At 36.6% G+C, this 57,671-nt stretch carries 52 protein-coding genes, 3 pseudogenes and 1 other annotated feature (1 of these 56 running past the window's edge); of the genes and pseudogenes, 50 read left to right on the top strand and 5 right to left on the bottom strand.

Annotated features, from left to right (window positions below):
• On the top strand, positions 1-739 hold the 3' portion of the coding sequence (locus AC1DIT_RS00275; protein WP_476997993.1) for a patatin-like phospholipase family protein. It extends 53 nt beyond the left edge of the window; 739 of the gene's 792 nt are visible here — the last part of the coding sequence; its start codon lies off the left edge, out of view; its stop codon occupies positions 737-739.
• Positions 732-1,757, top strand: a complete 1,026-nt coding sequence (locus AC1DIT_RS00270; RefSeq protein ID WP_016116046.1) for a SepM family pheromone-processing serine protease — start codon at positions 732-734, stop codon at positions 1,755-1,757. The genes AC1DIT_RS00275 and AC1DIT_RS00270 overlap by 8 nt, the downstream gene beginning before the upstream one ends.
• A gap of 24 nt (positions 1,758-1,781) precedes the next feature.
• Here the strand turns inward: AC1DIT_RS00270 and AC1DIT_RS00265 are convergent, their stop codons facing one another.
• Complete coding sequence (locus AC1DIT_RS00265; RefSeq protein ID WP_154214602.1) at positions 1,782-3,023, bottom strand: nucleotidyltransferase; 1,242 nt, start codon at positions 3,021-3,023, stop codon at positions 1,782-1,784.
• A 153-nt stretch (positions 3,024-3,176) separates the two neighbouring features.
• Between AC1DIT_RS00265 and AC1DIT_RS00260 the strand changes: the two genes are divergently transcribed.
• From AC1DIT_RS00260 to AC1DIT_RS00250, 3 genes are all read left to right on the top strand, one after another.
• Positions 3,177-3,677, top strand: coding sequence for a YceD family protein (locus AC1DIT_RS00260; RefSeq protein ID WP_016131894.1), 501 nt, complete (start codon positions 3,177-3,179; stop codon positions 3,675-3,677).
• A 61-nt stretch (positions 3,678-3,738) separates the two neighbouring features.
• Positions 3,739-3,912 (top strand): 50S ribosomal protein L32, encoded by a 174-nt coding sequence (gene rpmF, locus AC1DIT_RS00255; RefSeq protein ID WP_001984764.1) that lies wholly within the window; start codon positions 3,739-3,741, stop codon positions 3,910-3,912.
• A gap of 128 nt (positions 3,913-4,040) precedes the next feature.
• Entirely contained in the window at positions 4,041-4,562 is a 522-nt protein-coding gene (locus AC1DIT_RS00250; RefSeq protein WP_016116043.1) for an RsfA family transcriptional regulator, read from the top strand.
• A gap of 28 nt (positions 4,563-4,590) precedes the next feature.
• Here AC1DIT_RS00250 and AC1DIT_RS00245 read toward each other — a convergent pair whose 3' ends face one another.
• On the bottom strand, positions 4,591-5,064 hold the full coding sequence (locus AC1DIT_RS00245; RefSeq protein WP_003199752.1) for an N-acetyltransferase: 474 nt from the start codon (positions 5,062-5,064) through the stop codon (positions 4,591-4,593).
• A 306-nt stretch (positions 5,065-5,370) separates the two neighbouring features.
• Between AC1DIT_RS00245 and AC1DIT_RS00240 the strand changes: the two genes are divergently transcribed.
• The 45 genes and pseudogenes from AC1DIT_RS00240 (at position 5,371) to AC1DIT_RS00020 (ending at position 54,678) form a co-directional block, all read left to right on the top strand.
• Positions 5,371-6,258 (top strand): 2-dehydropantoate 2-reductase, encoded by an 888-nt coding sequence (locus AC1DIT_RS00240; RefSeq protein WP_033671484.1) that lies wholly within the window; start codon positions 5,371-5,373, stop codon positions 6,256-6,258.
• A 79-nt stretch (positions 6,259-6,337) separates the two neighbouring features.
• Positions 6,338-7,954: a bacillithiol biosynthesis cysteine-adding enzyme BshC gene (gene bshC, locus AC1DIT_RS00235; RefSeq protein WP_016116041.1), complete on the top strand. Its 1,617-nt coding sequence runs from the start codon at positions 6,338-6,340 to the stop codon at positions 7,952-7,954.
• A 370-nt stretch (positions 7,955-8,324) separates the two neighbouring features.
• The gene (rsmH, locus tag AC1DIT_RS00230; RefSeq protein WP_016116040.1) at positions 8,325-9,257 is read left to right on the top strand and encodes a 16S rRNA (cytosine(1402)-N(4))-methyltransferase RsmH; all 933 of its coding nucleotides are present in this window, start codon (positions 8,325-8,327) and stop codon (positions 9,255-9,257) included.
• Positions 9,258-9,272: 15 nt separating this feature from the next.
• Positions 9,273-9,641, top strand: coding sequence for a cell division protein FtsL (gene ftsL, locus AC1DIT_RS00225; RefSeq protein ID WP_016116039.1), 369 nt, complete (start codon positions 9,273-9,275; stop codon positions 9,639-9,641).
• Between the two features lie 21 nt (positions 9,642-9,662).
• Positions 9,663-11,810 carry a penicillin-binding protein gene (locus AC1DIT_RS00220; RefSeq protein ID WP_016116038.1) on the top strand — a complete coding sequence of 716 codons (2,148 nt, stop codon included), beginning with the start codon at positions 9,663-9,665 and terminating at the stop codon, positions 11,808-11,810.
• A gap of 100 nt (positions 11,811-11,910) precedes the next feature.
• Positions 11,911-13,827: a stage V sporulation protein D gene (locus AC1DIT_RS00215; protein ID WP_016116037.1), complete on the top strand. Its 1,917-nt coding sequence runs from the start codon at positions 11,911-11,913 to the stop codon at positions 13,825-13,827.
• 282 nt (positions 13,828-14,109) lie between these two features.
• On the top strand, positions 14,110-15,585 hold the full coding sequence (locus AC1DIT_RS00210; RefSeq protein WP_016116036.1) for a UDP-N-acetylmuramoyl-L-alanyl-D-glutamate--2,6-diaminopimelate ligase: 1,476 nt from the start codon (positions 14,110-14,112) through the stop codon (positions 15,583-15,585).
• Positions 15,586-15,607: 22 nt separating this feature from the next.
• Complete coding sequence (mraY, locus tag AC1DIT_RS00205; RefSeq protein WP_016116035.1) at positions 15,608-16,582, top strand: phospho-N-acetylmuramoyl-pentapeptide-transferase; 975 nt, start codon at positions 15,608-15,610, stop codon at positions 16,580-16,582.
• Positions 16,583-17,935: a UDP-N-acetylmuramoyl-L-alanine--D-glutamate ligase gene (murD, locus tag AC1DIT_RS00200; RefSeq protein ID WP_016116034.1), complete on the top strand. Its 1,353-nt coding sequence runs from the start codon at positions 16,583-16,585 to the stop codon at positions 17,933-17,935.
• Positions 17,936-18,019: 84 nt separating this feature from the next.
• Positions 18,020-19,117 carry a stage V sporulation protein E gene (gene spoVE, locus AC1DIT_RS00195; protein WP_170927912.1) on the top strand — a complete coding sequence of 366 codons (1,098 nt, stop codon included), beginning with the start codon at positions 18,020-18,022 and terminating at the stop codon, positions 19,115-19,117.
• A 106-nt stretch (positions 19,118-19,223) separates the two neighbouring features.
• Positions 19,224-20,327, top strand: coding sequence for an undecaprenyldiphospho-muramoylpentapeptide beta-N-acetylglucosaminyltransferase (murG, locus tag AC1DIT_RS00190; protein ID WP_016116032.1), 1,104 nt, complete (start codon positions 19,224-19,226; stop codon positions 20,325-20,327).
• A gap of 50 nt (positions 20,328-20,377) precedes the next feature.
• A complete protein-coding gene (gene murB, locus AC1DIT_RS00185; RefSeq protein WP_033671439.1) occupies positions 20,378-21,283 on the top strand; it encodes a UDP-N-acetylmuramate dehydrogenase in 906 nt (301 codons plus the stop codon).
• Positions 21,284-21,381: 98 nt separating this feature from the next.
• Entirely contained in the window at positions 21,382-22,152 is a 771-nt protein-coding gene (locus AC1DIT_RS00180; protein WP_016116030.1) for a cell division protein FtsQ/DivIB, read from the top strand.
• 122 nt (positions 22,153-22,274) lie between these two features.
• Positions 22,275-22,370 (top strand): annotated as a pseudogene (locus AC1DIT_RS00175) (small basic protein); the annotation flags it as partial.
• A 183-nt stretch (positions 22,371-22,553) separates the two neighbouring features.
• Positions 22,554-23,855, top strand: coding sequence for a cell division protein FtsA (gene ftsA, locus AC1DIT_RS00170; RefSeq protein WP_003199785.1), 1,302 nt, complete (start codon positions 22,554-22,556; stop codon positions 23,853-23,855).
• A gap of 39 nt (positions 23,856-23,894) precedes the next feature.
• Positions 23,895-25,052, top strand: a complete 1,158-nt coding sequence (gene ftsZ, locus AC1DIT_RS00165; RefSeq protein WP_016116029.1) for a cell division protein FtsZ — start codon at positions 23,895-23,897, stop codon at positions 25,050-25,052.
• A 492-nt stretch (positions 25,053-25,544) separates the two neighbouring features.
• Positions 25,545-26,462, top strand: coding sequence for a sigma-E processing peptidase SpoIIGA (gene spoIIGA, locus AC1DIT_RS00160; protein ID WP_016116028.1), 918 nt, complete (start codon positions 25,545-25,547; stop codon positions 26,460-26,462).
• A gap of 19 nt (positions 26,463-26,481) precedes the next feature.
• Positions 26,482-27,201 carry an RNA polymerase sporulation sigma factor SigE gene (gene sigE / locus AC1DIT_RS00155; RefSeq protein WP_016116027.1) on the top strand — a complete coding sequence of 240 codons (720 nt, stop codon included), beginning with the start codon at positions 26,482-26,484 and terminating at the stop codon, positions 27,199-27,201.
• A gap of 194 nt (positions 27,202-27,395) precedes the next feature.
• Positions 27,396-28,175 (top strand): RNA polymerase sporulation sigma factor SigG, encoded by a 780-nt coding sequence (sigG, locus tag AC1DIT_RS00150; protein ID WP_003199794.1) that lies wholly within the window; start codon positions 27,396-27,398, stop codon positions 28,173-28,175.
• A 150-nt stretch (positions 28,176-28,325) separates the two neighbouring features.
• Positions 28,326-28,604 (top strand): YlmC/YmxH family sporulation protein, encoded by a 279-nt coding sequence (locus tag AC1DIT_RS00145; RefSeq protein ID WP_016116026.1) that lies wholly within the window; start codon positions 28,326-28,328, stop codon positions 28,602-28,604.
• Positions 28,605-28,719: 115 nt separating this feature from the next.
• Positions 28,720-29,529: a peptidoglycan editing factor PgeF gene (gene pgeF, locus AC1DIT_RS00140; protein ID WP_016116025.1), complete on the top strand. Its 810-nt coding sequence runs from the start codon at positions 28,720-28,722 to the stop codon at positions 29,527-29,529.
• Between the two features lie 5 nt (positions 29,530-29,534).
• Positions 29,535-30,209 carry a YggS family pyridoxal phosphate-dependent enzyme gene (locus AC1DIT_RS00135; protein WP_016116024.1) on the top strand — a complete coding sequence of 225 codons (675 nt, stop codon included), beginning with the start codon at positions 29,535-29,537 and terminating at the stop codon, positions 30,207-30,209.
• Between the two features lie 19 nt (positions 30,210-30,228).
• Positions 30,229-30,693 carry a cell division protein SepF gene (locus AC1DIT_RS00130; protein WP_003199801.1) on the top strand — a complete coding sequence of 155 codons (465 nt, stop codon included), beginning with the start codon at positions 30,229-30,231 and terminating at the stop codon, positions 30,691-30,693.
• A 6-nt stretch (positions 30,694-30,699) separates the two neighbouring features.
• Positions 30,700-30,963 carry a YggT family protein gene (locus tag AC1DIT_RS00125; protein WP_016116023.1) on the top strand — a complete coding sequence of 88 codons (264 nt, stop codon included), beginning with the start codon at positions 30,700-30,702 and terminating at the stop codon, positions 30,961-30,963.
• Between the two features lie 15 nt (positions 30,964-30,978).
• Positions 30,979-31,752: a YlmH family RNA-binding protein gene (locus AC1DIT_RS00120; RefSeq protein ID WP_016131892.1), complete on the top strand. Its 774-nt coding sequence runs from the start codon at positions 30,979-30,981 to the stop codon at positions 31,750-31,752.
• A 91-nt stretch (positions 31,753-31,843) separates the two neighbouring features.
• Positions 31,844-32,350, top strand: a complete 507-nt coding sequence (divIVA, locus tag AC1DIT_RS00115) for a septum site-determining protein DivIVA (RefSeq protein ID WP_016116021.1) — start codon at positions 31,844-31,846, stop codon at positions 32,348-32,350.
• Between the two features lie 51 nt (positions 32,351-32,401).
• Positions 32,402-32,626, top strand: a binding site (T-box leader).
• Between the two features lie 74 nt (positions 32,627-32,700).
• On the top strand, positions 32,701-35,466 hold the full coding sequence (gene ileS2 / locus AC1DIT_RS00110) for an isoleucine--tRNA ligase (RefSeq protein ID WP_476997992.1): 2,766 nt from the start codon (positions 32,701-32,703) through the stop codon (positions 35,464-35,466).
• A gap of 226 nt (positions 35,467-35,692) precedes the next feature.
• The gene (locus AC1DIT_RS00105) at positions 35,693-36,022 is read left to right on the top strand and encodes a TraR/DksA C4-type zinc finger protein (protein ID WP_016116019.1); all 330 of its coding nucleotides are present in this window, start codon (positions 35,693-35,695) and stop codon (positions 36,020-36,022) included.
• A gap of 128 nt (positions 36,023-36,150) precedes the next feature.
• Positions 36,151-36,609, top strand: a complete 459-nt coding sequence (lspA, locus tag AC1DIT_RS00100; protein ID WP_016116018.1) for a lipoprotein signal peptidase LspA — start codon at positions 36,151-36,153, stop codon at positions 36,607-36,609.
• 4 nt (positions 36,610-36,613) lie between these two features.
• A complete protein-coding gene (locus tag AC1DIT_RS00095; protein ID WP_016116017.1) occupies positions 36,614-37,522 on the top strand; it encodes an RluA family pseudouridine synthase in 909 nt (302 codons plus the stop codon).
• Between the two features lie 204 nt (positions 37,523-37,726).
• The gene (gene pyrR / locus AC1DIT_RS00090; protein WP_001156487.1) at positions 37,727-38,269 is read left to right on the top strand and encodes a bifunctional pyrimidine operon transcriptional regulator/uracil phosphoribosyltransferase; all 543 of its coding nucleotides are present in this window, start codon (positions 37,727-37,729) and stop codon (positions 38,267-38,269) included.
• A 147-nt stretch (positions 38,270-38,416) separates the two neighbouring features.
• Positions 38,417-39,700 carry a uracil permease gene (uraA, locus tag AC1DIT_RS00085; RefSeq protein WP_016116016.1) on the top strand — a complete coding sequence of 428 codons (1,284 nt, stop codon included), beginning with the start codon at positions 38,417-38,419 and terminating at the stop codon, positions 39,698-39,700.
• Between the two features lie 148 nt (positions 39,701-39,848).
• Positions 39,849-40,763 (top strand): aspartate carbamoyltransferase, encoded by a 915-nt coding sequence (gene pyrB / locus AC1DIT_RS00080; RefSeq protein WP_016131891.1) that lies wholly within the window; start codon positions 39,849-39,851, stop codon positions 40,761-40,763.
• Complete coding sequence (gene pyrC / locus AC1DIT_RS00075) at positions 40,747-42,033, top strand: dihydroorotase (protein WP_016116014.1); 1,287 nt, start codon at positions 40,747-40,749, stop codon at positions 42,031-42,033. Before pyrB ends, pyrC begins: the two co-directional genes overlap by 17 nt.
• Positions 42,030-43,127: a carbamoyl phosphate synthase small subunit gene (locus AC1DIT_RS00070; protein WP_033671433.1), complete on the top strand. Its 1,098-nt coding sequence runs from the start codon at positions 42,030-42,032 to the stop codon at positions 43,125-43,127. The genes pyrC and AC1DIT_RS00070 overlap by 4 nt, the downstream gene beginning before the upstream one ends.
• Complete coding sequence (gene carB / locus AC1DIT_RS00065; RefSeq protein WP_476997991.1) at positions 43,112-46,330, top strand: carbamoyl-phosphate synthase large subunit; 3,219 nt, start codon at positions 43,112-43,114, stop codon at positions 46,328-46,330. The genes AC1DIT_RS00070 and carB overlap by 16 nt, the downstream gene beginning before the upstream one ends.
• Positions 46,327-47,106 carry a dihydroorotate oxidase B electron transfer subunit gene (pyrK, locus tag AC1DIT_RS00060; protein WP_016116011.1) on the top strand — a complete coding sequence of 260 codons (780 nt, stop codon included), beginning with the start codon at positions 46,327-46,329 and terminating at the stop codon, positions 47,104-47,106. The genes carB and pyrK overlap by 4 nt, the downstream gene beginning before the upstream one ends.
• A complete protein-coding gene (pyrD, locus tag AC1DIT_RS00055; protein ID WP_016116010.1) occupies positions 47,103-48,014 on the top strand; it encodes a dihydroorotate oxidase B catalytic subunit in 912 nt (303 codons plus the stop codon). The genes pyrK and pyrD overlap by 4 nt, the downstream gene beginning before the upstream one ends.
• Positions 48,015-48,016: 2 nt before the next feature.
• A complete protein-coding gene (gene pyrF, locus AC1DIT_RS00050) occupies positions 48,017-48,733 on the top strand; it encodes an orotidine-5'-phosphate decarboxylase (RefSeq protein WP_016116009.1) in 717 nt (238 codons plus the stop codon).
• On the top strand, positions 48,730-49,362 hold the full coding sequence (pyrE, locus tag AC1DIT_RS00045) for an orotate phosphoribosyltransferase (protein ID WP_016116008.1): 633 nt from the start codon (positions 48,730-48,732) through the stop codon (positions 49,360-49,362). Before pyrF ends, pyrE begins: the two co-directional genes overlap by 4 nt.
• A 643-nt stretch (positions 49,363-50,005) precedes the next feature.
• The gene (locus AC1DIT_RS00040; protein WP_016116007.1) at positions 50,006-50,854 is read left to right on the top strand and encodes a HesA/MoeB/ThiF family protein; all 849 of its coding nucleotides are present in this window, start codon (positions 50,006-50,008) and stop codon (positions 50,852-50,854) included.
• A gap of 13 nt (positions 50,855-50,867) precedes the next feature.
• Positions 50,868-51,734, top strand: coding sequence for a HesA/MoeB/ThiF family protein (locus tag AC1DIT_RS00035; RefSeq protein WP_016116006.1), 867 nt, complete (start codon positions 50,868-50,870; stop codon positions 51,732-51,734).
• Between the two features lie 15 nt (positions 51,735-51,749).
• Positions 51,750-52,187, top strand: a complete 438-nt coding sequence (locus tag AC1DIT_RS00030; protein WP_016116005.1) for a DUF441 family protein — start codon at positions 51,750-51,752, stop codon at positions 52,185-52,187.
• Positions 52,188-52,201: 14 nt separating this feature from the next.
• The gene (locus AC1DIT_RS00025; RefSeq protein WP_476997990.1) at positions 52,202-53,266 is read left to right on the top strand and encodes an alpha/beta hydrolase; all 1,065 of its coding nucleotides are present in this window, start codon (positions 52,202-52,204) and stop codon (positions 53,264-53,266) included.
• Entirely contained in the window at positions 53,263-54,678 is a 1,416-nt protein-coding gene (locus tag AC1DIT_RS00020; RefSeq protein ID WP_016116003.1) for a homocitrate synthase/isopropylmalate synthase family protein, read from the top strand. Before AC1DIT_RS00025 ends, AC1DIT_RS00020 begins: the two co-directional genes overlap by 4 nt.
• A 1,397-nt stretch (positions 54,679-56,075) precedes the next feature.
• On the opposite strand, the pseudogene AC1DIT_RS00015 reads toward AC1DIT_RS00020, so the two are convergent.
• The 3 genes and pseudogenes from AC1DIT_RS00015 to AC1DIT_RS00005 form a co-directional block, all read right to left on the bottom strand.
• Positions 56,076-56,237, bottom strand: a pseudogene (locus AC1DIT_RS00015) (IS4 family transposase); the annotation flags it as partial.
• Between the two features lie 807 nt (positions 56,238-57,044).
• Positions 57,045-57,296 carry a YbeF family protein gene (locus AC1DIT_RS00010; RefSeq protein ID WP_016116000.1) on the bottom strand — a complete coding sequence of 84 codons (252 nt, stop codon included), beginning with the start codon at positions 57,294-57,296 and terminating at the stop codon, positions 57,045-57,047.
• Positions 57,297-57,544: 248 nt separating this feature from the next.
• A pseudogene (locus AC1DIT_RS00005) lies at positions 57,545-57,671 on the bottom strand (transporter); the annotation flags it as partial.

Below are 57,671 nucleotides of genomic sequence, written 5' to 3'. Positions count from 1 at the left end.
TGCGCATGTCGGGGTGATTAAAGTATTACGAGAGGCGAATATTCCTATTCATATGATTGCTGGAAGTAGTATGGGGGCGTTAATTGGGACATTTTATGCAGCGAGTTGTAACGTGGAGAGACTCTATCGAATGGCCACATTATTTAAACGAAAATACTATTTGGATTTTACTGTACCGAAAATGGGATTTATTTCTGGAAAACGGGTAAAAGATATGATTAAAATGTTTACATATAATAAAAATTTAGAAGAGTTAGATATCCCAACTGCAGTTGTGGCCACTGACATTTTAAAGGGGGAAAAAGTTGTATTTACAAGCGGTTCTATTGCTGATGCGGTGAGGGCGAGTATTTCTGTGCCAGGAGTGTTTGTACCTGAAAAAATAGATGGTCGTTTATTAGTGGATGGCGGGGTGATTGATCGCATCCCTGTATCCGTTGTTAAAGACTTAGGAGCTGATATTGTAATTGCTGTAGATGTATCTCCTATTAAGGTGAACGGAGAAGTTACATCCATTTATGATGTTATCATGCAGAGTATTGAGATTATGCAGCATGAACTTGTTGTTAATCGGCAAATTGCTTCAGACTTAATGATGCGCCCGGCAGTAGAACAGTTTAGTTCTCGTGCTTTTACCAATATCGAAGACATTATTCGAGTTGGAGAAGAAGARGCMGAAAAACAYATTYAGAAWATTTACTTATTAATTGAGCAGTGGAAGGAGAAAAATAATGTTTAAGCGTTTTCGTTTTATATATGCAATTTTAATTGGCGTTATATTGGCAATGTTGCTTGTCTATGTACGTCTACCATATTATGTAACAAAACCAGGTATGGCGGCGAAATTAGAACCATATGTACAAGTTGATGGTGGGAAGAAAGAGTCAGGTGATTTTATGCTCGTGACCGTTTCGATGGGGCCTGCGAATGTTGTAAATCTAATAGCTGCCCAATTTAATAAATATAATCACATTTCTAAAGCAGAGGAGATTTTGCAAAAAGGTGAGAGTGATGAAGAATATCAATTCCGCCAAGCGTATGCAATGAAAGATTCTCAAAACGCAGCCATTTATAATGCGTATAAGCGAGCAAATCGTTCAGTTTCCTTTCAAAACAGAGGGGTTTTAGTTGCTGGGATTGCGAAAAATATGTCCGCTGAAGGGAAATTGAAACTTGGGGATATAATTGTCGCTGTTGACGGTCAGCCTTTTGAAGCGATAGACCAATTTATTGCATATATGTCAGGTAAAAAAGAAGGGGATGTAGTAAATATTGAGTATATTCGTGGGGGGAAACGTTCTACAGAAAAACTAACGCTAAAACAAATTCCTGATGGCAAGGGACGTGTTGGTATTGGAGTTTCCATTGTTACTGAAAGGGACTTAGTAGTAGATCCAAAGGTGAAAATTGATTCACATGAAATTGGGGGACCATCAGCAGGATTAATGTTTACATTGGAAATCTATAATCAATTGACTGAAGAGGATATGACAAAAGGTCATGAGATTGCTGGAACGGGAACCATTAATGAAAAGGGAGAAGTTGGTCCGATTGGTGGTATTCAACAAAAGGTTGTAGCTGCTAGTGATGCGGGTGCAGAAATATTCTTTGCTCCAAATGAAAAAGGGGCACCGAAATCGAATTATAAAGAAGCGCTTGAAGCAGCGAAAGATATAAAAACGAAGATGAAAATTGTACCAGTAGATACATTAGATGATGCGTTAGCATATTTAGAAAAAATGTCGAAAAAAAAGTAAACCTCTCGCCCTAGAGAGGTTTTTTTATAAAAAATTATTCGTTGTTTCATCATACCGAATAGGATGTTGAGTTATATCTTTTTGTATACATTTTGTACGTAAAGGTTCTTGTAGCACTGAAAAATAAACAGCATTTGCTTTGCGCTCTATATCTAGAACGGGATGTTGAAATGTTTTCGTATGAGTAAGAAGCGGGAGCCCTAGATTTTTTTTGTGTTTCGAAATATAAGTTTGTCCTTTTTGTGACATACCAAGTAAACGGATATATGGTGCATGTTGCTCTATATGTGCCTTTTCCATTTCTTCTTTTGTTGTATTTGTTAAAATATGTGTACATACTCGTTGTAATCTAGTCCATGTATAACGTTTTGTTTTTAATGCTTCCATGAAAGTAAGAAATGAAGAAGTATTATGTATTTTTGATAAAATACGATGCTCCAATCCTTCCTCTACCTCATAAATATGTTGTAAATCCTGGGAAGACATTGTCAAAAGTCTATATTTGAAAAATGGGAAATACTCCTCCCAACAATGCAGTGTATGATACGTTTGTTTATAACTTTCTAAAAAAGATGCGGTACAATTGGGTACAAATGGATAAATGGTTGTGAGTGAATCATTTTCACTAAATAATTGTTTGCGAATGCTAGTCGCACTTGCAATATGGTTATCTTGAAAGGTTTCGTCATGGTAATGAGATGCGAATCTTTCAATGGTATGTGCATGAATAGAACTTTTCTGAGAAAGAAGCGCTTCAATGTAATGTAAGCCTAATATATTATTTGGCTGGGACATATCAACAGTATTGACGTCCGATAAGATGTGTGAGAAGGCTTGAGAAGTTGCTTTGGCATAGCTGTTTCCAGCATCCATAAATTGCTGCACAAGTTGATTGAAAGTATCTTTTTCCTTTTGGCGTAAAGAAATGGTATTATAGAAGTTTTGAACCTCTCCATCCTCACTGCCGAAGCAAATTTCAGAAACGCCAAGGGCATCTAAAATAGAAATAGCACCGTTAGCAAATGTTTCGGCTTTTTGTGTTGCGAATGTATAAGGGAGTTCAACAACAAGATCTATACCACCGGCTAGAGCCATCTTGGTTCGGAACCATTTTGATACGAGAGCTGGTTCACCACGTTGTAAAAATGATCCGCTCATGACAGCGATTGTAATGTCGGACTGTGTTAACCTTTTTGTTTGTTGCACATGATAAGCATGACCGTTATGAAAGGGGTTATATTCAACAATAATACCGCTTGCTTTTATGATAATCTCTCCTTTCGATGTAGCATCTTTTCTAAAAACATGATAATCTATATATTATTTCCTATAATGACTTCATTATAGTGTAAAGAAAAAACATTGACAAATATAAAATGGCTAGCTATAATTTTGTTTGTTGCCTTGAGGTGATATGATATGAAATGGTCCATCCATCAATTAAACAAATTGAGACATAAAGGATTGACATTGGATGAGATGGTAGATGTAAGTGAGCTAAAAGAAGTCGAGAAAGAAATTCGAGAAATTAATCCTGTCCATGTAACAGGTAGAGTTGATTTTGGCTCCAGTAAGTTTACGTTTCATCTACATATAATTGGAAGCATGGTTTTACCATGTTCTCGCTCTTTAGTAGATGTAACATTACCATTTGACATTAAAACAACTGAGGTGTTCCAAACTTCAGAAGAAGAGTATGAAACGGAAGCGGAAATCCATTACTTAGAAGGAGAAGTACTTGACTTACTCCCAATAATCAAGGAAAATATACTTTTGGAGATTCCAATGCAAATTTTCAGTGATGATGTTTCCGGTGGAGCACCAACGCAAGGTCAAGACTGGCAAGTGATTTCGGAAGAAAGCAAAGAAAAGCCTGTTGATCCAAGGTTAGCAGGACTTGCGAAGTTTTTTGACAAATAATCGGAAGACTGGTTCAGGCCTTCATATGAAAATAACTATTTCTTTTAAGGAGGTGGGAAGAATGGCTGTACCTTTTAGAAGAACTTCTAAAACAGTAAAAAGAAAGCGTCGTACGCATTTCAAATTATCAGTACCTGGTATGGTAGAGTGCCCAAGCTGTGGTGAAGCGAAATTAGCTCACCGTGTATGTAAAGCATGCGGTACTTACAAAGGTAAAGAAGTAATCAGCAAGTAATTGTGGAAATAAACGCAGAAGATATTCTTCTGCGTTTATTTTTTTGTATTATTCTTTATATGTTGGTATTCTATCTTTTCTAGTAACTGCATATGTTTAATAAAAAATGCATAAGGAGGACTAGAGGAATGGCGACAACAAGACAAGATGCATGGACTGATGATGAAGATTTACTTCTGGCAGAAGTGGTACTCCGGCATATCCGTGAAGGAGGAACCCAGCTTTCCGCATTTAAAGAGGTAGGTAGACATTTATCTCGTACACCTGCAGCATGCGGATTTAGGTGGAATTCTTACGTTAGAAAGCAGTATAAAGAACGTATTGAAGAGGCAAAACAAATTCGTAAGGTAGAGAATTATGTAGTAAGGCAACCAAAAGTGGTGGAGTTTTCTCCTACATCAATTACATTAGACGATGTCATTAACTTTTTACAAAAATATAAAGATGAAAAAGAATTAAAAGAATTACACCAAAAAATTGAATTGTTACAAAAGGAAAAGGAATGGCTTCTTCAGCGTGTATCTGTATATGAAGAAGAGTATCGTACTTTGCTTGATTATATTGATCGAAAAAGAAGTGTGATGGTACTAGAAACAAAAGAAAGAGATACCATTTATGAGCATGAAACATTAGAAAAGGTGAAAAAATAAAAACAGCTGAATAACAGCTGTTTTTATTTTATGCGGATTCTTCATTTGTAACCGCATTCAAATTAGCTTCTGGATGCCAAATGTAAAATTCGCCATCAGTGGTTGATATTTGCCCGAAGTTTAGTTTCTCCCAAAATGCAGCGGATTGAATACGAGCTGTTGTTTTGATTGGAAATTGTAGTTGTTTTGCATAATTAACAAGCATTTGACCAAAACCTTGTTTTTGAAAGTTTGGTAACACTTCAAGTTTAGAGAGTTCTACGTAAGATCCAGTAATCTCAAGATTTGATTCACCATGTCTCCTCATGTACAAGCTCATACGTGCGATAAGGGATCCGCCGTAATAAATGCCGTAAAATGGGGATTCACTATCATTTTCAATAATATTTGCTTGTAACTCTTCAAACATGGAGAGTTCTTGAGCGCCACATCCCTTAAATTTTTTAAATTCGTCTAACGTTTTATAATTGATGAGCAAGCGCTCAACTTTTGGGAATGTCATTACATCACATCCTTTTCTCGTTTTGTAAAATAAAGAAAAGTATAAATATTTTCAATAATATTATAACTCATTTTTTCATTTTTATGAAGGAAATAGAATATTTCTTTCAGTATTTTTTTTGAGGATTTGCTACACTAGTCGTATGAAGGGAATTTATATATATTTATGAAATGTACTTTTAGTTGTTGAAATATAAATAAGATATACTCAATGTTAGGATGAGTTATAGAGGGGAGGTAATCAGAAGGCTTCTAATTGATTACAGGATATCTTTCTTCTTTGTATTCGTTAGGAGATTCTGAGGGGATAGAGATGAAGATTGGGATTGTTGGTCCGGGAGCTATTGGTCTTCTTTTTGCATTTTATTTAAAAAAGAACAAACAGGATGTTACATTATTTACAAGAACGGTAGAACAAACTGAAAAGTTAATGCAGGAGGGGATAAGCTGTATTCGTAAGGGAAGAAAGGAAACGGTATTTCCGAATGTTACGCCATTAGAGAGTATTGTAGGTGAACAAATGGACTATACGTTTATTGCTGTAAAACAATATCATTTAGCGAATATACTTCCTTTCATAAAAGGACAAAGGCAGATTATCTTTTTGCAAAATGGAATGTCTCATCTGGATATATTACACGAAATAAAGTGTGAAAATGTAGCGGTGGGGATTGTGGAGCATGGGGCAAAAAAAGAAAATGAATACACAGTGCACCATACAGGAGTAGGGGTTACGAAATTTGGAGTAGTAAATGGTGATTGGTCTCAATTTGAGTCACTATTGGATTGTTTTTCCTCAAAGTATTTTTCGGTGCAAGTAGAAGAAGATTGGAAACAAACAATGAGTTATAAACTTGTAATAAATGCCTGCATTAATCCACTAACAGCTTTATTTGGTATACAAAACGGAGAATTACTATCGAATCCTTTTTTTTATAAAGTGATGGAGCAAATATTTCAGGAGGTCATGTTCCTTGTAGGGGAGAAAAAAAAAGAAGAGATGTGGCAATTAGTTTGTCATGTATGTGAAACAACATCCAGTAATACATCCTCTATGTTAGCTGACGTAAAAGAGAATCGGGAAACGGAAATTGATGCTATTATTGGCTATGCGATAGAAGAAGCGAGGAAACAGCGAAAGCAAGTTCCCACACTGCAATTTTTATATAATTCAATAAAGGGATTAGAGGTATAAGAGATATTCTTTGCTTTTACATCAAACATTGACTACAATTTGGATTGGTGAGAGAACAGGATAGGAAAGGAAGAATTATATGGAGATAAAAGAAATCTCTGTTCCACTACAAGGTGTTGTGGCGGACTATATGAAGGGTAGAAAAGAAGTGCAGGCATTCTTCGATTATCCGTTGACAGAAGATGGATTCGGGCGGCGTCTGTATGATTTGCGTGATAAGAAGTTTTTCCGTCAAGACTTAGTGGCACATTTATTGGAATATAATACTAATTTACATGCTGGAGAGCATACTCTTCGGAATATAGAGGCGCTAGCGGATGAAAATACATATGTTGTTGTTGGAGGACAACAAGCAGGACTATTAACAGGACCTCTTTATACTGTGCATAAAATTATTTCGATTTTACAGCTTGCAAAAGAAAAAGAAGCAAATTTAGGAGTTCGTGTAGTTCCTGTTTTTTGGATTGCTGGTGAAGATCACGATATCGATGAAATTAATCATGTGTTTGTAACGAAAAATAAAAAAATAAAAAAGACGATTTTCCATGATCGTCATCCAAAAAAGGCAAGTGCATCTGAATCTGATCTTTCAATAGAAGACTGTAGAAAGTGGATTGAAGAAATTTTCAAAACATATCCGGAAACGAATTTTACAAAGGATGTATTACAGTTTGTTGAAGATGCTTTGCAGAATTCTCTTACATATGTAGATTTCTTTGCGCATCTTATTATGAAATTATTTGTAGATTCAGGATTGATTCTCGTTGATTCCCATCATCCAGCGTTAAGAAAGTTAGAAGTTTCTTTTTTAAAACAAATACTAAGTCGATATAAAGAAGTGCAAATGAGTCTTCAAAAACAACAGCAATTAGTAAAGGAACAAGGATATAAACCGATTATTGAAACAAAATCAAATGCAGTGCACATATTTATGCAAATTGATGAAGAGCGTGTGTTGTTAGAAGAAGAGAATGGGAAATTTGTTGGAAAAGATGGTATTTATTCATTTTCGTATGAAGAGTTGATAGCGGAAATGGAAAAAAGTCCGGAACGATTTAGTAATAATGTTGTAACAAGACCACTTATGCAAGAATATATATTTCCGACATTAGCGTTTATTGGAGGGCCTGGTGAAATTGCTTACTGGAGTGAATTGCAGCAAGTATTTCATGTGTTTGGTTTTCAGATGCCTCCGGTTGTTCCGAGACTCACAATTAGTTATATGGAACGCGATATTATAACAGATTTACATGATTTACAATTACAAGAGAGTGATCCATTTGTAAATGACATAGATATGCTACGTGAAGAGTGGCTTTCTAACCAAATAGAAGAACCAATTGACAATCAGTTTATAGAAGCGACAGAGAAAATGATGGATGTTCATACTTCTTTACAACAGTTTGTAAAAAAAATAGACCCAGGATTGCAGCAATTCGCTGAGAAAAATGAGCGGAAAATTAAAGAGCAAATTGAGTTGCTAGAAAGAATGTTAAAGCGAAATGTTGAGAAAAAACATGAAGTAGAGCTGAATAAATTTCGCCGTTTACAATACGCGCTCCGTCCGCTAGGTGCGCCGCAAGAACGGGTATGGAATATATGTTATTATTTAAATCAGTTTGGATTAGATTTTGTTGAACGAGTAATGAAGCAATCGTACTCTTGGAACGGGAACCATCATATTATAAAACTATAAAATCTTGCTCTTAGGAGCAGGATTTTATTTTTCGCACGTGGAATTAACTGTAAAGTGATTTTTTCTGAATTATCTAACGGAATGTTCGGGAGTATGATATTTATAATAAAGCACATGTACATGACAAAATAGAACAAAATGTAAACGTATTATTGTGTTTTTCGACATGTTTTTATTTAATTTCCCGCAAAAAATGATAAAATTTAGTATATAATAAAGTGAAACTGCGATTTGTGGATATTAGATTTCCACTGACGCCAAGTTGGATGTGACATATTTTCGTAGCATTAATTTCCCGACATATTGGGTGGTTTATTAGGAAGAAAAAGAGACATTCAACGTAATTATTTTGCAAAAAGTAGGTGCAACAATGTTTAAACACGTAACAGTTCTTTTAAAAGAAACAGTAGATGGTTTGGATATAAAACCAGGTGGTACATATGTCGATTGTACGCTAGGTGGTGGAGGACATAGTTCCTATTTATTATCCCAGCTAACGGAAGGGGGAAAATTAATTGCATTTGATCAAGATGAAATTGCGATTCAAAATGCAAAAGAAAGATTTTCTTCTTATGGTGATCAATTTATAACAGTGAAGAGTAATTTTCGCTATTTGTCAGAAAAGCTACATGAATTAGGAATAACAGAAGTAGACGGAATTTTATTTGATTTAGGTGTTTCATCCCCACAATTAGATACACCAGAACGTGGTTTTAGTTATCATCATGATGCGCCCTTAGATATGCGGATGGATCAAGATGCCCCATTAACGGCATATGATGTTGTAAACAACTGGTCATATGAACAACTCGTAAGAATCTTTTTCCAATATGGTGAAGAGAAGTTTTCAAAGCAAATTGCAAGGAAAATCGAAGCGTACCGCGAGAATAAGGCGATTGAAACGACAGGAGAGTTAGTAGAGCTAATTAAAGAAGGAATTCCTGCTCCAGCTCGTAGAACGGGTGGACATCCTGCAAAACGAGTGTTCCAAGCGATTCGAATTGCTGTAAATGATGAGTTGAAAGTATTCGAGGAGGCACTGGAATCTGCGATTGAAATGGTTAAGCCAGGTGGAAGAATTAGTGTTATTACGTTCCATTCATTAGAAGATCGTATTTGTAAAACAACATTTAAACGAAATAGTACAACACCACAGCTTCCTCCAGGATTACCAATTATCCCTGATGAGTTTAAGCCGAAACTAAAGCTCATTACAAGAAAACCGATTTTACCTTCTGATGAAGAGTTAGAAGAAAATAATCGAGCGCGTTCTGCGAAGTTACGAATCGCTGAAAAACGATAAAAAGGAGAGAGAGGTATGACAAATTTAGCTGTAAAGTATAAACAACAACAAGTGCAAGAACAAGTGCAAGTACAATCTCAAGCTCCGCAGCAAAACGTACAACCAAAAGCGAAAACAAAAATTACAAGAATTGAAAAATTGTTGTATGTGGCTTTTATTGGCTTTTTATTATATGCTTGCGTGGCTTTTATTGGAAATAAAGCAGGCCTGTACCAAGTTGATGCGGAAGCAGCAAAAATAGAGAATAAAATTGTGGAAAAACAAAAAGCAAACCAAGAATTACAAGCTGAAGTGGAAAAGTTAAGTCGCTATGAGCGTATCGCAGAAATCGCAAAAAAACACGGTCTGGAAATTAATGCGAATAATGTGAAAGGTTTACATTAATATAGTAGGTGTGAAGAAAATATGAAGACGAATATGAACAAAATTCATACCAATAAAGGAGCAGGTTACTTTATGATATTTTTCCTCCTGCTCTTTTTGCTGTTGTTAGCCCGATTCTTTTATATTCAAGCGACAGGAACAGTACATGGTCAAGACTTAAAGAAACTTGCACAAGACAAGCATAATAAAAATGGCGTACTTGAAGCGAATCGTGGAACGATTTATGATCAAAATGGACATGTGTTAGCGCAAGATGCGAACTCATACAAGATTGTTGCGAAACTAAAAGGTGAAAAACCTGTAAAAGATAAAGAGGATGCTGCAAAGAAAATTGCAGGTGTACTTGGGACAGGTGAAGATGAAATTTTAGCCACTTTAAACAAAGATAAGAGTCAGGTAGAGTTCGGAGCGCTGGGAAAGAACTTGACGAAAGAGAAGAAAGAGCAACTAGAAAGTCTTAAAATACCAGGTATTTCATTTGTTACAGAAAAAGCTAGAGTGTATCCAAATGGGGATTTCGCATCTTACGTGTTAGGTTTTGCAAAACCTGATGATAAAGGAATTGCGGGGGGGAAATTTGGATTAGAAGAGAGCTTAGATAAGTATTTACGTGCTTCTAATGGAAGTGTAGCATATACAGGAGATCGTAATGGTGTTTCTCTCGATGGTGGAAAGCAAAATGTAAAGCCACCGGAAAATGGAGAAAATGTGTATTTAACAATTGATCAACGTATTCAAGGGTTTTTAGAAGATGCGATGAAAGCAGCTGATCAGCACTATGAACCTTCTATGCTAATTGGATTGGTTGCAGATCCGAAAACAGGAAAAATACTAGGAATGTCTAGTCGACCTAGCTATGACCCAAATAAGGGTGATATTCAATACTATATTAATGATCCAATCGCAAATGCGTATGAGCCGGGGTCTACGATGAAAATTTTCACATTAGCTGCGGCGATTAATGAAGGTGTATATAATGGTCAAGAATATTACCAGTCAGGTACGTATCCAGTTGGAAACCGTAAAATAAAAGATCATAACGGTGGTGCAGGTTGGGGATCTATTACATTTGATGAAGGGGTTGAGCGTTCTTCTAACGTTGCATTTGCAATTTTAGGAGATCAAAAACTTGGTCCAGATCGTTTCCGTCAATATATTCATAAATTTGGATTGGATGAAAAGACTGGTATTGATTTACCTAATGAAGGAAAAAATACAATTGTATTTGACCAGCAGATTCAACAGGTAACAACAGCATTCGGACAAGGCTCTACTGTAACACCGATGCAACTTGTACAAGCTGCAACCGCAATCGCAAATGATGGGAAAATGATGAAACCTTATACCATCGATCGAATTGTAGATCCACTAACGAATAAAGTGGAATTAGAGCATAAACCAGAAGAAGTGGGGCAACCAGTTACAAAAGAAACAGCAGAACAAGTAAGACAATTATTAGAACGCGTTGTTACCTCACCAAAAGGAACAGGGAATGCGTATAAAATCGATGGATACTCTGTTGGTGGTAAAACAGGAACAGCACAAATTCCGGATGGAAAAGGTGGATATATGACCGGAAGAGAAAACTATATTTTCTCATTCCTTGGTATGGCACCAATGGACGATCCGCAATTAATTGTTTACTTTGCAATTAAGCAGCCGAAATTAAAAGATAATGAATACGGGGCACAACCTCTCGCGGAAATGTTTAAATCTGTAACGAAAAATAGTTTAGAGTATTTGAAAATTAAACCGAATGAAGTAAAAGATTCGAAGAAATATGTGAAAGAGCAACAGGCGGTTGTTCCAGAGGTAACCGGAAAAACAATGGAAGAGGCAAAAGCAACATTAGAAAAAGCTAAATTCCGTCCGATTATAGTAGGTGAAGGAAAAGTAAAACAACAGGTACCAAAAGCGACTGAAAAAACATTGAAGGGCGATCGAGTCTTCTTAGTAGGAGATAAACCGTTGATGCCAAATATACAAGGATGGGCACTTCGGGATGTAATGAATTTAGCGAAAATGTTAAATCTTAATTTGAAGCCATCTGGTACAGGATATGTGACAGAACAAAGTGTGGCGGAAGGAACGCCGTTACAAGCAGGTACGGAATTAGCTGTAACACTTGTACCACCGCTTGAGCCACAGCAAGAGGCAGAAAAGCCATAGAATGTTCTAGGTGCATAATATAAGAAGTCCAAGAGGTTCTATTCGAATAGGTACAAGCATATATTGGAACAAGCTAGGCGTAAAGGAGGCTTGTTCCAATATGCGTGTATCGAATGTAACAGTTAGAAAGCGACTTATTTTTATACTTATATCAGGTATACTCATTTTTACAATTATTGATATTCGTCTTGGATACGTACAGTTTTTTCTTGGGAATATGTTAACAGATCGTGCAAAGGATTCGTGGAGTCGTAATATTACTTTCGAACCTGAACGAGGAAAAATTTTAGATCGAAATGGTGTGGAGCTTGCAACGAATAAAAGTGCACCAACTGTCTTTGTTGTACCAAGGCAAATTGAAAAACCAGCAGAGACTGCAGAGAAGTTAGCTGCAGTTTTAGGTGTGGAAAAAGAGGGAATTTATAAACGGATTACAAAAAAAGAGTCCATTGTAAGATTGGATAAAGGCGGAAGGAAAATTTCTCATGATAAAGCAAAGGAAGTACGTGCTTTAAGTTTAAAAGGTGTTTATATTGCTGAAGATTCCATTCGGTATTATCCGTTCGGAAAATATTTATCGCATGTACTAGGGTTTGCTGGTAGTGACAATCAGGGACTTATGGGACTTGAGTCGTATTATGATAAAGAGCTAAATGGTGATAAAGGGCATGTGCGCTTTTTTGCAGATGCGAAAGGACAAAGGATGCCGAATGTTGGAGATGATTTCAAAAAACCAGAGGCCGGCTTAGATTTAAAATTAACAATCGATTCTCGAATCAATACGATTATAGAGAGAGAAATGAATATCGCAGATTCTACGTATAATCCAGATGGTATGATMGCAATYGCGATGAACCCGAAAAATGGTGAAATTTTAGGAATGTCAAGTCGCCCAAGTTTCGATCCCACGGATTTTCAGAGTGTTTCACCAGAAGTGTTTAATCGAAACCTGCCTGTATGGAGTACATATGAGCCGGGATCGACTTTTAAAATCATTACACTTGCGGCTGCTTTAAATGAAAAATTAGTAGACTTGGAGAAAGATACGTTTTATGATGATGGAGCAGCTGAAGTTGGAGGCGCTAGGCTACGTTGTTGGAAAGCTGGTGGCCACGGTAGTCAAACGTTTTTAGAAGTTGTTCAAAATTCTTGTAACCCAGGTTTTATTGAGCTTGGGGACCGCCTTGGAAAAGAAAAGTTATTCCAATACATTCGTGATTTTGGTTTTGGACAGAAGACAGGGATTGACTTGCAAGGAGAAGGAAAAGGGATTTTATTCAACTTAGATAAGGTTGGTCCGGTTGAACAGGCGACGACTTCTTTCGGGCAAGGGGTTTCTGTTACACCGATCCAACAAGTTGCTGCGGTAGCGGCAGCTGTAAATGGTGGGACATTATACCAGCCGTATATTGCGAAAGAATTTGTTGATCCATCGAATAATCAAGTTGTAAGAAAGAAAACACCGGTCGAGAAAAGAAAAGTTATTTCCAAGGAAACATCGGAAAAAGTTCGTTATGCGTTAGAAAATGTTGTAGCGAAAGGTTCTGGTAAAGGTGCATATATTGATGGTTATCGTGTTGGTGGAAAAACGGGAACTGCCCAAAAAGTAAAAGACGGAAAATATTTAGATAATAACTATATTGTATCTTTTATTGGATTTGCTCCAGCAGATGACCCACAAATCGTTGTGTATGTTGCAGTTGATAATCCAAAAGGGGTTACTCAATTTGGTGGTGTTGTTGCTGCGCCAATTGTAGGGAATATTCTTCGTGATGTGCTTCCTGTTATGGGAGTAGAGCCACGCAAGGAGCAGGTTGAAAGGGAATATAAATGGGGCGATACCCCTACAATAGAAGTTCCGGATTTAATCGGGATGAAGAAAAAAGATTTGCAAACGCAGCTTGTAGACTTGCAGCTCGATGTAAGTGGTGAGGGAGACAAAGTAATTAAACAATCACCAGAAGCTGGTGCCAAAGTAAAGGAAGGATCAAAAATTAGGATTTACTTTGGTAATTAAAGGTCAGAGATTGTGTTTTGTGATACAATTGGTGGAAGTTGAGTTAATATATAATCTCTGTTTTCATAGAAATTTATTTTCTATGAAAACAGATTATATTGCTCTTGAACATAAAAAATAAAGAATTTATCAGCTAAGGTATTATATGATGCACTGATAAACGAGTCTGATTTTTCGGGCTCTCAGCAAATGCTTCCTTCTTCAATTTTTAGCGAATGAAGGATAGGAAGAATTACTTATTAAGTAAGAGATAAATAAACAATGTAGAGAGGGTTTAGTGAAATGAAGTTGCACACACTTGTATCATGTTTGCATGATTTTCCAGTTGTTCCAAAAGAAAATCCAGAAATTACATCCATTGAAGCAGATTCACGTAAAGTGACAAATGGAAGCTTATTTGTATGTATGAAAGGGTATACGGTTGATAGCCATGATTTTGCTAAGCAAGCAGCCGCGCAAGGTGCGGCTGCTATTGTTGCGGAAAGACCGATTGATGTTGACGTTCCAGTTGTACTTGTGAAAAATACCTATCGTTCTTTAGCGGTTTTAGCTGATTATTTTTACGGACAGCCAACGCATAAATTACACTTGATTGGGATTACAGGTACAAATGGAAAGACAACAACATCGCATATTATGGATGAAATTATGCGGGCACACGGTCATAAAACAGGGCTAATTGGAACAATTAATATGAAAATCGGTGATGAAACATTCGAGGTGAAAAATACAACGCCAGATGCACTGACACTTCAGCAAACGTTTCGCCGTATGGTTGAGCAAAATGTAAATAGCGCAGTAATGGAAGTTTCTTCACATGCATTAGATCTTGGCCGTGTACACGGTTGYGATTATGATGTAGCTGTATTTACAAATTTAACACAAGATCATTTAGATTATCATAAAACGATGGAAGAATATAAGCATGCAAAAGGCTTGCTTTTTGCTCAGCTTGGTAATAGCTATCATCATAACCGTGAAAAGTACGCTGTGTTAAACAGTGATGATCCAGCAGCAGAAGAGTATATGAGAAGTACTGCGGCTACGGTTATTACGTATGGAATTGATACACATAGTGATATTATGGCAAAAGATATTGTGATGACGAGCGGTGGAACAACATTTACCCTTGTTACGCCAAGTGAAAGTGTAAATATTACGATGAAGTTAATTGGAAAGTTTAATGTATACAATGTTTTAGCAGCAATAGCCGCTACTCTTGTGTCTGGTGTAACTTTGCAAACGATTATTCATGTTGTGACGAATTTAACTGGAGTTCCAGGCCGCTTTGAAGTTGTGGACGGGGGACAAGATTATACAGTTATTGTCGATTATGCACATACTCCAGATAGTTTAGAAAATGTGTTAACAACAGCGAAACAATTTGCAAAAGGGAATGTGTATTGTATTGTTGGTTGCGGCGGTGATCGTGATCGGACGAAAAGGCCAATTATGGCTAGTGTCGCTACAGAATATGCAACACACGCAATCTTGACTTCAGATAACCCAAGAAGTGAAGATCCACAAGCGATTTTGGATGATATGTTAGCAGGTGCAAAAGGAAATAATTATGAAGTCATTGTTGATCGAAAAGAAGCGATTTTCCATGCGGTTTCAGAAGCGAAGGCAGAAGATATTATTATCATTGCTGGAAAAGGGCATGAAACGTATCAAATTATTGGCAAAGAAGTACATCATTTTGACGATCGTGAAATTGCGAAAGAGGCAATCACTGAGTGTTTAAACAACAAAGAGTAACAACATGAGAGGGGGACTACATGTGCTTGAACAAGGTTTATTAGTAACGGCTGGGGTAGCTTTCTTAATTTCTGTTGCCCTTTCGCCATTGTTTATTCCATTTTTACGTAGGTTAAAGTTTGGGCAAAGTATTCGTGATGAAGGGCCAAAATCACATCAAAAGAAATCGGGAACACCAACGATGGGTGGTATTGTCATTTATGTGTCTATGATGGTGACAACACTTATCATGGCAATTAAATTTAAACATTTAAATGCGGAAGTATCATTATTATTATTAGTTACATTTGGTTATGGATTGATTGGTTTTTTAGATGACTATATAAAAGTTGTTAAAAAAAGAAATCTTGGTTTAACATCAAAACAAAAATTAATCGGTCAGCTTGTAATTGCAATTGCATTCTTTTTAATTGGAAAAGGAAGTGCGTTACAAACATATATCATGATCCCAGGAACTGAGGTTAAATTTGATTTACACTGGGCATATTTTATCCTTGTGCTATTTATGCTTATTGGTGGATCAAATGCAGTCAATTTAACAGACGGTTTAGATGGATTGTTATCAGGAACAGCCGCAATTGCATTTGGAGCATTTGGCATTATTGCAGTTGCTCAAAATCAATATGCCGTAGCTATTTTCTGTATGGCAGTTGTAGGAGCGGTACTTGGATTCTTAGTGTTTAATGCAAATCCAGCTAAAGTGTTTATGGGAGATACGGGTTCCCTTGCTTTAGGTGGTGCAATAGCTGCCGTAGCTATTTTATTAAAGCAAGAATTATTACTTGTTGTAATTGGCGGCGTATTTGTAATGGAAACTTTGTCTGTTATTATTCAAGTTATTTCATTTAAAACGACAGGAAAACGTGTTTTTAAAATGAGTCCACTGCATCATCATTACGAATTATGTGGCTGGTCAGAATGGCGTGTTGTTGTAACATTCTGGTCTGTAGGATTTTTATTGGCAGTATTAGGAATTTATATCGGGGTGTGGATGTAATTGAAAACTGTAACTGAATATCAAAATAAAAATATTCTTGTATTAGGTATTGCAAAAAGTGGCTATGCAGCAGCAACTTTATTAAAAAGCTTAGGTGCAAATGTTATTGTAAATGACGGAAAACCGTTAGCAAATAATGTATTAGCTGCAGAATTGCAAGCAAAAGGAATGGACGTTGTATGCGGTGGTCATCCGCTAGAGTTGTTAGAAAGAAATATTTCACTTGTTGTAAAAAATCCAGGGATTCCATATTCCAATCCACTACTGGTTGCAGCGAAAGAAAAACAGATTCCAATTGTGACAGAAGTGGAGCTTGCATATCGTATTTCAGCAGCACCGTTTGTTGGAATTACGGGGTCAAATGGAAAAACAACAACGACAACACTAACGTTTGAAATGTTAAAAGAAGGCAAGAAGCACCCTGTCATTGCGGGAAATATTGGGACTGTAGCTTGTGAAGTAGCACAGCAAGCAAAAGAAAATGAAATTATTGTAACGGAACTTTCTTCGTTCCAATTAATGGGAGTGGAAACATTCCAGCCTAAAATTGCAGCATTTTTAAATCTGTTCGAGGCTCACTTAGATTATCATGGTACAAAAAAAGAGTATGGTTTAGCAAAAGCGAATATTTTTAAAAGCCAAACTGAAGCTGATTATAGTGTAATTAATGCTGATGATGTAGATGTAATGGCGTTATCAGCAAATAGTAAAGGACAAAAAGTATTATTTTCGGCTACTAAGGTAATTGAAGATGGTGCATGTATTAAAGACGGTGCTCTTTATTTTAAAGGTGAGAAAATCGTTGAAGTTCAAGATATCGTTTTACCGGGTAAACATAATTTAGAAAACATTCTAGCTGCTATGAGTATTGCTAAATTGCTAGGGGTAGAAAATGAGGCAATTATTGCCGTATTAAAACGCTTTACAGGTGTAAAACATCGTTTAGAATATGTAACAACAATTAATAATCGTAAGTTTTATAATGATTCAAAAGCAACAAACATGTTAGCAACAGAAAAGGCGCTATCAGCATTTACGCAACCTGTTATTTTGTTAGCAGGTGGGCTTGATCGAGGAAATGAATTCGATGATTTAATTCCATATTTTGAACATGTAAAAGCGATATTAACATTTGGACAAACAGCACCTAAGTTAGTAAGGGCAGCTGAAAAAGCAGGGATAGATATTATTGAAAGTGTCGATAATTTAGAAGAGGCTGTAGAAAGAGCGTATTCTCATTCTACAGATGGAGATGTAATTCTTCTTTCGCCAGCTTGTGCAAGTTGGGATCAATTTAAAACATTTGAAGAAAGAGGAGACATTTTTATACAAGCTGTGCATAAACTTATATAAAGTAAACAAAACATCAGTAGGCTAACACCTACTGATGTTTTGTTACATAGAAGAAAAAAGCTTCTTCAAAAAAGGTGGTGCTCATTGCCAATGAAGAAAACGCCTGATTTTATTTTAATTATCATTACACTTTTGTTGTTAACAATTGGAATGATTATGGTCTACAGTGCAAGTGCTGTCTGGGCTTCCTATAAGATGGGGGATTCATTCTTTTTTGCAAAACGACAGCTGTTATTTGCGGTACTTGGTGTAGCTGCCATGTTTTTTATTATGAAAATTGACTACTGGACATGGCGTACTTATTCGAAAGTGATTTTGCTCATTTGTTTTATCCTTCTCATTCTTGTCTTAATCCCTGGAGTTGGACTTGTTCGAGGGGGAGCGCGAAGCTGGATTGGGATTGGAGCATTTTCGATTCAACCGTCAGAATTTATGAAATTTGCGATGATTATTTTTTTAGCTAAATTTTTAGCGGAAAGACAAAAATTGATTACATCTTTTAAAAAGGGGCTACTTCCAGCACTTGGTTTTGTATTTGTTGCATTTGGCATGATTATGTTACAACCAGATCTTGGAACAGGAACAGTAATGGTTGGGACATGTATCATAATGATTTTTGTTTCAGGAGCACGCATTTTTCATTTTGCAATGCTAGGGCTAATAGGAGTAGCGGGATTTGTTGGATTAATTGCATCGGCACCATATCGAATGAAACGTATTACGTCTTATTTGGATCCGTGGTCAGACCCACTTGGGAGTGGATTTCAGATTATTCAATCGTTACTTGCGATTGGCCCCGGTGGTTTGTTTGGGCTAGGACTTGGACAAAGTAGACAAAAATTTCTTTATTTACCCGAGCCGCAAACAGATTTTATTTTTGCGATTTTATCCGAAGAATTAGGTTTTATTGGTGGGTCGTTTGTGTTATTATTATTTAGTCTGTTATTATGGCGTGGGATTCGTATAGCATTAGGAGCGCCTGATTTATATGGTACGTTTTTGGCAGTAGGTATTGTGGCGATGATTGCGATTCAAGTGATGATTAATGTTGGTGTTGTAACAGGACTAATGCCTGTTACAGGAATTACTTTGCCATTTTTAAGTTATGGTGGGTCGAGTTTGACCTTAATGCTAATGGCAGTTGGTGTATTATTGAATATAAGTCGTCATTCTCGCTACTAAACCCTGTTTATAAGACAGGGTTTTTCGTGTGTAGAAAACGGAAAATATATTATAGATATATGAATATATAAATTGAATTTAGAACAGAGAAGCGGAGGAATTTGTAGTGCGAGTATTAGTTAGTGGTGGTGGCACGGGAGGTCATATATATCCAGCTCTTGCGTTAATTAGAGAAATAAAAAAACTACATCCGGAAGCAAGATTTCTATACATTGGTACGGAAAATGGATTAGAAAGTACAATTGTTCCAAAAGCAGGGATACCATTTCAATCGATTGTCATTAGTGGATTTAAACGGAAAATATCCCTTGATAATGTAAAAACAGTGATGCGTTTTCTAAAAGGTGTACAAGATAGTAAACGATATATTCGTCGCTTCAATCCAGATGTTGTAATTGGTACAGGAGGCTATGTATGTGGTCCAGTCGTTTATGCGGCGGCGAAATTAGGAATTCCTACAATTGTACATGAACAAAATAGTGTACCTGGTGTAACCAATAAATTTTTAAGTCGCTATGTGGATAAGGTAGCTGTTTGTTTTGAAGCGGCATCTGAACATTTTCCAAAGTCGAAAGTTGTCATGACAGGAAATCCGCGTGCATCAGAAGTAATGAACCAAAATGGCATGAAAGGGAAGCGTTCTGTTGGATTATCTCTTTCTAAAAAATCTGTGCTTATTTTTGGTGGAAGTCGCGGGGCAAGACCGATTAATGATGCGTTTGTGGCAGCAATTGAACAATTTGGTAACAAAAATTATGAAGTATTGTATATCACAGGTGAAGTGCATTATGATAAAGTCATGGAGGCCGTAAAACAAAAAGGGAATCCGGATAATGTAATCATTAAACCGTTTATTCATAATATGCCAGAGGTACTTACTGGTGTGGATCTTGTCGTTTCACGTGCTGGTGCTACAACATTAGCAGAGTTAACAGCGTTAGGAAAACCAAGTGTTTTAATTCCGAGTCCTTATGTGACAAATAATCATCAAGAGAAAAACGCGAGATCTGTTGTCGATAAGGGAGCAGCAAAAATGCTTCTTGAAAAAGATTTAACTGCTGAAGCTCTTCTTCATGATATTGATGAAATTCTATTAAATACACAAACATTACAAAATATGAAACTAGCTGCTACGCAGTTAGGAATTCCGGATGCAGCAAATAAGTTATTTGAAGTGATGAAAAAACTTGTACAAAATAACGTTAGGTGAATGCCCTGCATACTACTGTAATACGGAGATTTAATATGGGGGAGATCATCATGAAACAATTAGCAAAGGAACTTATCAAAGCAGAAGTTGGTAAAGTGTTAGAAAATGAAGCGTTAGCTCGTTATACAACTATGAAAATAGGTGGGCCAGCTGATATTCTAATCGTGCCAAGTAGTGTTGCTGGTGTGGAGAAGACTTTAGATTTAGTAAAGAAATATAACACAAAATGGACAGCAATTGGACGTGGATCTAATCTTCTAGTATCTGATAAAGGTATTGAAGGTGTTGTAATTCGTTTAGGAGAAGGATTAGATCACTTAGAAGTAGAAGGAACTACTGTACGAGTTGGAGGAGGATATCCTCTTATTAAGTTGTCAACACTACTTAGTCGCCAAGGTCTAGCTGGATTAGAGTTTGCTAGTGGTATCCCAGGAAGTGTCGGCGGGGCAGTATATATGAATGCCGGTGCACATAAATCAGATATGTCAGAAATTTTGATGAGAGCGCGTATTATGTTTGAAGATGGTACAATGAAGTGGTTAACAAAAGAAGAGATGGAATTTTCTTATCGTACTTCTGTTTTACAAACAAAGCGTCCTGGCATTGTAGTAGAAGCAGAATTGCAGTTGAAAGAAGGAAATCGTGAAGAAATAGTGGGTGTAATGCAAAAGAATAAAGACTATCGTCGTGAAACTCAGCCATGGAATCATCCTTGTGCCGGTAGTATATTTAGAAATCCACTACCAAATTCCGCTGGAGATTTAGTCGAAAAGGCAGGTCTACGTGGTCATCAAATTGGCGGTGCGAAAATTTCCGAAATGCATGGAAACTTTATTATCAATGCAGGATCTGCATCAGCACAAGATGTGCTGGATTTAATTGCATTTGTCAAAAAAACAATTAAAGAAAAATTTGGTGTAGATATGCATACAGAAGTGGAAACCATTGGAAGATAGCTGTTATTTGTTCCGCTCATTATCATTTATGGTATAATAAGAAGATAAGAACGGCATGCGTAACATGCCGTTCTTTATGTTACATAGGGGGATCGTACATGAAAAATAGTAAAGTGATTAAACTACAAGATCGTGTACCAAAACTAAAGAATCAAAAAAAGAAGAATAAAAAACCTGTCAATCAGAGATTAATTTTATATGTATCGATTTTATTTTTATTAGTACTTTTTTTAATTTATTTTCGGTCTCCACTTAGTAATATAAAAAAGATAAGTGTTCTAGGAAATCATTATATGACAGATGAACAAGTCATGAAGGAATCTGGAGTTACATATGACACGAGTTATTTTCGAGTGACAGCACATAAGGCTGAAGAGAATTTAACAAAACGAAATGAAATTAAGAAAGTAAATGTCAAAAAACGTTTTCCGAATAAAATTGACATTCACATTGAAGAGTATGTAACGATAGGTTATATAAACAAAGGTGGAAAGTTACAGCCGCTTCTAGAAAATGGTAAAACACTTGACGTGCTTCCGAACGGGAAATTACCTGTCGCAGCTCCGATTTTTGAACCATTTAAAGAAGAGAAAATGAAAGAGTTAATTGAAGAGCTAGAAAAATTAACTCCGACTATTCTCAGATCTATTTCTGAAATTCATTATGCTCCAACGAATTCAAATGAAGACCATCTTACTTTATATATGAATGAAGGTTATGAAGTGAGTACAACTATACAAGATTTTGCGAAGCGTATGGAAACATATCCACTTATTATAAAAAATATAGAGTCGGGTAGAAAAGCCCTAATTGATTTAGAAGTTGGCGCATACTTTAAATATTTAGATAATGAAGAAAAAAAGCAGTAGAGTAGTAGTTTTATTTCTTTTTAAATACAATAACAACAAGTGTGTTTTTCTATGTGTAAATTTCATTACAATTATAATTAATTTGGTGAAAAATAACTAGATTTTCTTCGATTCATGCTAGGATTGGTACAAGTTTAGCTTTTCTATGAGTACATCTTAGTGTAGACTTATATTTGGCGATAATCTTTGCATTTGGAATCGAGTTATTTCAAAGATAAAGCAGTCATTCACAGATTACTGTGATTGCAATAAGTGAATGTTAAATAAAAATAAGAAAAATATAGGGTTAAAAAAGGGAAACGCATAAAGACGTTGAATATTTTTCTTATAAATAGTAAAGCTGCGATTGTTGTTCCATATATTGACTTGTATGGTATAAATAAAGAAGGAGGTGCCAAAGAATGAACAGCAATGAAATATATGTTAGTCTTGACATCGGTACATCCAATGTTAAAGTCATCATTGGTGAAATGGTTAATGATGGTTTAAACATTATTGGTGTTGGAAACGTAAAATCAAATGGTTTGAAAAAGGGCTCCATAGTTGACATAGACGAAACTGTTCGATCAATCAAAAAAGCAATTGAACAAGCTGAGCGTATGGTAGGAATTCACATTGAACAAGTTGTTGTAGGTGTGAATGCAAATCAGGTGCAGCTTCTTCCTTGTCATGGAGTTGTCGCTGTTTCAAATGAAGATCGTGAAATTGGAAATGAAGATGTCTTACGCGTTCTGGATGCAGCACAAGTTGTATCAATTGCTCCTGAACGTGAATTTATTGATGTGGTGCCTCGACAATTCATAGTAGACGGTCTTGATGAGATTAACGATCCACGCGGGATGATTGGTGTAAGATTAGAAATGGAAGGCACGTTAATTACAGGCTCAAGAACGTTATTACATAATTTACTACGTTGTGTGGAAAAAGCGGGCCTTGAAATTGTTGATATTTGTCTGCAACCTTTAGCAGCTGCAACGGTTGCTTTATCTTCTGATGAGAAAAATAGAGGTGTAGCCCTTGTTGATATTGGCGGAGGATCTACAACCTTATCGATTTTTCAAGATGGAGAGTTACAAGCAACAAGTGTATTGCCTTTAGGTGGAGATCATATAACGAAGGATATCGCTATAGGACTTAAAACTTCAACTGAAAGTGCGGATCAAATTAAGCTAAAATATGGACATGCTTTTTATGATACTGCATCTGAAGAAGAAGTGTTTACGGTTCCTATTATGGGAAGCGATCAAACAGAACAATATTCACAACTAGAGTTATCTGATATTATTGAGGCACGTGTAGAGGAAATCTTGATGTTTGTTCAAGAAGAGGTCCGGAAGCTAGGAGTAAAACAAGTAGCGTCTGGTTATGTACTTACTGGTGGGATTGCTTCTATGCCGGGTGTTCTTGATCTTGCATATGATATTTTACATGAAAATGTTCGTATAGCCACTCCAGATTATATTGGCGTTCGTGAACCACAGTATACAATTGGAGTCGGATTAATTAAACATTCTTATCAAAAAGCGAAATTGCGCGGAAAAAATGTTCAGGAAAAGGAAGAGCATTTTGAGCCAGTACCAGCACCAATGCCGGTACAGCAGCAACCTGTAAAACAAACAACGCGTAAGCAAAGCAAAAATAATGAAGACAATGAGCGTATGATGTCAAAAGTAAAACGTGTATTCCGCTATTTATGGGATTAAAATTGCACACGAAAAATGAGGTTCTAGGGGGATTTCGACATGTTAGAGTTTGATACTACTCAAGATCAATTAGCGAGCATAAAAGTTATCGGTGTCGGCGGTGGCGGAAATAACGCTGTAAACCGTATGATTGAGCACGGTGTACAAGGTGTGGATTTCATTGCTGTGAACACTGATGCGCAAGCATTAAATTTATCAAAAGCTGAAACGAAAATGCAAATTGGCGGAAAATTAACGCGTGGACTTGGTGCCGGCGCAAATCCTGAAGTAGGGAAAAAAGCCGCTGAAGAAAGTAAAGAACAAATCCAAGAAGCACTTCGTGGTGCAGATATGGTCTTTGTAACAGCTGGTATGGGCGGAGGAACTGGTACGGGTGCAGCTCCAGTTATTGCACAAATCGCAAAAGAACTAGGCGCGTTAACAGTTGGTGTTGTAACACGTCCATTTACATTCGAAGGTCGTAAACGTGCGACGCAAGCTATATCTGGGATTACAGCATTTAAAGATAATGTAGATACAATCATTGTTATACCGAATGATCGTATTTTAGAAATTGTAGATAAAAATACACCAATGCTTGAAGCGTTCCGCGAAGCGGATAACGTATTACGACAAGGTGTACAAGGTATTTCTGATTTAATTGCTACACCTGGTCTCATTAACTTAGACTTTGCAGACGTAAAAACAATTATGTCTAATAAAGGCTCTGCATTAATGGGTATTGGTGTTGGAACTGGTGAAAACCGTGCAGCAGAAGCAGCAAAACGTGCAATTTCTAGTCCGTTATTAGAAACATCTATCGATGGTGCACAAGGTGTTCTTATGAATATTACTGGGGGCACAAACTTAAGTTTATATGAAGTGCAAGAAGCGGCAGATATCGTTGCTTCAGCTTCAGATCCAGAAGTGAATATGATTTTCGGTTCTGTAATTAATGAGAGTTTAAAAGATGAAATTGTTGTTACTGTAATTGCAACTGGTTTTGATGATAGTGTTTCAGTTCAGCCGCCAAAACCATTTGTACGTCCAACGGCGGCTACAAATCACGCGCAACAGCAACAACCAACAGCGCAGCCACAAAAACAACGTGAAGTAAAACGCGAAGTGAAACGTGAAGAGTCTATTGTACATGATCGTAATACAGATTCAGATGATATCGATATTCCAGCATTTTTACGTAACCGTCGTAGACGATAAAAAGAAAGGAGCCTCAGGGCTCCTTTCTTTTTTATTACACAACCTTAAATATTTTAAAATAAAAAAACTTATCTCGCTATTCATAAATATATAAATTCATTTTGATTTTTCAACGTATAAGTTGCTGTTACGAAGAACAAAAGGTGACCAGCAGTCGTTTCTCTCTTTGTTTTAACTTGCATATGGCAGGAAAAGGATTGATCTGACCGCTTCTATGCATGGATGGATGCACTCTTTCACTTAAAAAGAAAGGTTTTATGTCGTTTTTTCAATTTGTATTTATATAATAAGACCATCATCTGAATTATAGAAAGTAAGAAAGATAGATGAAGGGAACCGAAGGATTTATTATTAGAAAGCTCACAATATATACCTCACGACAGATTATGTCTAGAAACCACAAAATAACAAAAAAACCCCTCCGCAAATTGACACACTTTCCTATTGGATATGCTTTATACTAGTCTCAACTTAAAAAAAGAGGTGAATTGTTTGGTTGTTTACGCCGACGTTGTTTGGTTGTTAAACGCCTGCATTGATTTTCTTTTGCTTTTATTAGCAGCAACTGTGTTGAAAAAGAAGATCAAAAGATGGAGGCTTGTGCTAGGGACATTTATTGGTTCTACAATTGTTATTTTTGCCTTTACTCCTTTTGCTTCTATGATGACACACCCAATTATGAAATTATTGTATTCGTTACTTATTGTGTATACAGCATTTGGATTTTCTACTTTTAGAGATTATACACAGACTGTTTTTACCTTTTATTTTGTAACATTTATGGTAGGAGGAGGATTAATTGGAACTCATTTTTTCCTACAAACGAATGACATGGTAGATGGATTAGTTCAGGCGAAAGCAATGTCTTATGGTGATCCAGTAAGTTGGATGTTTGTGATTTTGGGATTTCCGATTATTTATTACTTTTCAAAAAAACGTATTGAAAATGTGGAAGTGACTAAGATTCATTATGACCAAATTGTACAAGTGAATATTAGATTAGTTGAAAATGAAATTAAATTAGATGGCTTGATTGATAGTGGAAATCAGCTTCATGACCCTTTAACAAAAACACCGGTTATGATTATGCATATTTCATCATTAGAGCATTGTTTACCAACATGGTTAACAGAACAAATTTATTCCAAAACAGAAATTCCACAAATACCAGAAAATGATTCAGGTTGGGCAACGAGACTACGTTTAATTCCTTTTCGAGCAGTAGGAGTTGATCATCAATTTTTATGGGCAATTAAGCCAGATGTTGTTCAAATTTATCATGAAGGAAGCAATATGGTCGTAAATAAAGTATTAATCGGCTTAAATACACAGCAATTATCTACAAATGGAGAGTATCAATGTATTATACATCCGAAAATGTTGATATCACCCAAAGTGACAATTGCTTAATTATGAGAGGCGGGAGAATATGACGAAAATAAAATTTTATTTCATATATCTTTGGTATAAAGTATTGCTGAAACTTGGAATTAAGACTGATGAAATTTACTATATCGGTGGAAGTGAGGCATTGCCACCGCCTTTAACAAAAGAGGAAGAAGAAGTACTCCTCAATAAATTGCCAAAAGGTGATCAAGCAGCACGGTCATTACTCATTGAGCGTAACTTACGGCTTGTTGTGTATATAGCGCGTAAATTTGAAAATACAGGAATTAATATTGAGGATTTGATTAGTATTGGAACAATTGGTCTTATTAAAGCTGTGAATACATTTAACCCTGAAAAGAAAATAAAATTAGCAACTTATGCATCACGTTGTATAGAAAATGAAATTTTAATGCATCTACGTAGAAATAATAAAAATCGTTCAGAAGTGTCATTTGATGAACCATTAAATATTGATTGGGATGGGAATGAATTGTTACTATCAGATGTTCTTGGTACGGATGATGATATTATTACAAAAGATTTAGAGGCTAATGTAGATAGACATCTTCTTAAGAAAGCACTACACCAACTGAATGATCGTGAAAAACAAATTATGGAACTCCGTTTTGGACTTGCAGGGGGAGAAGAAAAAACACAAAAAGATGTGGCAGATATGCTAGGGATTTCACAGTCTTATATTTCTCGACTTGAAAAGAGAATTATAAAAAGGCTTCGAAAAGAATTTAATAAAATGGTATAAAGTGACGTTGTTAAAAGGTTAGATCATCAAGGAGATTGTGCAAAACCAATCGGTATTCCGATTGGTTTTGTTGTATTTCCGGGTAAAGCACGAATGATATTTTTATTAAAAGTGACAGAAAAACGGTATGCATAAAATTCCCTCCAAAGGAGATACTTTACACTGTACAGCAACTCCCGATAGGAGGGAACACTTTGACGAGAAACAAAGTAGAAATTTGCGGTGTTGATACAGCTAAACTTCCAGTACTAAAAAATGAAGAGATGCGTAAATTATTTCGAGAAATGCAAAGTGGAGAGATAAGCGCAAGAGAGAAATTAGTAAATGGAAACTTACGTCTTGTACTGAGCGTCATTCAGCGATTTAACAACAGAGGAGAATTTGTTGATGATTTATTTCAAGTCGGCTGCATTGGACTTATGAAATCCATTGATAACTTTGACTTAAGCCAAAATGTTAAATTTTCAACATATGCTGTGCCAATGATTATTGGAGAAATCCGTAGATATTTGCGTGATAACAATCCAATTCGCGTCTCTCGTTCGTTGCGAGATATTGCGTATAAAGCATTACAGGTAAGAGAAAAGCTAATTGCTGAAAATTCAAAAGAACCAACGGCGATGGATATTGCAAAAGTACTTGAAGTGACACATGAAGAAATCGTTTTTGCACTTGATGCCATTCAAGATCCAGTATCACTATTTGAACCAATCTATAATGATGGGGGCGATCCTATTTTTGTGATGGATCAACTAAGTGATGATAAACAAAGGGACGAGCAATGGGTGGAAGAATTGGCGTTGAAAGAAGGAATGAAACGATTGAATGATCGCGAAAAAATGATTATCCGAAAACGTTTTTTTCAAGGGAAAACACAAATGGAAGTTGCCGAAGAAATTGGGATTTCTCAAGCACAAGTATCACGCCTTGAAAAATCAGCAATTAAACAAATGAATAAAACAATTCAAGGATAAGGTCTCATCATTTAAGATGAGATCTTTTTATGTTGCGTGCCCCAAGATTCTGTTCATAGGAAAGATTACGTGTTCATATAATGACAGTAAAGTGAAACTGCTGGCAGGAGGAGACTTATCGATTACACAACATAAAAGGGGAGAATGACAATGATACGAATTTCAGAGTTTCAAATTAAGGATGTTGTAAATGTCTCTGACGGAAAAAAACTTGGAAACATTAGCGATATTGATATTGATATGAATACAGGGAAGATTCAAGCTGTCATTATTTCAAAGCAAACACGTATGTTAGGGATATTTGGGAAAGAAGCAGAGTTTGTTATTCCGTGGAAGCAAATTGTAAAAATTGGAGAGGATGTAATATTAGTAAGAGCTGATCATGTCAATTCTGTAACAGAATCAATACAAACACCGACAATTTCTTAAAGAATATTACAAATCTCTCTTTTTTTTATGTTGTCATTATGGAAAAATAAAAGTATGGTAAAATAGACAGGAAGTACCATGCTTTTTATGTTATTTTATTAAAAGGAGCCGCTTTATGAGAGAACCATTTATATATGAGGACGGTATATTGTATTTACAAGCGTGGAAAGAACTTGGAAACATTACTGCAGGATTTACGACAAAAGATGGTGGAGTAAGTACAGGCTCCTTTCATGCGATGAATTTAGGATTACATGTAAATGATATGATGGAAAATGTTCATGAAAATAGACGTATTTTAGCGAACAAGTTACAAAAACCATTAGAAAATTGGATTTGTTCAGAACAAGTTCATGATTATCATGTTGAAAAAGTAGGACAGCAAGAAAAAGGGCGAGGAATCTATTCATATGAAGACGGTATTCCAAACACAGATGGTATTTATACGACTGATAGAGATGTATGTTTAACATCTTGTTATGCTGATTGTGTTCCACTCTATTTCTATGCACCATCACATGGTATGATAGGGCTGGCACATGCTGGATGGAAAGGCACTGTAAAAGAAATTGCAAAAGAAATGATTCAAAAGTGGCGTGCAGAAGGGGTGCCAGCTCATGAGATTTATGTTGCAATTGGACCAGCCATAGGGTCCTGCTGTTATGTAGTTGATGATCGCGTATTATCAGCAGCAAAACAAGCGGTAAACGGACATGTTCCATATAAATTGATTTCAGACGGACAATATGCAATTGATTTAAAAGAAATCAATCGCATATTATGCATACAAGCTGGCATAAAAGAAGAGCATATTATGATGTCGTCTCTTTGTACAAGCTGTGAAGAACAATTGTTTTTCTCACATCGTCGTGATCGAGGGAAAACAGGAAGAATGTTGAGCTTCATAGGCTTTAAGGAGGATTGAAAACAGTGGTAGTGCAAGAGAATTTAGCATTTGTAAATGAGAAAATTAAAATAGCATGTGAACGAGCAGAGCGCTCAGCACAAGAGATTAAGCTCGTTGCAGTAACAAAAACAGTAGGAATTGAAAAAACAAATGAAGTAATAGAAGCTGGACTTACTGATTTAGGTGAGAATCGTAATGAAGGTTTTTTACAGAAGTATGAGCATTTTGGTTCAAAAGTAAGTTGGCATTTCATTGGTTCGTTACAAACGAGAAAAGTAAAAGAAATTATTAATGAGATTGATTATTTGCATTCATTAGATCGCATTTCACTTGCGAAAGAAATCCAAAAGCGTACTACAAAGCAGGTTCGATGTTTTGTACAAGTGAAAACATCGTCTGAAGAATCAAAGCAAGGGATAGCGGCTGAGGAAACGATTGCGTTTATTCGTGCTTTGCAAGAATTTGATAAAATTGAAGTTGTTGGATTGATGACAATGGCACCATTTACTGAGGAAGAAGCCGAAATTCGTCATTGTTTTAAGAAATTGCGTGGTTTGCAAAAACAAGTACAAGAACTAGGATTATCATACGCTCCGTGTAAAGAGTTATCAATGGGAATGTCAAATGATTATACGATTGCAATTGAAGAAGGTGCTACATATATTCGTTTGGGAACGATTTTAGTAGGAAAAGCATAAAAGGAAGGAGAATGTTATTATGAGTTGGTCAAAAGTAAAATACTTCTTTTTTGACACTCCAGAAGAGCGAGAAGCTTACGAAAAGGAAAAGGAGCAAGCTGAAATGAAAAAACAACAAGATCCACCAGAGCAGCAGGATATTCCACTTACGAAAGCACAGCCGAAACAAAATATTGTAAGTATTGAAACAGCAAAGCAATCTTCCAAAGTTGTTTTGTTAGAACCGCGCACATATTCGGAAGCACAAGGGATTGCGGATCATTTAAAGGGAAGAAGAGCGGTTGTCATTAATTTGCAAAGGATGTCAACAGATCAAGCTGTGCGTATCGTTGACTTTTTAAGTGGTACTGTATACGCTATAGGCGGGGACATTCAAAAATTAGGACCGAAAACATTTATTTGTACACCTGAGACTGTGGATATTGTTGGGGCCATTTCTGAATTGTTCGGTGAAGAGGAAGAGACAAATATAAAGAGGTGGTAATACGCCATGACGATTATTTTACAAGCATTGCTTTGGATCATCCAGATTTATTCCTGGGCGCTTATTATCTATATCCTTCTATCTTGGTTTCCAGGGGCTAGAGAATCAACATTTGGTGATCTTCTATCACGTATTTGTGAACCATATTTAGAGCCGTTTCGGAGATTCATCCCACCTTTTGGCATGATGGATATTTCTCCAATTGTTGCAATTATTGCGTTGAGATTGGCTAGTAATGGTTTAGTAAGTCTGTTTCGTTATTTCTTGTAATAAGAGGTTGAATGAATGAGCATCTATGAGCATTTTAGACCCGAAGAAGTGGTCTTTGTCGATAAAGTGTTAGAGTGGAAACAGGTAGCTGAAGAATATCATCAAGTGAAATTAACGGATTTTCTGGATCCGCGTCAGCAGCAAATTGTTGCTACGATAATTGGAAATCAAGGGGATGCTACTTTGCGTCTTTATGGTGCTGAGCCAAAAGCGGAAAGGAAAAGAGCTCTTATTTATCCGAGTTATCTGGATTTAAATGAAGAAGATTTTCAAGTTGAAGTATTAGAAATTGACTATCCTTCCAAGTTTTATACGCTTGAACATAGGCAAATATTAGGTGCATTTATGTCTCTTGGTCTTACAAGAGAAAAGTGTGGTGATATTTTGCTTCAAGAAAATCGTGCCCAAATTATAGTTGCAAAAGAAATTGTTTCTTACATTGAAATGAATTTACAATCAATAGGGAAAATGAAGGTCTCACTTTCCTCTGTACAAGCAGACAAAGTATTACGATTGCAAGAAGAATGGAAAGAACAATCTGGAACTGTTTCATCACTTCGATTAGATGTCCTGCTAGCTGAAATGCTTCATCTATCACGGCAAAAAGTACAGCCACTTATAAAAAACGGTCTTGTGAAAGTGAACTGGAAAACTGTTGAACAAACTGCATATGAGTGTTTTCCGGGTGATGTTTTTTCAATTAGGGGATATGGCCGGAGTAAATTATTTTCTGTAGAAGGAAAAACGAAACGCGACAAATGGCGAGTTTTGTATGGTATACTAAAATGATTGGTTTTTTAGAAGGAAAAACTCTTGTTTTGTCGAAGAAAAGATATAATTAAAAGAAGAAAATTCAGATAACTACTTGGAGGTGGCGTTTGTGCCGTTAACACCATTAGATATTCATAACAAAGAATTTGGTCGCGGATTCCGTGGCTATGATGAGGATCAAGTAAATGAGTTTCTTGATCAGATCATCAAAGATTATGAATTGGTCATTCGCGAGAAGAAAGCATTAGAAGAAAAAGTTGCTCAACTAGAAGGTAAATTAGATCATTTTTCTAACATTGAAGACACGCTAAATAAGTCTATCGTTGTTGCACAAGAAGCGGCTGAAGAAGTAAAGCGTAATGCACAAAAAGAAGCGAAATTAATTGTACGTGAAGCAGAAAAGAATGCAGATCGTATCATTAATGAAGCTTTAGTAAAATCAAGAAAAGTTGCATTTGATATTGAAGAGCTAAAGAAACAAGCGAAAGTATTCCGTACGCGTTTCCGTATGTTATTAGAAGCACAGCTTGAAATGTTAAACAACGATGATTGGGACAAATTAATTGAGCTAGAAGAAGAAGTGGACGAGCTATTAAAGAAAGAAGAAACAGTGTAAGCTTGACGTTTTTCTCATTATTACATATAATTTTAAACAACATATTTATTAAGAAAAACAAAGATAGGGATAAGTACCTTTTTCATACCTTATATAGCGAACTGAGGACGGTGTAAGCTCAGGATAAGGAGATAAATGGGAATATCACCCTGGAGTTCCGCGCTGAACAAAAAAGTAAGCGTAGGCGTATATTCGCGTTAAGAATATAAAGAGGACCTTGTGCATACGTGTACGGTCTACTAGGGTGGTACCGCGGGAGACTTTCTCGTCCCTTTTTTGGGGATGAGAGAGTCTCTTTTTTATTCCATTTTTTAGGGTCTTTCTTTTATAAATTCGAGGAGGAATTAAGCGTGGAGTATAAAAATACATTACTAATGCCGAAAACAGAATTCCCRATGCGTGGGAATTTACCRAAACGTGAGCCTGCAATGCAAGAAAAATGGGCTGAGATGAACATTTATGAAARGGTACAAGAACATACAAAAGGTCGTCCTTTATTTGTACTGCATGATGGTCCTCCATATGCGAATGGTGACATTCATATGGGACATGCGTTAAATAAGGTATTAAAAGATTTTATTGTTCGTTACAAATCAATGACTGGATACTGTGCACCATATGTACCAGGATGGGATACACACGGTTTACCAATTGAACAAGCTTTAACAAATAAAGGTGTAAAACGTAAAGAAATGACGGTTGCAGAATTCCGTAAGTTATGTGCAGAGTATGCATACGAACAAGTGAATCGCCAACGTGAACAGTTTAAACGTCTAGGTGTGCGTGCTGATTGGGATCGCCCGTATATTACTTTAGAGCCAGCTTATGAAGCGCAGCAAATTAAAGTATTTGGTGAAATGGCGAAAAAAGGTTATATCTATAAAGGACAAAAACCAGTTTATTGGTCTCCAACAAGTGAATCCGCTTTAGCTGAAGCTGAAATTGAATACAATGATAAAAAGTCAGCATCTATTTATGTGGCATTCCCTGTAAAAGACGGAAAAGACGTATTAGAAGGCGACGAGAAATTTATCATTTGGACAACAACACCTTGGACATTACCAGCCAACTTAGGTATTTCTGTTCATCCAGAACTTGAATACAGCATTGTGAAAGTAAATGATGARAAATATATYATYGCTTCTGAACTATTTGASACAGTTKCWAAAACGTTAGAGTGGGAAAATGCTGAAGTTGTGAAAACAGTTAAAGGTAGCGAACTTGAGTATACAGTTGCGAAGCATCCATTCTATGAGCGTGATTCTTTAGTTATGCTTGGTGAGCACGTTACAACAGATGCTGGTACAGGTTGTGTACATACAGCACCTGGACACGGGGAAGACGATTTCCTTGTTGGTAAACAGTATGGATTAGAAGTTCTTTGTCCAGTTGATGATAAGGGTGTATTAACAAGTGAAGCACCTGGATTCGAAGGTCTATTCTATGATAAAGCTAATAAGCCAATTACAGAAAAATTAGAAGAAGTAGGTGCGTTATTAAAATTAACATTTATTACGCATTCTTATCCACATGACTGGAGAACGAAAAAACCAATTATCTTCCGTGCGACAGCGCAATGGTTTGCATCTATTGAAGCGTTCCGCAGCGAATTATTACAAGCGGTTGAGGAAAYAAAATGGGTACCAGCATGGGGGGAAACACGTCTTCATAATATGGTTCGTGACCGTGGTGATTGGTGTATTTCTCGTCAACGTGCATGGGGTGTACCGATTCCTGTCTTCTATGCAGAGAATGGCGATCCAATTATTACAGATGAAACAATCAATCACGTAGCAGATCTATTCCGTGAGAACGGTTCTAACGTATGGTTCGAACGTGAAGCGAAAGATTTATTACCAGAAGGATTTACACATCCATCTAGTCCGAATGGCGAATTCCGTAAAGAAACAGACATTATGGACGTATGGTTTGATTCAGGTTCTTCTCACCAAGCTGTCCTAGAAGAGCGCGAGGACTTACAACGTCCAGCTGATTTATACTTAGAGGGATCTGACCAATACCGTGGCTGGTTTAACTCTTCATTATCAACAGCAGTTGCAGTAACAGGTAAAGCACCATACAAAGGTGTGTTGAGTCATGGATTCGTATTAGACGGTGAAGGTCGTAAAATGAGTAAATCTATCGGGAATATTGTTGTACCGAAGAAAATCATGGATCAATTAGGTGGAGATATTTTACGTTTATGGGTATCTTCTGTTGACTACCAATCTGATGTGCGTATTTCAGATGATATCTTAAAACAAGTTGCAGAAGTATATCGTAAAATCCGTAACACATTCCGTTTCTTATTAGGAAACTTAGCTGACTTTAATCCAAGTCAAGATGCAGTAGCGAAAGCTGAATTACGTGAAGTAGATCGCTACATGCTAGTGAAATTAAATGACTTAATTACAAAAGTAAAAGAAGCATATGAAACATATGACTTTGCGGCAGTATATCATGCAATTCATAACTTCTGCACAATTGATTTAAGCTCATTCTATTTAGACTTTGCAAAAGACATTTTATACATTGAAGCAGCAAATCATCATGACCGTCGTGCGATTCAAACAGTACTTTACGATGTTCTTGTTGCATTGACAAAACTTGTAACACCAATCTTACCTCATACAGCTGATGAAGTATGGCCATATGTTCCTGGTGTTGTAGAGGGAAGCGTTCAGCTAACTGATATGCCAGAAGCTGTAGAAGTAGAGGGTGCGGAAGCGTTAAAAACAAAATGGGATGCATTTATGACACTTCGAGATGACGTATTAAAAGCTTTAGAAGTGGCTCGTAATGAAAAAGTAATCGGTAAGTCATTAAATGCGAGTATTACCCTATATCCAACTGCAGAAATGAAACAAATGTTAGAGTCTATTAGTGAAGATTTAAAACAATTATTTATTGTCTCTGAGTATAAACTTGGTGGAACAATGGAAGAAGCTCCAGTGGATGCACCAAAATATGAGCATACAGCTGTTGTTGTAGCGCAGGCAACTGGTGAAACATGTGAACGTTGCTGGGTTGTTTCTGAAACAATTGGTAAAGACGCTGAACATGAAACATTATGTGAGCGTTGTGCAACAGTAGTAAAAGAAAATTATGTAAAATAATGATGTGATAAAAACTGACTGCTATTACGGTAGTCAGTTTTTGTATTTAGTAATGATTCTTCTTAACATGTAGCAGATGTATGAAAGGTTCGACTGCTTAAAGTTTTTCTATTGGGCAGGAGGAAGTAACTTTTAAGCACTTTCCCATGAAGGAAAAATGTGTGAGCGGTAAGCGAGAAAATTTCGGACACACTAACGGTACATTGCAGCCGGGAGGAATGTACACGTGAATGAAATCTATATGGAAATCAAAGAAGAATTACAATTGATGAAAAAAGAACTACAGGAACGACTGGCAAAAGAAGCGATAAAAACTTATTATGTAGAATTCGGACTGGAATTAGGCTATGAATCGAAGGAAGATGGAAAAAAGAAATTATTTTTACATGATATAAGAGAAGATTTAAAAGATGTGGAACGAGCATTATTTAAAATGGAAATCGATATGTATGGCATTTGTGAGGAAACTGGGACATACATTCCTATAAAGCAAATGAAAATGATGCCAACAGCTCGTACAATTCATGAATTTTTATATGAGAAAGTAAATGTCTAAGAGGCACAACGATATTATATTACCTTTTTTTATTTTATTTTATTTTATTCTTCCGTAAAGGTTCATTGTGAAAAGACCGTAGCTATGCTAAAATTTTGAGGTACACTGTCTTTGTGGGGGAAATGAAAATGATATATTATTTAATAGCGTTATTTGTCATTACCATCGATCAAGTATCGAAATGGTTAATTGTAAAAAACATGGAATTAGGTACAAGTATCCCGATTATCGATAATGTATTATACATAACATCACATCGGAATAGAGGAGCTGCCTGGGGCATTTTAGAAAACAAAATGTGGTTCTTCTATATTATTACAGTTGTTTTTGTAGGATTTATCGTATTTTATATGAAAAAGTATGCAAAAACAGATAAGCTCCTAGGGATTTCATTAGGTCTTATTTTAGGCGGAGCAATTGGCAACTTTATTGATCGTGTATTTAGACAAGAAGTGGTGGATTTCATTCACGTGTATATTTTTTCATACAACTATCCGGTATTTAACATAGCTGACTCAGCTTTATGTATTGGGGTTGTATTGATTATTATTCAAACATTATTAGAAGGAAAGAAAATGAAGGAGTAATTGAATGAGCGAAGTAGTACAAGTAACAGTTACAGAAGAACAAAAGAGCGAACGGATTGATAAGTTTCTCGCGGGAGTGAACAATGAATGGTCACGTTCACAAGTACAACAGTGGATTAAAGATGGCGTTGTAACCGTAAATGGAAACGACATTAAAGGAAATTATAAAGTAAAAGTAAATGATGAAATTGCAGTAGCAATTCCAGAACCAGAAGAGCTTGATATTTTGCCAGAAGACATGAATTTAGAAATTTATTATGAAGATGCAGATGTGCTTGTTGTGAATAAGCCACGTGGCATGGTTGTGCATCCAGCTCCTGGACATACAAGTGGTACACTTGTAAATGGGTTAATGCATCATTGTACAGATTTATCAGGTATTAACGGTGTAATGCGTCCGGGTATTGTACATCGTATTGATAAAGATACATCTGGCTTATTGATGGTTGCTAAAAATGATATGGCACATGAATCTCTTGTAAATCAGCTTGTGGCAAAAACAGTAACAAGACGATATAAAGCAATCGTCCATGGTGTAATTCCACATGATAAAGGAACAATTGATGCTCCAATTGGCCGTGATAAAAAGGACCGCCAAAGTATGACGATTGATGAAAATGGGAAGCATGCTGTTACGCATTTTCAGGTGTTAGAACGATTTAAAGACTTTACACTTGTAGAGTGTCGTTTAGAAACCGGCCGTACGCACCAAATTCGTGTTCATATGAAATATATTGGATACCCGCTTGCGGGAGATCCGAAATATGGCCCGAAAAAAACATTAGATATAAATGGACAAGCGCTTCATGCGGGGATTTTAGGGTTTGATCATCCTCGTACAGGCGAATATATCGAGTTTGAGGCGCCAGTTCCAGCAGTATTTGAAGAAGTTTTAAATGTTTTACGGAAATAGTATTGACAAAACGATTGAAACCTGCGATACTAACAGCAGTTGAATAATGATCCTTTAACACAGCCCCGTGAGGTTGAGAAGGTAACGGTTTGAAATACTTAGGGTATACTTGTACCCTTTTTTCAAAAGTCCTCTCGCACACGCTGAGAGGACTTTTTTTATACCATTCCTCTCACGCAAGAAAAAAGCTTGGAGGTGTAGAGCATGCAAGARAAAGCTGTCGTTTTAGATGACCAAATGATTCGCCGCGCTTTAACACGCATCAGTCATGAAATTGTGGAACGTAATAAAGGTGTCGATAATTGTGTTCTTGTCGGAATTAAAACACGTGGGATTTTTATTGCACAGCGTTTAGCAGAACGAATTGGTCAAATTGAAGGAAAAGAAATAGAAGTAGGCGAGTTAGACATTACGCTATATCGTGATGATTTAACATTGCAATCAAAAAATAAAGAACCGCTTGTAAAAGGTTCAGATATTCCTGTGGACATTACGAAGAAAAAAGTTATTCTTGTGGATGATGTATTGTATACAGGAAGAACGGTTCGAGCAGCGATGGATGCTCTTATGGATTTAGGTAGACCATCACAAATCCAACTAGCTGTTCTTGTAGACAGAGGTCATCGTGAATTACCAATTCGTGCTGATTATGTAGGAAAGAACATTCCAACATCAAGTGAAGAACGTATTGAAGTTGATTTGCAAGAGACGGATCAGCAAGATCGAGTAAGTATATACGATAAGTAAAGCCCTTTTAAATGTAGTCCTGTGAGGCTGCCAAAGGGTCTTGACTTTCGTATGTCAAATTTGACATACGAAAGTATAGGACTCTTTGTGCATAGGGCGCAAAGAGTTTTTTTATTGCAAAGTTTTAAACTGAAGGAGGATATAACAATGGAGCAAAAGCCAGTGTTAGACATTCATGAAGTACCGAAACCCGGAAAATGGTTATTTTTAAGTATACAACATTTGTTCGCGATGTTTGGATCAACAGTACTTGTTCCGTTTTTAACAGGACTGAACCCATCAGTAGCTTTAATCTCCAGTGGATTAGGAACACTCGCGTTTATTCTTATAACAAAGGGTCAAGTACCAGCATATCTAGGCTCATCATTCGCGTTTATCGCACCGATTATTACGGCGAAGACAGCAGGAGGGCCAGGAGCAGCAATGCTTGGTGGTTTACTAGCAGGACTTGTATACATCTTAATTTCACTTGGAATTAAGAAATCGGGATCAGCATGGATTATGAAGTTACTCCCACCAATTGTCGTTGGTCCAGTTGTAATGGTTATCGGATTAGCATTAGCACACACAGCAGTGAATATGGCAATGAATGATGCAGGTGGCAAGTATAGTGTTACACACTTCTCAGTAGCATTAGTAACGCTAGCAATTACAATCATTTGCTCTATATTCGGAAGAGGATTTTTCAGCATCATACCAGTTCTATTAGGGATTATCGGAGGATATATCTTCGCTTACTTCCAAGGATTGGTGGACTTAAAGCCAGTAGCTGAGGCGAAATGGTTTGATGTACCAGACTTTGTCGTACCATTTGTAACTTACACGCCAGAGTTTTCATGGAAGATTGTACTCTTAATGGTGCCAGTAGCACTTGTAACAATTTCAGAACATATCGGGCATCAAATCGTACTTGGAAATGTTATTAATCGAGATTTAATTGAAAAACCAGGGTTACATCGCTCGATTTTTGGAGATGGTGTAGCGACATTAATCGCATCAGTAATTGGTGGACCACCAAATACAACATACGGTGAAAACATAGGTGTACTGGCAATTACGAAAGCTTACAGTGTATACTTATTCATCGGATCAGCAGTCTTCGCGATTATGTTCGGATTTATTGGTAAGATTTCCGCACTGATTCACTCGATTCCAACACCAGTTATGGGGGGCGTATCAATCTTACTCTTTGGAGTAATCGCATCAAGCGGTTTACGCATGATGGTAGATGATAAAACAGACTTAAGCGACAAACGAAACTTAATGATTGCATCAGTGATTCTGGTAATCGGGATTGGTGGCGCGGTACTTCGTGTCGGAGAATCATTCCAAGTAGAAGGAATGGCACTTGCAGCAATCGTTGGCGTACTGTTAAATCTACTGTTACCTGAAATGAAACAGAAACAACAATCTAAGCAGATTGCTTCATAAAAACAACCTTTTAATTCAGTCCTGTGAGACCGAAAAGGGTGGCTTTTTTCTCGCACCCTAGTCTCATACGATTAGGGTATTTTTATGCAGTTATTATTATATAAATACAAAAGTGTTATCATAAAAATCAGAAAGATGAGGGATGACAATGAGCCATTTGTTAACGATGAGTGAATTATCGAAAGAAGAGATTTCAGAAATCCTAAAAGACGCAGAAGATTTCGCAAATGGAAGAAGTAAAAAAACAACAGAGCAAACGTTTGTAGCGAACTTATTTTTCGAAAATAGTACGAGAACAAAGTTTAGCTTCGAAGTTGCCGAGAAGAGATTAGGACTAGACGTATTAAACTTCTCAGCAGATTCTTCTAGCGTACAAAAAGGAGAAACATTATACGATACGATAAGAACACTAGAATCAATCGGAACAAAAGCAGTAGTCATCCGTCATCAGCAAGATCGCTACTTCGATGAGCTAAAAGATAAAGTAAATATTCCAATCCTAAATGCTGGAGATGGATGTGGAAATCATCCAACACAATGCTTGCTAGACCTTTTAACAATTAAACAAGAGTTTGGAAGCTTCGAAGGATTAAAGATTGCAATTGTTGGAGATATCCGCCATAGCCGAGTAGCCCGCTCTAATGCTGAAGCATTAGCGAAATTAGGAGCAACAATTTACTTTGCTAGCCCAGAAGAGTGGAAAGATGAAACTAACACATTCGGAACATACAGAAGTTTAGATGAACTTGTTCCAGAAGTGGATGTGATGATGTTACTTCGTGTGCAACATGAGCGTCATGACCATTATGAAACAGACATCATGAAAGAGTATCATGAACAGCACGGATTAACAATTGAACGAGAAAAACGTATGAAACAAGGAAGCATTATTATGCATCCAGCTCCTGTAAACCGCGATGTAGAAATTGCGAGCGAACTCGTTGAGTGTGAGCGTTCCCGCATTTTCAAACAGATGGAAAACGGAGTTTACGTAAGAATGGCTGTACTAAAACGCGCATTACCAAATGTATTAGGAGGAATGAAACATGAATTATTTGTTTAAAAATGGACGTTATCTAAATGAAGAAGGAAAAATTGTAGCAACAGATCTTCTTGTACAAGACGGTAAAATTGCGAAAGTAGCAGAAAATATTACGGCAGATAATGTTGAAGTAATCGATGTAAATGGAAAATTAATCGCACCTGGATTAGTAGATGTACACGTTCATCTTCGCGAACCAGGTGGTGAACATAAAGAAACAATTGAAACAGGTACGCTTGCAGCAGCAAAGGGTGGATTTACAACAATTTGCGCAATGCCAAATACACGCCCAGTACCGGACAGCAAAGAACATATGGAAGACTTGCAAAAACGAATTAAAGAAAAAGCACATGTAAATGTACTGCCATATGGCGCAATTACAGTACGTCAAGCAGGTTCTGAAATGACAGACTTTGAAACATTAAAAGAACTTGGAGCATTCGCGTTTACTGATGATGGAGTAGGCGTACAAGATGCAAGCATGATGCTAGCTGCTATGAAACGTGCAGCAAAATTAAATATGGCAGTCGTTGCACACTGTGAAGAAAATACGCTAATTAATAAAGGTTGTGTACATGAAGGGAAGTTTTCTAAGGAACACGGATTAAACGGTATCCCATCAGTATGTGAATCTGTACATATTGCCCGGGACATATTACTTGCGGAAGCGGCAGATTGCCACTATCACGTATGTCACGTAAGTACAAAAGGATCTGTACGAGTGATTCGTGATGCAAAACGTGCTGGAATTAAAGTGACAGCAGAAGTAACACCGCACCACTTAGTATTATGTGAAGATGATATCCCATCGGCTGATCCAAACTTTAAAATGAATCCGCCGCTTCGAGGAAAAGAAGACCACGAAGCATTAATTGAAGGATTATTAGATGGAACAATCGATATAATCGCAACAGATCATGCACCGCATGCAGCAGAAGAAAAAGCACAAGGGATTGAAAGAGCACCATTTGGAATTACTGGTTTTGAAACAGCATTCCCATTGCTATATACAAACCTTGTGAAAAAAGGAATCATTACATTAGAACAATTAATTCAATTCTTAACAGAAAAACCAGCTGATACATTTGGTCTAGAAGCCGGTCGCTTGAAAGAAGGAAGAGCAGCAGATATTACAATTATGGATTTAGAACAAGAGGAAGAGATTGATCCAACAACATTCTTATCAAAAGGGAAAAACACGCCATTCGCAGGCTGGAAATGCCAAGGTTGGCCGATTATGACAATCGTTGGTGGTAAGATCGCATGGCAAAAGGAGAGTGCATTAGTATGAACAGACAACTTATCTTAGAAGATGGAACAGTATTAATTGGAAAAGGTTTCGGAGGAGAAATCGAAAAGTCAGGTGAGGTTGTATTTACAACTGGAATGACTGGATATCAAGAAACATTATCTGATCCATCATACTGCGGTCAAATTGTAACATTTACTTACCCATTAATCGGAAACTACGGCATTAACCGTGATGATTTCGAATCAATTCATCCATCTGTAAATGGTTTAATCGTAAACGAAATTTGTGATCACCCATCTAACTTCCGTAATGAAATTTCGTTAAATGATTACTTGAAAGAAAGAAATATTCCAGGATTAGCAGGAATTGATACGAGAAAATTAACAAGAAAAATCCGTCAATATGGAACGTTACGCGGTCGTCTTTGCAACATGGATGCGAATGTAGAATACATCGTTAGCCAATTAAAAGCGACAGTCTTTACAGATCATGTAAAACGCGTATCAACAAAAGATCCATATCCAAGTCCAGGTCGTGGTCATCGTGTTGTACTTGTAGACTTCGGTATGAAACACGGTATTTTACGAGAATTAAATAAACGTGATTGTGATGTAATTGTTGTACCTTACAATACAACGGCGCAAGAAATTTTACGCCTTAGCCCAGATGGAATTATGTTAAGTAATGGGCCTGGGGATCCAAAAGATGTACCAGAAGCAATTGAAATGTTAAAAGAAATCATCGGAAAAGTACCTTTATTCGGGATTTGCCTTGGCCATCAATTATTCGCTCTAGCATCTGGTGCGAATACAAGTAAGTTAAAATTCGGTCACCGTGGTTTAAATCACCCAGTAAAACACCTTGCAACTGGAAAAGTAGCAATCACTTCTCAAAACCATGGTTACGCAGTAGAAGAAGAGTCAGTTAAAAATACAGATCTTGAAATTACGCATGTTGCTTTAAACGACGGAACAGTAGAAGGTCTTCGTCATAAGAAGTTCCCAGCATTTACAGTACAATACCATCCAGAAGCTTCAGCAGGACCAGAAGATGCAAATGATTTATTCGAAGATTTCTTAGCAATGATTGAAAACTTCAAGAAAGAAGGGGAAGAGTTATGCCAAAACGCCTAGACATTAACACAATTTTAGTAATCGGATCAGGACCAATTGTAATTGGGCAAGCAGCAGAGTTTGATTACTCTGGTACACAAGCTTGTCAATCTCTTAGAGAAGAAGGTTACAAAGTAATCCTTGTTAACTCTAACCCAGCAACAATTATGACAGATACTGCAACAGCAGATAAAGTATATATAGAACCATTAACATTAGAATTCGTAAGCCGTATCATTCGTAAAGAACGTCCAGATGCAATCCTACCAACATTAGGTGGTCAAACAGGGTTGAATATGGCTGTTGAACTTGCGAAATCAGGCATACTTGAAGAGTGCGGAGTTGAAATTTTAGGAACAAAATTATCAGCAATCGAGCAAGCGGAGGATCGTGATTTATTCCGTACATTAATGCAGGAATTAAATGAACCAATTCCATCTAGCACCATTATTCATACGCTAGAAGAAGCACATGAATTTGTAAAAGAAATTGGTTATCCAGTTATTGTTCGCCCAGCATTTACAATGGGGGGAACAGGTGGCGGAATCTGTAGTAATGAAGAAGAACTAATTGAAATCGTATCAGGTGGATTAAAACATAGTCCAGTAACACAATGTTTATTAGAAAAGAGTATTGCTGGTTGTAAGGAAATTGAATATGAAGTAATGCGTGATTCGAATGATAACGCGATTGTAGTATGTAACATGGAAAATATCGATCCAGTTGGGGTTCACACAGGTGATTCTATCGTTGTAGCACCGAGCCAAACATTAAGTGACCGTGAGTATCAAATGTTACGAAATACTTCATTAAGAATTATTCGCGCATTAGGAATTGAAGGTGGATGTAACGTTCAGCTTGCACTTGATCCACATAGCTTCCAATACTATGTAATCGAAGTAAATCCGCGTGTAAGTCGTTCGTCTGCACTAGCATCTAAAGCAACTGGATATCCAATTGCGAAGCTAGCGGCAAAAATTGCAGTTGGTTTAACATTAGATGAAATTGTAAACCCAGTAACACAAAAAACATACGCTTGCTTCGAGCCAGCATTAGACTATGTTGTTTCAAAAATTCCACGTTGGCCATTTGATAAGTTTGAATCAGCAAACAGAACACTTGGTACACAAATGAAGGCAACTGGTGAAGTTATGTCAATCGGGCGTAACTTAGAGGAATCATTATTAAAAGCGGTTCGTTCTTTAGAGCTTGGCATTTATCACTTAGAGTTAGAGCATTTAAAAGAGCTTGATAAAGAGACAATGAAAAAACGTATTATAAAAGCTGATGATGAGCGTCTGTTTGTTGTAGCAGAAGCAATCCGTCAAGGTGTAACGAAAGAAGAAATTAACTCATGGTGTGAAATGGACTTTTTCTTCTTACAAAAAGTTGAAAACATCGTAAATATGGAACGCAAAGTAAAAGAAAATGTAGGAATTATGGAAGTATTACAATCTGCGAAAGAAATGGGCTTCAGTGACCATTACATCGCAGCTGCTTGGAACAAAACAGAGCGTGAAATTTACGATATGCGTAAAGAAAGCAATATGACTCCTGTTTATAAAATGGTAGATACTTGTGCGGCAGAGTTTGAATCTGCAACACCATACTACTACAGCACATATGGTGATGAGAATGAATCGATTGTAACAGATCGTAAGAGTGTAGTCGTACTAGGATCTGGTCCAATCCGCATCGGTCAAGGTGTTGAGTTTGACTATGCAACAGTTCACTCTGTATGGGCAATTAAAGAAGCTGGATATGAGGCAATCATTGTTAATAACAACCCAGAAACAGTTTCAACAGACTTCAGTATTTCTGACAAATTATATTTTGAACCATTAACAATCGAAGATGTAATGCACATTATCGATTTAGAAAAGCCAGAAGGTGTTATCGTCCAATTCGGTGGACAAACGGCAATTAACTTAGCTGCTAAATTAGAAGAACACGGTGTGAAAATCTTAGGAACATCACTTGAAGATTTAGACCGTGCAGAAGATCGTGATAAGTTTGAAGCAGCTTTAACACAGCTTGGTATCCCGCAACCAGTTGGTAAAACAGCAACGACTGTAGAGCAAGCGGTAGCAATCGCTGACAAAATTGGTTATCCAGTATTAGTAAGACCATCCTACGTACTAGGTGGACGTGCGATGGAAATCGTATATCGTCAAGAAGAACTGCTGCACTATATGAAGAACGCGGTTAAAGTTCATGCAGATCACCCAGTATTAATTGACCGTTACATGGTTGGTAAAGAAATTGAAGTAGATGCAATTTCAGACGGTGAAAATGTGTTCATTCCAGGTATTATGGAACATATTGAACGCGCTGGGGTTCACTCTGGTGACTCAATTGGAGTATATCCACCACAAAGCTTAYCTGCAAAACTGAAAGAGCAAATTATTGAAAATACAATTGCACTTGGACGAGGATTAAACATTGTTGGATTACTAAATATCCAGTTTGTAGTATTCAAAGATGAAGTGTATGTAATTGAAGTAAACCCACGTGCGAGCCGTACTGTACCATTCTTAAGTAAAATTACAGGCGTGCCGATGGCAAATATCGCAACGAAAGTTATTTTAGGTCAAAACCTAGTAGAGCAAGGTTTTGAAACTGGCTATCGCCCAGAAGAGAAGGAAGTATACGTAAAAGCTCCAGTATTCTCATTTGCGAAACTACGCTCAGTTGATACAACATTAGGACCTGAAATGAAATCAACAGGGGAAGTAATGGGTAAAGATTTAACGCTTGAAAAAGCATTATATAAAGGACTTGTTGCTTCTGGAATTAATATTCCAACGCACGGATCAGTAATCATTACTGTAGCTGATAAAGACAAAGAAGAAGCGATGGAAATTGCAAAACGCTTCCATGAAATCGGTTATAACTTATTAGCGACAGCTGGAACAGCACAATCATTAACAGAACAAAACATTCCAGTGCAAGTTGTAAACAAAATTGATTCTGAAGACTACAACTTACTTGATATTATTCGTCAAGGGAAAGCGCAGTTTGTTATCAACACATTAACAAAAGGAAAACAACCAGCGCGTGATGGTTTCCGCATTCGCCGTGAGTCTGTAGAGAATGGAGTAGCTTGCTTAACATCTCTTGATACAACACGAGCAATCTTGAGAGTATTAGAATCCATGACATTCTCAGCTCACGCAATGAAAGAAATCGCGCCAACAGAGCGCCACGAGGTGGTACATGCATGATGCAAAAGCAAAATATGATCGTCGTTAATCAAACAGAAATCGCAAAAAACATTTACGAATTAGTGCTTCAAGGTGATCTTGTACAGCAAATGAACGAACCAGGGCAGTTTGTACACATTAAGGTAGCAGAGGGCATTACGCCCCTTCTGCGCCGCCCAATTAGTATTTGTAATGTCGATCAAGACAAGAACGAATTTACAATGCTATATCGTGCGGAAGGACAAGGAACAAAAACATTAGCAAAAAGAAAACAAGGTGAACTTGTAGATGTGTTAGGACCACTTGGTCATGGATTTCCTATAGAAGAAGCGGAATCTGGGCAAACGGCTCTATTAGTTGGCGGGGGAATTGGTGTACCACCACTATACGAATTGTCACAGCGTCTTGTAGCAAAGGGAGTACGCGTTATTCACATCTTAGGTTTCCAGACGAAAGATGTTGTCTTCTATGAAGAGAAATTCGCAGAACTTGGTGATACGTATGTTGCAACAGTTGATGGTACACACGGTACAAAAGGGTTTGTAACAGATGTAATTGATAGCTATGGAATTGACTTTGACATTCTATACTCATGTGGACCTTTAGCGATGCTTCGTGCATTAGAAGGACGCTATAAAGAGAGAAAAGCCTACATTTCATTAGAAGAACGCATGGGCTGTGGCATCGGAGCATGTTTCGCATGTGTATGTCATTTGCAAGCAGATCCGAGTGGACATTCTTACAAGAAGGTGTGTAGCGATGGACCAGTATTTCCAATCGGGGAGGTTGTACTATGAACAGATTGCAAGTTGAATTACCGGGGTTATCATTAAAAAATCCAATCATCCCAGCATCTGGTTGCTTCGGATTTGGTCGTGAGTATGCACAGTTCTATGATTTAAGTGTACTTGGATCAATTATGATTAAAGCGACGACAGAACAGCCTCGTTATGGAAACCCAACGCCTCGTGTTGCTGAAACACCAGGCGGAATGCTAAATGCAATCGGGCTTCAAAATCCTGGATTAGAAAAGGTAATGAATTCTGAATTACCTTTTCTCGAGCAATTTGATCTTCCGATTATTGCAAACGTTGCTGGTTCACAAGCTGAGGATTACGTAGCGGTTGCGAAGGAAATTTCAAAAGCACCAAATGTTCATGCGCTAGAATTAAATATTTCTTGTCCAAACGTAAAAACGGGTGGTATTGCTTTTGGTACTGTCCCAGAAATTGCTGCTGATTTAACGAAGCGAGTAAAAGAGGTTTCTGAAGTACCGGTATATGTGAAATTGTCACCGAACGTGGCAAACATTGTAGAGATTGCGAAGGCAATTGAAAATGCAGGTGCGGACGGATTAACGATGATTAATACATTGCTTGGTATGCGTCTAGATTTAAAAACAGCAAAACCCATTTTAGCAAACCGTACAGGCGGACTATCAGGACCTGCAATTAAGCCAGTGGCGATTCGTATGGTACATGAAGTGAGTCAAGCGGTTAACATTCCGATTATCGGAATGGGCGGTATTGAATCAGCAGAAGATGTAATTGAGTTCTTCTACGCTGGTGCAAGCGCAGTTGCAGTTGGTACAGCGAACTTTGTTGATCCGTTCGTATGTCCAACAATTATTGAAGAATTACCAGCGTTATTAGATGAATTAGGATTTGATCACATTTCGGAATGTCAGGGAAGGAGCTGGAAATAAACATGTCACAGTCTTTAATCGTTGCACTGGATTTTCCAGGTAAGGCAGAGGTAGAACAGTTTTTAAGCCACTTTGAAGGGGAACAGTTATTTGTCAAAGTTGGTATGGAGCTATTCTATAAAGAGGGACCTGCTATCATTACGTACTTAAAAGAAAAAGGGCATCAAATTTTTCTAGATTTAAAGCTCCATGATATTCCGAATACAGTAAAAAGCGCTATGCGCAGCCTAGCTAGTCTAGATGTTGATATGGTAAATGTTCATGCTGCTGGGGGAAGCAGCATGATGAAAGCTGCGCTTGAGGGATTAGTGGAAGGTAAGCAAGAAGGAAAAGAGAGACCGATTTGTATTGCAGTTACACAACTAACAAGCACTTCGGAAGCTATGATGAAAAAAGAGATTGGTATTGAGAAAACGTTAGAAGAAGCGGTTGCTCATTATGCAAAATTAACGAAAGAAAGTGGACTTGATGGTGTTGTATGTTCGACACTAGAAGTACCAAAGTTACGTGAAGTATGCGGACCTGCATTTGTAACAGTAACACCGGGGATTCGTCTTGCAAGCGATGATGTTAATGATCAAGTACGCGTAGCAACGCCAAAGCGTGCACGTGAACTTGGTTCAAGTTACATTGTAGTGGGACGTAGTATTACAAAAGCAGAAAATCCGCTTGAAGCGTATAAAACAGTAAAACAACAGTGGGAAGGTGTAACAATATGAAAAAAGAAATCGCATCTCATCTATTAGAAATTGGCGCAGTATTTTTACAACCAAATGATCCATTTACATGGTCTTCTGGTATGAAATCACCAATTTATTGTGATAATCGTTTAACGTTATCATATCCAAAAGTACGCCAAGCGATTGCGGCAGGATTAGAGAAGTTAATCGAAGAACACTTCCCAACTGTAGAAGTTATTGCAGGAACAGCAACTGCTGGTATTGCGCACGCTGCATGGGTAAGTGATCGTATGGATTTACCAATGTGCTATGTACGTAGTAAAGCAAAAGGTCATGGTAAAGGGAACCAGATTGAAGGAAAAGCAGAAAAAGGTCAAAAAGTAGTAGTAGTAGAAGACTTAATTTCAACTGGCGGCAGTGCAATTACTTGTGTAGAAGCACTTCGCGAAGCTGGCTGTGAAGTATTAGGAATCGTATCAATCTTCACGTATGAGCTTGAAGCAGGAAAAGAAAAACTAGCAGCAGCAAACGTAGCATCATATTCTCTAAGCGACTACAGTGCATTAACTGAAGTGGCAGCAGAAAAAGGTATGATCGGACAAGCTGAAACAAAAAAATTACAAGAATGGCGTAAAAATCCAGCTGATGAGGCTTGGATTACAGCCTAATTATAAAAAACACGACCGCGGGGGAAACGCGGTCGTGTTTTTTATAGAAAATATGGTTAGATAAATATCCTCTTATCCTGGTAATTCTAACAATTATTCTAGATGAGGTCCCGACACATCGCCATCAAGCTAAGCATACTAAAAGGTAATATGGTAGTGCATTTTTATTGATTCTCTATGAATACACTAAAAATGGGCATGACAAAAAAACTATTTAATGGTTTTTTTTTATTTTTATGTGGATTTTCGTATTTGTAACATTTTACAATACATAACACCCAAAACATCAAAAATCGTTTTCTTTTTGTAACGGTGCGATTTCCGTTCGTTTTTCTTCATTTTTTAACCAATTCTTAAAATCCATCATCATCCTTCTTTCTTCAATTGTGTTCCGTAAAAAGTATCTATTATATATATTAAGTTTAATAAGTTAACGGAAGACATCTTCTGTTAACTAAAAAAAATTTCTATATTTATTTAGTTCTTTAATAAATGGAGAGATATTCATTTGTTAAAGAACTAAGAATTTAATATTTTTCTATTTTTTTACAAATAGCACACAAAAAAGACATACTTCTAGGCTATTTTTATATACAGGAATTATTTTTTTGAAATGGTTACTATATATAAAGGAGACTTCAAAATGGATATGGATTCATATTATTGGGAAATGGTTAAGAAGAATATTGGTGTGTATTCTGAACAGGAACAAGAATGTCTTCGAAATAAGAAGGTTATTATTTTTGGATTAGGGGGTGTAGGTGGATATGAAGCAATTCTCTTCTCTCGGATGGGGATTGGGCATATTACAGGCGTTGATCCAGATGAATTTGAAATATCTAATATTAACAGACAAATGTTAGCGCTTTCTAGTGTTATAGGTGAACCAAAAGCAAAAGTTGCAGAACAGGTTGTAAAAGATATACATCCCTATATATCAACAAACTTTATACAAACAAGAGTAGATGAAGATAATGTAATCGAACTTATAAAAGAGCACGATATTGTATTAGAAGCCGTAGATGACATGCCTTCAAGAGTTATTATACATAGAACTGCTAGAGAATTAGGTATACCAAGTGTGGGGATGTCAGGTAGTCCTCCTACAAGAGGATTTGTTTCTACATTTTTTCCAACTGGAATTCCTTATGAGGAAGCCTTGAATGTATCTATTGTAGGAGGTAAATTAACAAATCACGAATTAAGACAACAAATTGCGGATATAAAGAAAAGTCGAGCTTGGTATTCTGTAGAAAAAGGGGCACCAAAAGAGTGGGCACAAGATTTTTGTGATGGAAAAGCAGGATGGATTATCACGCCGATGCGTGCCCATCTATTGTCATTATTTAGCTTTCATGAAGCAATCCAAGTGTTAACTGGTCGTGAACCGCTAGCGAGAGCTCCAAAAGGGATTGTTATTGATGTAAATAGCCAGAACCCCGTCCAAGTAAAAAATGCACCAAAAGATGGTTGGGATTATACAACACTGTAAGGAGGAAAATAATTTGTTAACAAAAAATAAAAATACGCAAAATATATATGAAGAAAGTTTCACGCGAAATATTGGCGTCATTTCTGTAGAGGAGCAAGAAAAATTAAAAAATGCTCGCGTTACTGTAGTTGGAGCAGGGGGAGTAGGAGGAATTACACTCATTCAATTGGCGCGAATGGGTGTAGGTTCTTTACATGTTATTGATCAAGATGTATTTGAAGCAAGCAATATCAATCGACAAATGCTAAGTTCCATCAGTAAATTAGGACAGCAAAAAGCAGAGGTCGCTTTAGAAGTTTTGCAAGACATTAATCCATTATTACAAATAGAGATAACAAAAGAATTTGTTACCGAGGACAATGCATTAGAACTTCTAACGAATGCAGATGTCATTATAGATGCAACTGACAATTTAGTAGCGAGAGTAATTATCCATCGTACAGCTCAGAAACTAGGAATCCCTTCTATTTGGATTGCAGTTACACCCCCCTTTAGAGGTGGCGTCATGTCTTTAACTCCTAACTCTACGCCCTATGAAATTGCGTTAGGATATCCGTCTTATCAACAAGAGCTAACACCAGAAATGCAAAATAAAATTCATGAATTAAAAGATGGACGTGCTCTTCATTCCGTTACATATGGCGCGGATGAGAAATGGGCAAGCAGTTATGTACAAAAAGATCGTCCATGGGCTGTATTGTCTCCCGTTGCGAATATAGTAGGCATTCTAGCAAGCTTTGAAGCATTTAAATTTATGATAAATCGAGAAGAGTTAAGACCTGTAATAAGTCCAAATTTAATTCAAATTAACTTTGCAAACCAGAATATGGTACAAGTCTCTATACCGGAAAATGGTAGTTGGGACTATACCACACTATAGATGAGAGAAAAGATTATGCTTCCTTTTTTGTTACTTGGAATAATTGTAATACTCGCCCTGCTTATAAAGGATTATGCACTAGCTGGTGCGGCTTGCTTATTAGGAATTTTACTTGCTGTTGGACAAAAAACTTTATTACATTTTATTCAACAATACTCTTTTCAAATTGGTATTTTCTTTCTTATGTTATTCTTTTTAATTCCAATTGCATCAGGGAAGATTACAAACGAAAACGTAGTGAAATTAATTGCTTCCCCTATGGGATTAGGGTCCATTCTTGCAGGTTTCACTGTGTCATACATAGGAGGGAAAGGTGTAGGAGTTCTATCTATGAATCCTACGATATTGTTAGGTGTCTTAATAGGGACTCTTGTTGCCGTATTATTTACAAAAGGTTTACCAGCCGGATTAATTATTGCGGCTGGAATAATAGCTATTATTTCTATGAAATGAAAGGAACATTCTAAATGAAGATAAAATGGACACATATTAGTTTAGTAGGGATTTTTTTTATAATGCTTATGTCTGGTTGTTCTAATATAAAAGAAACTTCTCAAAATGCTCAGACTTCTAAAGTAGTAAAACAAGAATTAGAAATTCAGCAAGGAGAAGAAAAAATATTTTTGCTTCATAAAAACTTAAATAATAAAAAACAGTATAAATCCGATGAAATTGTCTTATTTTTAGAACCATTTAGTGTACCTACAGCTCAAGCATTTGATGTACCAAAATATTCGTGGATGGATGAGTATGCCAAAAAAGGGTATGATACTTGGGCCATGGATTTTCGAGGGTTTGGTCATTCTTCTCGCCCTAAAGAAATGTCAGATCCTCCTTCCCAAAACCGTCCGGTTATTCATCTGAATGATGCAACTAAGGATCTAGAAACAGTTGTAAAGTGGATCCAAAAGAAAAGAAATGTGAAAAAGATTCATATAATAGGGTGGTCATATGGAGGTGTTGTSGCTGGAAATTATGCAATATCCCATCCTCAAGATATTAATAAACTTATTTTATATGGGTATATGCATGGATTCACACTTCCTATGATGACAAAATCTCTTGAAAATCCATTACAACCTAATCAATTTAACCCTGAAGCATCAGCCTATCAAATGGTGGACTTTGATAAAGGAATGCATCATTGGCATATGATGATGGGAAAGAAAAAAATCGTTACAAATGAAGCAATGGATGCCGTAAAACAAGTATTTATCAATTCGGATCCTATGAGTAAGAAAAATAATCAAACTATTCGTCGACCAGTTGGTCCACTAGAGGATTTGTTTTATATTTGGAAAAATCAGCCTTTATATGATGTATCTAARATTACCGTTCCAKTACTTGTCATTTAYGGRGAAGATGACAYRTTTGCAGACCGAAATATGATGTCAAAAYTAACARGTACAAAACAAAAAAAAGAAGTWGTAATCCCYGATGCAACGCACTGGGCTGTTTATGAAAAGAATCGTAATAGCCTATTCGAACAAACGTTAAACTTTATAGAAATGAAAGAAGGAAAAAAGGAATGAACAAGGGTATAACAATATTGGATGCCACCTTACGTGAAGGAGAACAACAATGTGGTATTCGTTTCTCCAAGGAAGATAAAATTACCTTACTCCATATGTTAGAGAATTTTGGAGTAACTCTTATCGAGGTTGGACATCCGGGTATTTCTGAAGAAGAAGAAGAGATTTGCCGAGAAGTTGCAGCCTCTGCAAAGTACGCTGAAATACTTATGCATGCTCGGGCAAAAAAAGAAGAAGTTCATGCGGCTTATCGTGCTGGTGCCGATTGGATAGGAATCTGGACGTCTATTAACCCCATTTCTTTACAAACAAAGTACACCAATAGATCAAAAGATTACGTTATCAATCAAGTGAAACAAGCTATTGAAGAAGCAAAATCTTTAGGGATGAAAATCCGTTTTACTATTGAAGATGCTTCGCGAACTGAATGGGAAGATATCGCCTACATTGGACAGGTTGCACATGTAGCTGGAGCAGACCGAATCAGTTTAGCAGACACTGTAGGAATTTGGGAACCAAGTCAGTGTGCGACAATCGTGAAGAAATCTGTTGAGACATTCCCTTGTGAGATTGAAGTTCACCTTCATAATGATTTAGGGCTAGCCATGGCAAATGCCCTTGCTGCAATCGATTCAGGGGCATCTGTCATTGATACTACATTGTGCGGAATAGGTGAACGTGCTGGGATTGTTGACTTGCTAAATTTATCAGTGTTTTTATCTCAAAAGCGTAATCTTCAGTACTTTAAACTACAGATGATTCCTGAATTGACTCAATCTCTTCAATTAGCTACTGGTTGTAAAGTAGATCATTGGAGACCGATTATTGGAAAGAACATATTTACTCATACGGCACCTTATCATAAAAAAGCTGTTCAGCAGAATGACTCAGCATACGAGGGTATTCAGCCTGAAATGATAGGAAGAGTAAGGACCATTCAACAAAAATGCATAGAAAGAAAAGGGCCTAGGCTTTCAAAGTCTCTCCGAGTTAGTAAACCATTTGTAAAGGGAGCATCTGAGCTTTTATATCATCGCGATGGTCCAGGAGAGCGGTGGGTGCAGATGGATTATAGAACGGATGAACGGGCTTCATTTTATGTGATACAGCGTGTGTTTTACGATGCGCATATGGATGATAACTTAGAAGGACATGTAGATATTCACGCACATCATTGTGATAGTGCTTTTATCTTCTGGGGGAATAAAATAGATGGTACAGGCCTCGTATGTGAAGTGGAAATTGAAGGAGAGTCTCAAATCATTGAGAGTCCTGCATCTGTTTTTATTCCAGCGGGTTTCAAGCATAGGTATAAGTACCTTTCGGGTATAGGAACATATACAAATATCGTACTAGCACCTAATTATAATTCTAGTTTGTTAGAGGATAATTTATCAAAAATGCGTGTATAATGGGTAATCTAAAATGCCATTAAGTTAAAATACATTTGCATCCCAAAAACGAAAAAAAAATTTTCGTTTTTGGGATGCTTTTATTTTTTACTTGATGAAGATAGGGAGCTACTTCAAAAGATGAATAAGAACCTTAATTTTCTTTCGTGAAAAAGGCTTAATCCTTTGGTATGAACTGTACCTCGAATTGTGGACACTTAAAAAAGTCCATAATTCGGGGTTTTTGTATATTTTTACACTCATTCCTCCTTATAATGGAAACAATGGTAAAAAGACAATTTATGAAAATTAAAAGATGGCTTTCTTTGCGTTAAAGGAAAGCCATCTTTTTAAATGCACTTAAAATTCATAAAGAGACACAGGGTATAGGTTACAATATAAAGTGAAACTTTAATCAGTGGGGGTTTTCTTCATCCCCCACTGATTGTTAGTTGAACGAATCGGGCTTTTACGGACAGTTCATCTCCCACCTAACTTCTTTGCTTTCGCTGAATTTTGAGGTGGGAGTGTTACTGTCCGTTAATGCGGGATAAATGTAGAATTAGCACAAATTATCAAAAAAATATTTTGTTTGAATTATAAAATATGAATATACTGTGGTATTGAGGAATGAATCATTTTGAAAGAATACAAAACTCAATTGAATATATTGAAAAGAGCTTACAAGACGAATTGAACGTTACTGAAATTTCCTCAAAACGAAAATTTTATCTCTTCATAGTTGCATGGGAATACAGCTTTCATTTTTTTCGTTGTGGGGACATTTCAAAATACTAGCTTGATAACGATGTGGCAGGACCCAGCTTTATAAAATATAATTATTGCGATAAGGAAGAATATTATTAAAAACTTTATCAAATTTTTCTCTGAGCGGTAACTCCATCTTTAAATATTTATGAATTATAAAATGTATAATGATCTGATGAATAATGAGTTTAAAATTAAGCATTAAAGCAACTATCTGGAATCTAATTGTAATTCAGCTTTGTTGGTTGTCAGTGTATTAGCAGAATTACAATTTCCAGAGTAGATAGCTCTTGCTTCATCACACGAATCAGATTTTTCACATCCTATAAGCATTCCTAATGTTATAAACGATAATAAAATCTTTTTCATTATAATACACGCTCCATACTATTTAGAATGTTATGATGTTCTTAGACTAATTGAAATTTAATACATATATTTCTATAACGAAAAACATATGTATTAAATTAAAGAAACTGAGGAAGGTCAGTTTCTTTAATTTATATAATAGGCCTCACCATACATGCCCATCAACTTAAGAGTGGAAAAAACTGAACTGTCATTCAGAAAGGTTAAAACATTTCTAAAATAGGAGCCTATTCTTAAAAATGCGTATATCGAATAAATCTTAATGGGTTTCATTTTTTAAATTATGTAACTTTCTTTTGTTTTCTTAATCCATTATACTCATAGACAACACCCATAATATCAAAGACAGTTTTCTTCTCATATCGATGAGACTTCCGTCCATTCTTCTTTAGGAGGTGGAACAGGCGGATTAGGATCTTTGTTATTTCTTGGGTGTTTTTTTGTTACAGCTAGATCAACGATTAAGACGTTTCGTAGTTACAACACTACCTAGGAAAAGTATTCCCTGGCGTTTTATAAATTTCTGCAAAGAAAAAAAACGACTCGAATGAGTCGGTTTTAACTAGTTAGTTTACTTGGATCGGCCTTGAAGATACTGGAATAGCTCTATATAAGAACGTAGCCAACTGTTCACGTGTCACTTTATCTTTGGCACCAAAATAACCGCTACCATATTCTCACATTATATTATGTTCAGCCATGTACTGAATCTCTTTATACGCCCAATGCGATTGAGATACATCTATAAAACTACTAGTCTGGGCGCTTGCTGCTTTTATATTCTGATTTGAGTTACTTCAGCAAAAGAATTCTGCGCAAAAAAAGTCGTACCAAATATTGCTGCGCATACACCTGTAATAATTAATTTCTTCATTTCTTTCTCTCCTGATCTTTATAATTAATTTTGATATATATAATTATATATATATCAAAATTAATAACAATAGGAAATTCTATTTTATATTTATAGATTCGAGAGCTTCATAACAAAACGTTACCCTTTCTAATCTAGCTTGTGTAGAAAGGATAACGTGGGGATATTAAAATGTCTTAAGTTGATGGGCATGTTGTGTTACCCCATTGCCATCAAGCTAAGAAAACGAAAACTTATATATCATTATCTTTAGGTGGAGAGGAAAGATTGTTTGATAAATTAAAAAGGCTATTTAAAAAAGATAAAGAGAATGATTTTGAAGATGAGAGGTACATTTTCAAACAGAATCGTTAAATTTCTTAAATAAAAGATATTACTATTTTCCCTTCACAGCTTCATACCCCTTTACAAATAATAAAGTTATATAAGAAACGATAAATGAGAAGATGCTATACATGCCAACCCAAAAGAAAAATGAAGGGGGAAACAATATAACTCCTAATATAAGAAAAATAGCAAACGTTACAATTGGCATTACGTAATACGTTCTTGTTCTACGTGTCCCAAGTACTGAAACAATAAAAATAAGTAATGGACAAATAAATAAAAAGAAAAGCAATTCACTCATGATTATGCCCCCTTTTCTTAAAAAGTAATATGTTCTTTTAAACTAATTGTTCTCTTAATATAATTTTGACAGATGGTTTGAAATCCCTTTTGGGAATCAGTATATTTCAACAATTCGCAAGGGAAAACAGTAAGCAAAGAAAACTTGTCTATGGTTATAAAAGAAACATCGCGATAATTGTAGTGACAATTAACACGATAACGACAGGTATAAAATTGCGTCTAGCAAGTTCGAATGGATCTACTTTATAAATTGCTTATTGAAATAATAATAGAGATGATTAAAATAGTTGGTAGTAGTTCGGTAATGGCATAGGTAAAACTTTGAAAAATCCCGCTAACGGCAAGAGGAATGGAATGTGTTGCGGTTAGAGCT

It is taken from the genome of Bacillus sp. 05T22, from assembly GCF_056396765.1.
The sequence above is the reverse complement of the archived record's forward strand: the minus strand, read 5'-3'. Positions and strand labels throughout refer to the sequence as shown.

Excerpts from the sequence above, each read along its gene's own strand:
- pyrC (WP_016116014.1), top strand. The coding sequence starts at position 40,747 with ATGAATTATTTGTTTAAAAATGGACGTTATCTAAATGAAGAAGGAAAA.
- AC1DIT_RS00250 (WP_016116043.1), top strand. The coding sequence starts at position 4,041 with ATGGCGACAACAAGACAAGATGCATGGACTGATGATGAAGATTTACTT.
- pgeF (WP_016116025.1), top strand. The coding sequence starts at position 28,720 with ATGAGAGAACCATTTATATATGAGGACGGTATATTGTATTTACAAGCG.
- ftsA (WP_003199785.1), top strand. The coding sequence starts at position 22,554 with ATGAACAGCAATGAAATATATGTTAGTCTTGACATCGGTACATCCAAT.
- ftsL (WP_016116039.1), top strand. The coding sequence starts at position 9,273 with ATGACAAATTTAGCTGTAAAGTATAAACAACAACAAGTGCAAGAACAA.
- AC1DIT_RS00020 (WP_016116003.1), top strand. The coding sequence starts at position 53,263 with ATGAACAAGGGTATAACAATATTGGATGCCACCTTACGTGAAGGAGAA.
- AC1DIT_RS00180 (WP_016116030.1), top strand. The coding sequence starts at position 21,382 with ATGAAAAATAGTAAAGTGATTAAACTACAAGATCGTGTACCAAAACTA.
- AC1DIT_RS00260 (WP_016131894.1), top strand. The coding sequence starts at position 3,177 with ATGAAATGGTCCATCCATCAATTAAACAAATTGAGACATAAAGGATTG.
- AC1DIT_RS00125 (WP_016116023.1), top strand. The coding sequence starts at position 30,700 with ATGACGATTATTTTACAAGCATTGCTTTGGATCATCCAGATTTATTCC.
- AC1DIT_RS00070 (WP_033671433.1), top strand. The coding sequence starts at position 42,030 with ATGAACAGACAACTTATCTTAGAAGATGGAACAGTATTAATTGGAAAA.
- AC1DIT_RS00220 (WP_016116038.1), top strand. The coding sequence starts at position 9,663 with ATGAAGACGAATATGAACAAAATTCATACCAATAAAGGAGCAGGTTAC.
- uraA (WP_016116016.1), top strand. The coding sequence starts at position 38,417 with ATGGAGCAAAAGCCAGTGTTAGACATTCATGAAGTACCGAAACCCGGA.
- rsmH (WP_016116040.1), top strand. The coding sequence starts at position 8,325 with ATGTTTAAACACGTAACAGTTCTTTTAAAAGAAACAGTAGATGGTTTG.
- pyrD (WP_016116010.1), top strand. The coding sequence starts at position 47,103 with ATGAACAGATTGCAAGTTGAATTACCGGGGTTATCATTAAAAAATCCA.
- AC1DIT_RS00030 (WP_016116005.1), top strand. The coding sequence starts at position 51,750 with ATGCTTCCTTTTTTGTTACTTGGAATAATTGTAATACTCGCCCTGCTT.
- sigE (WP_016116027.1), top strand. The coding sequence starts at position 26,482 with ATGACGAAAATAAAATTTTATTTCATATATCTTTGGTATAAAGTATTG.
- pyrF (WP_016116009.1), top strand. The coding sequence starts at position 48,017 with ATGTCACAGTCTTTAATCGTTGCACTGGATTTTCCAGGTAAGGCAGAG.
- AC1DIT_RS00245 (WP_003199752.1), bottom strand. The coding sequence starts at position 5,064 with ATGACATTCCCAAAAGTTGAGCGCTTGCTCATCAATTATAAAACGTTA.
- AC1DIT_RS00095 (WP_016116017.1), top strand. The coding sequence starts at position 36,614 with ATGAGCGAAGTAGTACAAGTAACAGTTACAGAAGAACAAAAGAGCGAA.
- AC1DIT_RS00145 (WP_016116026.1), top strand. The coding sequence starts at position 28,326 with ATGATACGAATTTCAGAGTTTCAAATTAAGGATGTTGTAAATGTCTCT.
- AC1DIT_RS00130 (WP_003199801.1), top strand. The coding sequence starts at position 30,229 with ATGAGTTGGTCAAAAGTAAAATACTTCTTTTTTGACACTCCAGAAGAG.
- murB (WP_033671439.1), top strand. The coding sequence starts at position 20,378 with ATGAAACAATTAGCAAAGGAACTTATCAAAGCAGAAGTTGGTAAAGTG.
- bshC (WP_016116041.1), top strand. The coding sequence starts at position 6,338 with ATGGAGATAAAAGAAATCTCTGTTCCACTACAAGGTGTTGTGGCGGAC.
- pyrK (WP_016116011.1), top strand. The coding sequence starts at position 46,327 with ATGATGCAAAAGCAAAATATGATCGTCGTTAATCAAACAGAAATCGCA.
- rpmF (WP_001984764.1), top strand. The coding sequence starts at position 3,739 with ATGGCTGTACCTTTTAGAAGAACTTCTAAAACAGTAAAAAGAAAGCGT.
- AC1DIT_RS00270 (WP_016116046.1), top strand. The coding sequence starts at position 732 with ATGTTTAAGCGTTTTCGTTTTATATATGCAATTTTAATTGGCGTTATA.
- AC1DIT_RS00120 (WP_016131892.1), top strand. The coding sequence starts at position 30,979 with ATGAGCATCTATGAGCATTTTAGACCCGAAGAAGTGGTCTTTGTCGAT.
- ftsZ (WP_016116029.1), top strand. The coding sequence starts at position 23,895 with ATGTTAGAGTTTGATACTACTCAAGATCAATTAGCGAGCATAAAAGTT.
- AC1DIT_RS00040 (WP_016116007.1), top strand. The coding sequence starts at position 50,006 with ATGGATATGGATTCATATTATTGGGAAATGGTTAAGAAGAATATTGGT.
- AC1DIT_RS00010 (WP_016116000.1), bottom strand. The coding sequence starts at position 57,296 with ATGAGTGAATTGCTTTTCTTTTTATTTATTTGTCCATTACTTATTTTT.
- pyrB (WP_016131891.1), top strand. The coding sequence starts at position 39,849 with ATGAGCCATTTGTTAACGATGAGTGAATTATCGAAAGAAGAGATTTCA.
- lspA (WP_016116018.1), top strand. The coding sequence starts at position 36,151 with ATGATATATTATTTAATAGCGTTATTTGTCATTACCATCGATCAAGTA.
- pyrE (WP_016116008.1), top strand. The coding sequence starts at position 48,730 with ATGAAAAAAGAAATCGCATCTCATCTATTAGAAATTGGCGCAGTATTT.